This window comes from Streptomyces echinatus (genome assembly GCF_014203595.1).
GTDB lineage: Bacteria > Actinomycetota > Actinomycetes > Streptomycetales > Streptomycetaceae > Streptomyces > Streptomyces echinatus.
On sequence record NZ_JACHJK010000004.1, the window covers coordinates 453,716 to 509,704 of the forward strand.

General features: G+C 72.1%; 55 protein-coding genes (1 of these 55 running past the window's edge). 29 read left to right on the forward strand and 26 right to left on the reverse strand.

Annotated features, from left to right (window positions below; translation table 11 throughout):
- Window positions 1-35 precede the first annotated feature (35 nt).
- A complete protein-coding gene (locus FHS34_RS14570) occupies window positions 36-1,424 on the reverse strand; it encodes a polysialyltransferase family glycosyltransferase (RefSeq protein WP_184965083.1) in 1,389 nt (462 codons plus the stop codon).
- The gene (locus FHS34_RS14575; protein ID WP_184965323.1) at window positions 1,424-2,404 is read right to left on the reverse strand and encodes a glycosyltransferase family 2 protein; all 981 of its coding nucleotides are present in this window, start codon (window positions 2,402-2,404) and stop codon (window positions 1,424-1,426) included. Before FHS34_RS14575 ends, FHS34_RS14570 begins: the two co-directional genes overlap by 1 nt.
- Before the next feature lie 198 nt (window positions 2,405-2,602).
- On the opposite strand from FHS34_RS14575, the gene FHS34_RS14580 reads away from it, so the two are divergent.
- From FHS34_RS14580 to FHS34_RS14640, 13 genes are all read left to right on the forward strand, one after another.
- Window positions 2,603-3,931, forward strand: coding sequence for a DUF6716 putative glycosyltransferase (locus tag FHS34_RS14580; protein WP_184965084.1), 1,329 nt, complete (start codon window positions 2,603-2,605; stop codon window positions 3,929-3,931).
- A 23-nt stretch (window positions 3,932-3,954) separates the two neighbouring features.
- Window positions 3,955-5,184, forward strand: coding sequence for an N-acylneuraminate cytidylyltransferase (locus FHS34_RS14585; RefSeq protein WP_184965087.1), 1,230 nt, complete (start codon window positions 3,955-3,957; stop codon window positions 5,182-5,184).
- A 10-nt stretch (window positions 5,185-5,194) separates the two neighbouring features.
- Window positions 5,195-6,133, forward strand: a complete 939-nt coding sequence (locus tag FHS34_RS14590) for an N-acetylneuraminate synthase family protein (protein WP_184965089.1) — start codon at window positions 5,195-5,197, stop codon at window positions 6,131-6,133.
- A 47-nt stretch (window positions 6,134-6,180) separates the two neighbouring features.
- The gene (locus FHS34_RS14595) at window positions 6,181-7,326 is read left to right on the forward strand and encodes a hypothetical protein (RefSeq protein ID WP_184965091.1); all 1,146 of its coding nucleotides are present in this window, start codon (window positions 6,181-6,183) and stop codon (window positions 7,324-7,326) included.
- 181 nt (window positions 7,327-7,507) lie between these two features.
- A complete protein-coding gene (locus tag FHS34_RS14600; RefSeq protein ID WP_184965093.1) occupies window positions 7,508-8,035 on the forward strand; it encodes a hypothetical protein in 528 nt (175 codons plus the stop codon).
- Window positions 8,036-8,338: 303 nt separating this feature from the next.
- Window positions 8,339-9,574: an amidohydrolase gene (locus FHS34_RS14605; RefSeq protein WP_184965095.1), complete on the forward strand. Its 1,236-nt coding sequence runs from the start codon at window positions 8,339-8,341 to the stop codon at window positions 9,572-9,574.
- 278 nt (window positions 9,575-9,852) lie between these two features.
- Window positions 9,853-10,905 carry a BMP family lipoprotein gene (locus FHS34_RS14610; protein ID WP_184965097.1) on the forward strand — a complete coding sequence of 351 codons (1,053 nt, stop codon included), beginning with the start codon at window positions 9,853-9,855 and terminating at the stop codon, window positions 10,903-10,905.
- 203 nt (window positions 10,906-11,108) lie between these two features.
- A complete protein-coding gene (locus FHS34_RS14615; protein WP_184965324.1) occupies window positions 11,109-12,635 on the forward strand; it encodes an ABC transporter ATP-binding protein in 1,527 nt (508 codons plus the stop codon).
- Window positions 12,632-13,759 (forward strand): ABC transporter permease, encoded by a 1,128-nt coding sequence (locus FHS34_RS14620; RefSeq protein ID WP_184965099.1) that lies wholly within the window; start codon window positions 12,632-12,634, stop codon window positions 13,757-13,759. The genes FHS34_RS14615 and FHS34_RS14620 overlap by 4 nt, the downstream gene beginning before the upstream one ends.
- The gene (locus FHS34_RS42560) at window positions 13,759-15,045 is read left to right on the forward strand and encodes an ABC transporter permease (protein ID WP_184965101.1); all 1,287 of its coding nucleotides are present in this window, start codon (window positions 13,759-13,761) and stop codon (window positions 15,043-15,045) included. The genes FHS34_RS14620 and FHS34_RS42560 overlap by 1 nt, the downstream gene beginning before the upstream one ends.
- Window positions 15,042-15,443 carry a cytidine deaminase gene (locus FHS34_RS42565; RefSeq protein ID WP_184965104.1) on the forward strand — a complete coding sequence of 134 codons (402 nt, stop codon included), beginning with the start codon at window positions 15,042-15,044 and terminating at the stop codon, window positions 15,441-15,443. Before FHS34_RS42560 ends, FHS34_RS42565 begins: the two co-directional genes overlap by 4 nt.
- Before the next feature lie 73 nt (window positions 15,444-15,516).
- Window positions 15,517-16,800 (forward strand): thymidine phosphorylase, encoded by a 1,284-nt coding sequence (locus tag FHS34_RS14635; RefSeq protein WP_184965106.1) that lies wholly within the window; start codon window positions 15,517-15,519, stop codon window positions 16,798-16,800.
- 135 nt (window positions 16,801-16,935) lie between these two features.
- Window positions 16,936-17,313 (forward strand): Uma2 family endonuclease, encoded by a 378-nt coding sequence (locus FHS34_RS14640; RefSeq protein WP_313149123.1) that lies wholly within the window; start codon window positions 16,936-16,938, stop codon window positions 17,311-17,313.
- A gap of 5 nt (window positions 17,314-17,318) precedes the next feature.
- Here FHS34_RS14640 and FHS34_RS14645 read toward each other — a convergent pair whose 3' ends face one another.
- Entirely contained in the window at window positions 17,319-18,239 is a 921-nt protein-coding gene (locus tag FHS34_RS14645; protein WP_184965108.1) for an AEC family transporter, read from the reverse strand.
- Between the two features lie 85 nt (window positions 18,240-18,324).
- On the opposite strand from FHS34_RS14645, the gene FHS34_RS14650 reads away from it, so the two are divergent.
- Entirely contained in the window at window positions 18,325-18,678 is a 354-nt protein-coding gene (locus FHS34_RS14650; protein WP_184965110.1) for an STAS domain-containing protein, read from the forward strand.
- Here the strand turns inward: FHS34_RS14650 and FHS34_RS14655 are convergent.
- Complete coding sequence (locus tag FHS34_RS14655; protein ID WP_184965112.1) at window positions 18,562-19,575, reverse strand: sigma-70 family RNA polymerase sigma factor; 1,014 nt, start codon at window positions 19,573-19,575, stop codon at window positions 18,562-18,564. The two genes, FHS34_RS14650 and FHS34_RS14655, sit on opposite strands and share 117 nt — an antisense overlap.
- 149 nt (window positions 19,576-19,724) lie before the next feature.
- A complete protein-coding gene (locus FHS34_RS14660) occupies window positions 19,725-21,008 on the reverse strand; it encodes an MFS transporter (protein ID WP_184965114.1) in 1,284 nt (427 codons plus the stop codon).
- Window positions 21,009-21,070: 62 nt separating this feature from the next.
- Between FHS34_RS14660 and FHS34_RS14665 the strand changes: the two genes are divergently transcribed.
- The gene (locus FHS34_RS14665; RefSeq protein WP_184965116.1) at window positions 21,071-22,030 is read left to right on the forward strand and encodes a LysR family transcriptional regulator; all 960 of its coding nucleotides are present in this window, start codon (window positions 21,071-21,073) and stop codon (window positions 22,028-22,030) included.
- Window positions 22,031-22,101: 71 nt separating this feature from the next.
- On the opposite strand, the gene FHS34_RS14670 is transcribed toward FHS34_RS14665, so the two are convergent.
- Entirely contained in the window at window positions 22,102-22,863 is a 762-nt protein-coding gene (locus FHS34_RS14670) for an alpha/beta hydrolase (RefSeq protein WP_184965118.1), read from the reverse strand.
- 134 nt (window positions 22,864-22,997) lie between these two features.
- Between FHS34_RS14670 and FHS34_RS14675 the strand changes: the two genes are divergently transcribed.
- Window positions 22,998-24,185, forward strand: coding sequence for an adenosine deaminase (locus tag FHS34_RS14675; protein ID WP_184965120.1), 1,188 nt, complete (start codon window positions 22,998-23,000; stop codon window positions 24,183-24,185).
- Between the two features lie 151 nt (window positions 24,186-24,336).
- Window positions 24,337-24,696, forward strand: a complete 360-nt coding sequence (locus FHS34_RS14680) for an ATP-binding protein (RefSeq protein ID WP_184965122.1) — start codon at window positions 24,337-24,339, stop codon at window positions 24,694-24,696.
- A gap of 94 nt (window positions 24,697-24,790) precedes the next feature.
- On the opposite strand, the gene FHS34_RS14685 is transcribed toward FHS34_RS14680, so the two are convergent.
- The 5 genes from FHS34_RS14685 to afsQ1 all read right to left on the reverse strand — a co-directional run bounded on the left by FHS34_RS14685 (window position 24,791) and on the right by afsQ1 (window position 28,816).
- The gene (locus FHS34_RS14685; protein ID WP_184965124.1) at window positions 24,791-24,994 is read right to left on the reverse strand and encodes a PspC domain-containing protein; all 204 of its coding nucleotides are present in this window, start codon (window positions 24,992-24,994) and stop codon (window positions 24,791-24,793) included.
- Window positions 24,995-25,104: 110 nt separating this feature from the next.
- A complete protein-coding gene (locus tag FHS34_RS14690; RefSeq protein WP_184965126.1) occupies window positions 25,105-25,659 on the reverse strand; it encodes a VanZ family protein in 555 nt (184 codons plus the stop codon).
- A 297-nt stretch (window positions 25,660-25,956) separates the two neighbouring features.
- A complete protein-coding gene (locus FHS34_RS14695) occupies window positions 25,957-26,556 on the reverse strand; it encodes a hypothetical protein (protein WP_184965128.1) in 600 nt (199 codons plus the stop codon).
- Complete coding sequence (locus FHS34_RS14700; protein WP_184965130.1) at window positions 26,553-28,142, reverse strand: ATP-binding protein; 1,590 nt, start codon at window positions 28,140-28,142, stop codon at window positions 26,553-26,555. The genes FHS34_RS14695 and FHS34_RS14700 overlap by 4 nt, the downstream gene beginning before the upstream one ends.
- Window positions 28,139-28,816 (reverse strand): two-component system response regulator AfsQ1, encoded by a 678-nt coding sequence (gene afsQ1 / locus FHS34_RS14705; protein ID WP_184965132.1) that lies wholly within the window; start codon window positions 28,814-28,816, stop codon window positions 28,139-28,141. Before afsQ1 ends, FHS34_RS14700 begins: the two co-directional genes overlap by 4 nt.
- 240 nt (window positions 28,817-29,056) lie before the next feature.
- Here afsQ1 and FHS34_RS14710 point away from each other — a divergent pair, with 240 nt between their 5' ends.
- Window positions 29,057-29,818, forward strand: a complete 762-nt coding sequence (locus FHS34_RS14710; RefSeq protein WP_184965134.1) for a SigE family RNA polymerase sigma factor — start codon at window positions 29,057-29,059, stop codon at window positions 29,816-29,818.
- Between the two features lie 210 nt (window positions 29,819-30,028).
- Here the strand turns inward: FHS34_RS14710 and FHS34_RS14715 are convergent, their stop codons facing one another.
- A complete protein-coding gene (locus FHS34_RS14715; protein ID WP_313149126.1) occupies window positions 30,029-30,664 on the reverse strand; it encodes a uridine kinase family protein in 636 nt (211 codons plus the stop codon).
- A gap of 127 nt (window positions 30,665-30,791) precedes the next feature.
- Between FHS34_RS14715 and FHS34_RS14720 the strand changes: the two genes are divergently transcribed.
- Entirely contained in the window at window positions 30,792-31,196 is a 405-nt protein-coding gene (locus FHS34_RS14720) for a hypothetical protein (RefSeq protein ID WP_184965136.1), read from the forward strand.
- 111 nt (window positions 31,197-31,307) lie between these two features.
- Here FHS34_RS14720 and FHS34_RS14725 read toward each other — a convergent pair whose 3' ends face one another.
- From FHS34_RS14725 to deoC, 3 genes are read right to left on the reverse strand one after another with little or no spacing between them, the layout of a single operon-like run.
- Window positions 31,308-32,234, reverse strand: a complete 927-nt coding sequence (locus FHS34_RS14725) for an aldehyde dehydrogenase family protein (RefSeq protein ID WP_184965138.1) — start codon at window positions 32,232-32,234, stop codon at window positions 31,308-31,310.
- Window positions 32,235-33,686: an aldehyde dehydrogenase family protein gene (locus tag FHS34_RS14730; protein WP_184965140.1), complete on the reverse strand. Its 1,452-nt coding sequence runs from the start codon at window positions 33,684-33,686 to the stop codon at window positions 32,235-32,237.
- Between the two features lie 6 nt (window positions 33,687-33,692).
- Entirely contained in the window at window positions 33,693-34,652 is a 960-nt protein-coding gene (gene deoC / locus FHS34_RS14735; RefSeq protein WP_184965328.1) for a deoxyribose-phosphate aldolase, read from the reverse strand.
- Window positions 34,653-34,788: 136 nt separating this feature from the next.
- On the opposite strand from deoC, the gene FHS34_RS14740 reads away from it, so the two are divergent.
- Entirely contained in the window at window positions 34,789-35,490 is a 702-nt protein-coding gene (locus FHS34_RS14740) for a PH domain-containing protein (RefSeq protein WP_184965142.1), read from the forward strand.
- Window positions 35,491-35,787: 297 nt separating this feature from the next.
- Here FHS34_RS14740 and FHS34_RS14745 read toward each other — a convergent pair whose 3' ends face one another.
- The 3 genes from FHS34_RS14745 to FHS34_RS14755 all read right to left on the reverse strand — a co-directional run bounded on the left by FHS34_RS14745 (window position 35,788) and on the right by FHS34_RS14755 (window position 38,986).
- Window positions 35,788-37,419, reverse strand: coding sequence for a phospho-sugar mutase (locus tag FHS34_RS14745; RefSeq protein ID WP_184965144.1), 1,632 nt, complete (start codon window positions 37,417-37,419; stop codon window positions 35,788-35,790).
- Between the two features lie 168 nt (window positions 37,420-37,587).
- Complete coding sequence (locus tag FHS34_RS14750; RefSeq protein WP_184965146.1) at window positions 37,588-38,412, reverse strand: purine-nucleoside phosphorylase; 825 nt, start codon at window positions 38,410-38,412, stop codon at window positions 37,588-37,590.
- A gap of 136 nt (window positions 38,413-38,548) precedes the next feature.
- Window positions 38,549-38,986, reverse strand: coding sequence for a gamma-glutamylcyclotransferase family protein (locus FHS34_RS14755; RefSeq protein WP_184965148.1), 438 nt, complete (start codon window positions 38,984-38,986; stop codon window positions 38,549-38,551).
- Between the two features lie 96 nt (window positions 38,987-39,082).
- On the opposite strand from FHS34_RS14755, the gene FHS34_RS14760 reads away from it, so the two are divergent.
- Both FHS34_RS14760 and FHS34_RS14765 read left to right on the forward strand, forming a co-directional pair.
- Window positions 39,083-40,531 carry an NAD(P)H-quinone dehydrogenase gene (locus tag FHS34_RS14760; RefSeq protein ID WP_184965150.1) on the forward strand — a complete coding sequence of 483 codons (1,449 nt, stop codon included), beginning with the start codon at window positions 39,083-39,085 and terminating at the stop codon, window positions 40,529-40,531.
- Between the two features lie 166 nt (window positions 40,532-40,697).
- The gene (locus tag FHS34_RS14765; protein WP_184965152.1) at window positions 40,698-41,642 is read left to right on the forward strand and encodes a DeoR/GlpR family DNA-binding transcription regulator; all 945 of its coding nucleotides are present in this window, start codon (window positions 40,698-40,700) and stop codon (window positions 41,640-41,642) included.
- Between the two features lie 350 nt (window positions 41,643-41,992).
- On the opposite strand, the gene FHS34_RS14770 is transcribed toward FHS34_RS14765, so the two are convergent.
- The gene (locus tag FHS34_RS14770; RefSeq protein ID WP_184965154.1) at window positions 41,993-43,765 is read right to left on the reverse strand and encodes an acetyl/propionyl/methylcrotonyl-CoA carboxylase subunit alpha; all 1,773 of its coding nucleotides are present in this window, start codon (window positions 43,763-43,765) and stop codon (window positions 41,993-41,995) included.
- Between the two features lie 367 nt (window positions 43,766-44,132).
- Here FHS34_RS14770 and FHS34_RS14775 point away from each other — a divergent pair, with 367 nt between their 5' ends.
- Window positions 44,133-44,711, forward strand: a complete 579-nt coding sequence (locus FHS34_RS14775) for a hypothetical protein (RefSeq protein WP_376773085.1) — start codon at window positions 44,133-44,135, stop codon at window positions 44,709-44,711.
- Here FHS34_RS14775 and FHS34_RS14780 read toward each other — a convergent pair.
- The 4 genes from FHS34_RS14780 to FHS34_RS14790 form a co-directional block, all read right to left on the reverse strand.
- Window positions 44,683-45,300: a Maf family protein gene (locus tag FHS34_RS14780; RefSeq protein WP_184965156.1), complete on the reverse strand. Its 618-nt coding sequence runs from the start codon at window positions 45,298-45,300 to the stop codon at window positions 44,683-44,685. The two genes, FHS34_RS14775 and FHS34_RS14780, sit on opposite strands and share 29 nt — an antisense overlap.
- Window positions 45,301-45,332: 32 nt before the next feature.
- Window positions 45,333-45,461: a morphogenic membrane protein MmpB gene (gene mmpB, locus FHS34_RS43445; protein WP_280528488.1), complete on the reverse strand. Its 129-nt coding sequence runs from the start codon at window positions 45,459-45,461 to the stop codon at window positions 45,333-45,335.
- A 104-nt stretch (window positions 45,462-45,565) separates the two neighbouring features.
- Window positions 45,566-45,775, reverse strand: coding sequence for an acyl-CoA carboxylase epsilon subunit (locus tag FHS34_RS14785; RefSeq protein WP_184965157.1), 210 nt, complete (start codon window positions 45,773-45,775; stop codon window positions 45,566-45,568).
- 24 nt (window positions 45,776-45,799) lie between these two features.
- A complete protein-coding gene (locus tag FHS34_RS14790; RefSeq protein WP_184965159.1) occupies window positions 45,800-47,413 on the reverse strand; it encodes an acyl-CoA carboxylase subunit beta in 1,614 nt (537 codons plus the stop codon).
- Between the two features lie 110 nt (window positions 47,414-47,523).
- Between FHS34_RS14790 and FHS34_RS14795 the strand changes: the two genes are divergently transcribed.
- Entirely contained in the window at window positions 47,524-48,384 is an 861-nt protein-coding gene (locus FHS34_RS14795) for a biotin--[acetyl-CoA-carboxylase] ligase (RefSeq protein WP_184965161.1), read from the forward strand.
- 339 nt (window positions 48,385-48,723) lie between these two features.
- The gene (locus FHS34_RS14800; RefSeq protein WP_184965163.1) at window positions 48,724-49,848 is read left to right on the forward strand and encodes an adenylate/guanylate cyclase domain-containing protein; all 1,125 of its coding nucleotides are present in this window, start codon (window positions 48,724-48,726) and stop codon (window positions 49,846-49,848) included.
- Window positions 49,849-49,938: 90 nt separating this feature from the next.
- Here FHS34_RS14800 and FHS34_RS14805 read toward each other — a convergent pair whose 3' ends face one another.
- Complete coding sequence (locus tag FHS34_RS14805) at window positions 49,939-50,559, reverse strand: hypothetical protein (RefSeq protein ID WP_245002291.1); 621 nt, start codon at window positions 50,557-50,559, stop codon at window positions 49,939-49,941.
- Between the two features lie 225 nt (window positions 50,560-50,784).
- Here FHS34_RS14805 and FHS34_RS14810 point away from each other — a divergent pair, with 225 nt between their 5' ends.
- From FHS34_RS14810 to hutH, 3 genes are all read left to right on the forward strand, one after another.
- The gene (locus FHS34_RS14810) at window positions 50,785-51,579 is read left to right on the forward strand and encodes an enoyl-CoA hydratase/isomerase family protein (RefSeq protein WP_184965165.1); all 795 of its coding nucleotides are present in this window, start codon (window positions 50,785-50,787) and stop codon (window positions 51,577-51,579) included.
- 152 nt (window positions 51,580-51,731) lie between these two features.
- On the forward strand, window positions 51,732-52,874 hold the full coding sequence (locus FHS34_RS14815) for a GGDEF domain-containing protein (protein WP_184965167.1): 1,143 nt from the start codon (window positions 51,732-51,734) through the stop codon (window positions 52,872-52,874).
- Window positions 52,875-52,962: 88 nt separating this feature from the next.
- On the forward strand, window positions 52,963-54,501 hold the full coding sequence (hutH, locus tag FHS34_RS14820) for a histidine ammonia-lyase (RefSeq protein WP_184965334.1): 1,539 nt from the start codon (window positions 52,963-52,965) through the stop codon (window positions 54,499-54,501).
- 51 nt (window positions 54,502-54,552) lie between these two features.
- Here the strand turns inward: hutH and FHS34_RS14825 are convergent, their stop codons facing one another.
- Window positions 54,553-55,350 (reverse strand): hypothetical protein, encoded by a 798-nt coding sequence (locus FHS34_RS14825; protein ID WP_184965169.1) that lies wholly within the window; start codon window positions 55,348-55,350, stop codon window positions 54,553-54,555.
- A gap of 42 nt (window positions 55,351-55,392) precedes the next feature.
- Window positions 55,393-55,731 (reverse strand): LAETG motif-containing sortase-dependent surface protein, encoded by a 339-nt coding sequence (locus FHS34_RS14830; protein ID WP_184965171.1) that lies wholly within the window; start codon window positions 55,729-55,731, stop codon window positions 55,393-55,395.
- A 110-nt stretch (window positions 55,732-55,841) separates the two neighbouring features.
- On the opposite strand from FHS34_RS14830, the gene FHS34_RS14835 reads away from it, so the two are divergent.
- Window positions 55,842-55,989 carry the 5' portion of a hypothetical protein gene (locus tag FHS34_RS14835; protein ID WP_184965173.1) on the forward strand. The gene runs 197 nt beyond the window's last position, so only the first 148 of its 345 coding nucleotides appear in the window; it begins with the start codon at window positions 55,842-55,844; the stop codon falls past the right edge of the window.

Consider the following 55,989-nt stretch of genomic DNA (forward strand, 5'->3'; position numbering starts at 1 on the left):
TCCGGCGGGGAGCGACGCGTGGGAAGGCGGCGGACTCAGCGCCGCGTCAGCGCCCGGGCCCGGCGGGCGAGCCGGCGCACGGTCGCGTTGCGCGGGATGAACGACAACTGTGCGGGCACCGCGCCCGGCAGCGCCAGCGCGGTCAGCCGGCGGCGCTTGAAGTAACGCCAGGTGTGCTGGTCCAGGTGGCGGGCGAGGTAGCTCTCGGCGGCCCCCCGCAGCTCCGGATAGATCTTCGGCTGCATCGCGAAGCCCACCGCCCGCAGCAGCGCGGCCAGTTCGTCCACGCGGTCCGGCGAGGGCATCGACCAGCCGGAGACGCTCCCGGCGTCGCCGAGGTCGGGCAGCAGCGCGTCGGCGATGGTGACCGGGACCCGGTTGCTGTTCTGGTACGGCGCGAGCCGGGCCAGGACGGTGTCCGTGCCGACCCGGGCGACGGGCAGGCCGTACAGCGCGGCCGCCGTGAACAGCGCGGTGGAGAAGCAGCCGACGACCAGTTCCGGGCGCAGCCGCCGGAAGACCACCTCGGCGAGCACGGGCACGTCCAGCAGGGTGAGTTCGGCGCCGAGCCGCTCCGCCTCCTCCTGCAGCAGCCGGGACCAGCGGGCGGGGGCCACCGGATGCGGCTTGAAGACCAGCCGGCGATGGCCGAGCGCCACCGCGCCGCGCACCATCCGCAGGTGCAGTTCCTCCTCCTCGGCGGGACTGAGGATGTCCAGCGCGGAGAGGTACTGGCCGAGGAGCAGGGCGGGCCGCGCCTCGCCGGTGCCCGGCGAGGCGGTCCCGTGCGGTGCGGTCTCGTGGAGTGCGGTCCCGTGCAGTCCGGTCTCGTCCTCGGAGAGCTCCTCCAGCACCTTCAGGAACACCTCGGCGGGGACGAGTTCCGGTCGCACGCCGAACTCGGTGAGCAGCAGCGGGGTCAGCCCGGGGACCAGGTCGAGGTGGAGGAGACGTTCGATGCGCGTGCCGACCAGCGGATCGATCTTGTCGCGCGTGGGGCCATAGCTTATGAGGCCGTCGGCGTAGACGTCGACGGGAGCGCCGGTGAACAGCTGGCACAGCGCGAGGGCCGGATTGACCTGCACGGACTCCACGGTGAGCCGGATCCGGTCGTCACCGAGTCCCCACAGCAGCCGTACGTACCGCTCCCACATGGGGATGTCGTTGGCGCGCGGGCCCCAGCCGCTGGGGTGCAGGGGAGCGATCGTCTCGTTCCAGGACAGGATCCCGTCGAAGCGGCCGCCGATGCCCCCGAAACCCGGCATCCGGTCCACGGACGGCGTGGTCTCGGGATTGGCCGCGTTGTTGGTGACGACGAGCAGCCGGCGGTCGGCCGGTTCGAACAGCCCGGCGTCGAGGGCGGCGGCCAGCGTGGCCGCTCCGTACAGCGTCGACGCGCAGAAGATGTGGGTGGTACGGGGCATCAGGCGGCCACCGTCCGAGCGGCCGCCGGACGGCGCCTGACCCGCCGCAGCCGGCTCGCGCGCTGCGGATCCATCGAGTCCAGAACCTGGGCCAGCACGTCCTGCGGCAGTCTTCTCAGCGCACCCGCGCTCAGGGAACGCAATTGTCGGGCCACGGCGGGTTCGAACCTCTCGATCGATCCGAGATGATGAGCCATGATGGCGCAATATGTGCGCACGGCTTTCGGCAGCAGCTTATCCGCCTCAGGATCGCGCGCCGTTTCTTCGATCACCTGGTCGAATGCGCGAATGAAATCGAGTTGACGGACATCACCGATCTGGGTGAGTGACGAAGCGACGCCGCGCCGGTAATACACACCGAGCAGACCGACGGCCGCGAAGGATTCCGCCTCCCGGTGCAGTTTCCAGATCCACGGCCGGTCCTCGGCCGTGCGCAGCCCGTGGGTGAAGTGCAGCAGGCCCCGGTCGACGAGCCGGCGGTGGTAGATGCCCGCCCACGCGTACGCGTAGTCGACGGAGGTGGACCGGTCCGCCGGCAGGATCGCCTCCCGCGGGTTCAGCACGACACCGCGGCGGCCCTGCGGGACCCGGTGGACGGAACGGGCCCGGCCGGTGCACTGCACATGGTCGGTGCGGACGAAATCGCAGCCCAGCTCGTCCATGGCCGCGACCAGTTGCGGGTAGTAGCCCGGGGCGAGCCAGTCGTCGCCGTCCAGGAACGTCAGGTACTCGCCGCGGGCCCGTTCGATGCCGGTGTTGCGCGCGGTCGCCAGCCCCCCGTTCTGCTCGTGTCTGACCAGGACCGCGCCGGGCAGTTCGCGTTCCGCACGCGCGAGGATCTCCGGTGTCTCGTCGCGCGAGCAGTCGTCGACGAGAATGAATTCGAAGTCCTCGCGTGTGTTCGCACGCAGGCTCTTCAGCGTGTCTGGCGCGTATTGCTGGACGTTGTAGAAGGGCACGATGACCGAGAGCTTCACCACGCGGATGACGTTAGAGGGAAGCCCGGCCCGCGTCCTGACCGCGTGCTGGATTTCAGGTGAACTGCGCGTGGCAAAGCTGTGAACCAGGTTGTTTTCCGGTGTGATCAGCGCCTGATTCGCCATTCGGCGACGTGCTGTTAACCGTTTGTTGCATTCAGGTTGGGCGGAACCTCGGAATCGCTTCCTAGCGTCTTCGACGTGCCAGCAAGTGCTACGAAGTCCCTGCGGGTCGCCGTCCTCGCGGACTCCGACACCCGCTGGAAGTGGGGCGCGCTCACCGCGCAGCGCCTCACTCCCGCGGCTGCCGAGGTCCGGCTCGACGGATACCTCCTGCGGGGACGCGCCACCCCAACCGCCCGCCAGCTCGGCGAGGTCGGCGTCCAGGCGGACTCCCTCCGCGAGGTCACCGGCGTCGAATTCCTGCGCGCGATGACCGAGGAACCGTACGACCTCCTCGTCCTCGCCCTGGTCGGCGGCGGCGTCCAGGCGATGCTGCACGGGCTGCGCGCCGCCTGGGGCTCCGGAAAGCGTCCCGTGGTCGTCACCGGCTACGTCGGAGTCGTCTACGAGAAGCTCGCCGACGGACTGCTGCTGCGGCACGGCGCCGACCTCGTCCTCGCCAACTCGGCGCACGACGCGGACCGGTTCAGGGCCGTGTACGAGGGCGTGGGAGCCGACGCCTCCTCGGTCACCGAGGTCGCGCTGCCGTTCCTCGGCGGTGAGCCCTACACCGGCGAACACCGTCCCTACACCGTGGTGTTCGCGGCCCAGCCGTCCGTGCCGGACAACCGCCGGGACCGCGTCCACCTGATCGACCGCCTCATCCGGCACGCCCGGAAGCACCCCGAGCGCGAGGTGCTGCTGAAGCTGCGCTCCAAGCCTGGCGAACACACCACCCACATCGAGGAACTGCCCTACCAGAAGCTGGTCCAGGGCAAGGACCTGCCGGCCAACCTCCGGCTGGTGTACGGGCACATGGGCGAGGTGCTCGACCGCACCGACCTGCTGGTCACGGTCAGCTCCACCGCCGCCCTGGAGGCGCTGCACCGCCGTGTCCCCACGGCCGTCCTCACCGACTTCGGGGTGCGCGAGGTGCTCGGCAACCACCACTTCATCGGCTCCGGCTGCCTCGCCTCCTGGGAGCAGCTCGACGCCGGGCACCAGCCGGTGCCGGACGAGGAGTGGGTGGCCCGGCAGGGCGTGGCGGCCGGGGGCGGCTCCGCGGGGGCGGGGTCGTACGCCACGGCGTTCGACACCGCCCGCGAGCGCATCGCCGAGCTGCTGGACCGGCCAGGGGGGCTGCCGCCCCTGAATCCCTACTACACCCCCGAGACGGCGCCCGGCTACCTGCCCGGCATCCTCGCCCGCCACCACCTCGGCCCCGACGGCGTCCCGCTGCCCGGTGCGCCGGCCGCCGACAAGGCGCCCGGCCCCGTCCGGCAGATCGTGCGCCGGGCCGCGCGCGGCGCCTACCGGCACGGCGTCCAGCGAGTCGCCCCCGTGATCCGGCGGATGGGCGAGCTGTGACCTCACTGCAAGGAGTAGACCCCATGTCCCACTCGGAAGCGGGCCCGGGAGCCCCGGTCCGCCGGGTGCTCGCGGTGATCCCGGCGCGCGGCGGCTCCAAGGGCGTGCCCGCCAAGAACCTCGCCCCCGTGGGCGGTGTCCCGCTGGTGGCGCGTGCGGTGCGGGAGTGCCGGGCGTCCCGGCTGGTGACCGATGTGGTCGTCTCCACCGACGACCAGGCCATCGCCGCCGCCGCCCGGGAGGCCGGCGCGGAGGTCGTGCTCCGGCCCGCCGCCATCGCGGGGGACACCGCGACCTCGGAGGCCGCCGTCCTGCACGCCATGGACACCCACGAGGCGCTGCACGGCGCCGCGGTCGACGTGGTCCTGCTCGTGCAGTGCACCAGCCCGTTCCTGATCCGCGAGGACATCGACGGGGTGGCCGCCGCGGTCGCCGAGAACGGCGCCGACACCGCCGTCACCGTGGCCCCCTTCCACGGCTTCATCTGGCGGGAGGCCGACGACGAGGCCGAGGGCGGGGTGGGCGTCAACCACGACAAGTCCTACCGCCCGCGCCGGCAGGACCGCCCCCAGGACTTCCTGGAGACCGGCGCCGCCTACGCGATGGCGGCGGCCGGCTTCCGCGAGCACCGGCACCGCTTCTTCGGCCACACCGAGCTGGTCCGCACCGACCCGGCCCGGGTGCTGGAGATCGACGACCCGCACGACCTCGCGCGGGCCCGGGCCCTCGCGCCCCTCTTCGACGCGGACCGCCCCGGTTCGCTGCCGACCGCCGACGACATCGACGCGGTGGTACTGGACTTCGACGGCACCCAGACCGACGACAGGGTGCTGATCGACGCCGATGGAAAGGAATTCGTCTCCGTGCACCGCGGAGACGGCCTCGGTATCGCGGCCCTGCGCAAGAGCGGGCTCAAGATGCTGATCCTGTCCACGGAACAGAACCCGGTCGTCGCCGCCCGCGCACGGAAACTGCGGATCCCCGTGCTGCACGGCATCGACCGGAAAGACCTCGCGCTGAAGCAGTGGTGCGAGGAGCAGGGCATCGCGCCGGAGCGCGTGCTCTACGTCGGCAACGACGTCAACGACCTCCCGTGCTTCGCCCTCGTGGGCTGGCCCGTGGCGGTCGCGAGCGCTCACGACGTCGTACGCGGCGCCGCACGCGCGGTCACCACCGTCCCCGGCGGCGACGGCGCCGTCCGAGAGATCGCCAGCTGGATCCTCGGCCCCTCTCTCGATTCCCTCCCCAAGTAAGGACCCCCTGATGAGCACCAACTCCCGTCTGCGCACCTTCGGTACGCGCGAGGTCGGCCCCGGCAAGCCCGTCTACATCTGCGGCGAGATCGGCATCAACCACAACGGTGAGCTGGAGAACGCCTTCAAGCTGATCGACGTCGCCGCCGAGGCCGGCTGCGACGCCGTGAAGTTCCAGAAGCGCACCCCCGAGATCTGCACCCCCCGCGACCAGTGGGACATCGAGCGCGACACCCCCTGGGGCCGGATGACCTACATCGACTACCGCCACCGTGTGGAGTTCGGTGAGGACGAGTACCGCCAGATCGACGAGTACTGCAAGGAGAAGGGGATCGACTGGTTCGCCTCCCCGTGGGACACCGAGGCCGTCGCCTTCCTGGAGAAGTTCGACGTCCCCGCCCACAAGGTGGCCTCCGCCTCCCTCACCGACGACGAGCTGCTGCGCGCCCTGCGCGCCACCGGCCGCTCGGTCATCCTCTCCACCGGCATGTCCACCCCGAAGCAGATCCGCCACGCGGTCGAGGTCCTGGGCAGCGACAACATCCTCATGTGCCACGCCACCTCCACCTACCCGGCCAAGGCCGAGGAGCTGAACCTCCGCGTGATCAACACGCTGGAGAAGGAGTACCCGAACGTCCCGATCGGCTACTCCGGCCACGAGACCGGCCTGCAGACCACCCTCGCCGCGGTCGCGCTCGGGGCGACCTTCGTCGAGCGTCACATCACCCTCGACCGCGCCATGTGGGGCTCCGACCAGGCCGCCTCCGTGGAGCCGCAGGGCCTCGTCCGCCTCGTCCGCGACATCCGCACCATCGAGGCCTCCCTCGGTGACGGCGTCAAGAAGGTCTACGAGTCCGAGCAGGGCCCGATGAAGAAGCTGCGCCGCGTCGCCGGCGTCGTCGCCGAGGCGGAGATCGCCGCGGCGGCGGGCGAGCCGGTCTCGGTCTGAGCACCCCGATCGCCTTAGCTGCCCTACGACGGGACGGTCGTACGCCCATGAGCCCCCGCGCCGGTCAGGCCGGCCACGCTGCCCGCACGCTCGCCTTCGTGGAGAGCCCGGTACAGCTGCTGAACGTACTGGAGTGGGCGCACCTGCACGGCCGGCGCGGCGGCGCCGGCCCGGAGCGGCCGGCCGTGCCCGCGCAGGCCCGGCGGGCGCCGGCCGGATCACCGCCGGCCGACGCGGAGCTCACCGTCGTGGTCCTGTCCCCGAGGGACCCCATGACCCGGGGCCAGCTGCGCCGCATGGCGGACCTGGCCCGGGACGAGGGGTACCGGGTGCGCTGGGAGGAGGCGCGGGGCGGCACGACCGCGCCCTTCCACACGATCGGCGGCCTGGCGGGTTCCCTCCGCCGGGCCGACCGCATCGTCATGGGGGACCCGTTCTCCCGCTACGTACAGCTCCTGCTGACCATCACCCGGGCCACGGACCTGGTCGTGGTCGACGACGGCACCGCGACGATGGAGTTCGTCGCCCAGCTGGCCCGCGGTGAGCGCCTGGTCCGCTGGCACCGCAAGGGCGGCCGGCCCGGCCCCCGCGACCTGCTCTTCGCGCCGGTCTCCTCCTCCGCCCGGCGCCGCCTCACCCCGAGCGACGGCCGGCGCGTCGAGGTCTTCTCCTCCATGCCGGTGACCGAGACCCCCGAGGGCGTCACCGTCACCGCCAACGACTTCGCCTGGACCCGCGCCCGCTTCGGGCCGCCGCGCATCACCAAGGGCGCGGACATGGTCGGCACCTCCCTGGTGGAGACCGGGGTCGTGGACGGCGACCGCTATCTGGAGGCCGTCCGCGGCCTGGCCAAGGCGCACGGCGCCACCCGGTACTTCGCCCACCGCCGCGAAAACACCGACAAGCTGCACCGCCTGGCCGTCGAGACGGGCCTGGAGATAGTGCGTCCGGACCTCCCGCTGGAGCTGATCGCCCGCCGTGGTCCCATCGGCCGGACGATCCTCAGCTTCCCCTCCACGGTCGTCCACACCCTCCCGCTGGCCCTGGCCGGGACGGGGGTCCGGGTGGCGGTCTGCGACATCGACCCCGCCTGGCTCACGGACACCGCCTCCCCCCGGGCCCAGGGCTTCCTGTCCGGCGTGACCGGCACGGCCCGGGACGTCCACCGTCTGGCGGCGGTGAGCCCGGCGTAGCCGGCCCGGCCGAGCGGCCCCACCGGGGCGCTCGGCCGCGGACATGAGTTCCGGCCACGGACATGAGTACGGACACTCAGGCGACGAGTGACCGCGTCGCCGTAGCGTTCTTCACCTGATGCACAGGACCGTGCAGCCGCCCGGACGCCGGGCGCGGGTGAAGCAGGAGCGACTCTCTGACGTGAAGATCAAGCCGGGCGTCCTCGCGGTCGCCGTTCTCCTGGTGGTCACCGTCCTCGCCGGATGCGGCACGACGGACGAAGGCTCCGGCGTCCCGTTCGCCGGCACGCGCACGTCGAAGGACGCCGCGGACGACCTGGAGGGTGTCTCCAGCGGTGTACGCGACCTGATCGGGGTCAGGGGGAAGGTGCCCGACAGCGGCGCGACGGTGACGGAGTGTTCCGGCCGGGACCCGGACAAGTATTTCCGGATCCTCCACCCATGGAGCTTCTACCCGGCGTCGGCGAGCGGTCTCGACGACGCGATGCAGCACCTCAAGGAGAGGCTGCCGAAGCAGGGCTGGAAGATCGTCGAGTACGGGCCGGACACCAGCAGGAACAAGAACGTCGTCCTGACCGCCGACAACGACGGGCTCAAGGCCGGCGTGCACATCATCCGGATGGCGAAGGACGACCCGCCGATGCTGAGCGTGGACGTCGTCTCCGGCTGCTACCAGGCCCCGGACGGCCAGGAGGTCGACCACTTCTAGGCGAACGGAAGGCCGGCGTGGCGGTCACCCGGAGGAAGCGGGGAATCCGCCCGGGCCGGGCCTTCCGGGCGTCTCCGTCCCCGGGCCGGCGCCCCGGCGGGTGTGGTCCGTTTCGTGGACATGACGCGCGTGAGACCCCCGAGGCGTGGTATGCGTGGAAGGAGGAAAACTGAGGTTTTACCCATCACAGTCCGCGGCCATGCGCCCGCCGGTCAGATTTTCTTCCCCTAACGGGCTGAACTTTTGTTGATCGAGGGGTAGTTGATCAGTGGGCGTCCTACCCTTCAGAGGGTGAAGCAATTGATGTCCCTAGAGTCCGAGGCCGGCCTTACGGGGGATGTGCTCCCCGGCGTGCTGAGCGAGTCCCTGCACGCCGAACTCGTCGCCTTCCGTCGCGACTTGCACATGCACCCGGAACTGGGCAACCAGGAGTTCCGCACCACCGCCGCGATCAAGGCGCGGCTGGAGCAGGCCGGGCTCAAGCCCCGCGTCCTCAGCGCCGGAACCGGACTCGTGTGCGACATCGGGCTCGCCGAGGGCGAGCGGCCGGCCGAACCGCTGCTCGCGCTGCGCGCCGACATCGACGCCCTGCCCATCCCGGACACCAAGACCGAATGCCCCTACCGGTCGACCGTGCCGGACCGGGCCCACGCCTGCGGCCACGACATGCACACCACCGTCGTCCTCGGCACCGGACTGGTCCTCGCCGACCTGCACGCCAAGGGCCTGCTGCCCCGCCCGGTGCGGCTGCTCTTCCAGCCCGCCGAGGAGGTGCTGCCCGGCGGTGCCCTGGACGCCATCGCGGACGGCGTGCTCAAGGGCGTCGACCGGATCCTCGCCGTGCACTGCGACCCCAGGGTGGAGGCCGGGAAGATCGGGCTGCGGCACGGACCGATCACCAGCGCCTGCGACCGCCTGGAGATCGCGCTCGACGGGCCCGGCGGCCACACCGCCCGCCCCCACCTCACCACCGACCTGGTCACCGCCGCCGCCCGGGTCGCTGTCGACGTCCCCGCGCTGATCGCCCGCCGGGTCGACACCCGCGCGGGTCTCGCCGTGACCTGGGGCCGGATCGAGTCGGGCCACGCCCCGAACGTGATCCCGCAGCACGCGGAGCTGTCCGGGACCATCCGCTGCCTGGACCTGGAGGCCTGGCGGCAGGCCCCCGACATCGTGCACGCGGCCATCGACGAGGTCGCCACCCTGCACCGGGCCAAGTCCGAGATCAACTACATGCGCGGGGTGCCGCCCGTCGTCAATGACCGGGAGTCCACCGAGCTGCTCCGCCGGGCCATGATCGCGCGGCGCGGCATGAAGTCCGTCGAGAGCACCGAGCAGAGCCTCGGCGGCGAGGACTTCTCCTGGTACCTGGAGCACGTGCCGGGCGCGCTGGCCCGCCTCGGGGTGCGCCGGCCCGGCGAGCGCACGGTGCGCGATCTCCACCAGGGTGACTTCGACGCCGACGAGCACGCGATCACGGTCGGTGTGGAGATGTTCACCGCGGCCGCGTTCCTGGACGCCGACGCGGCGCGAAGCTGAGTGTGCGGCCCCTTCGGGGGCCGTTCCCCTGTCCGGCGCAACACAGAAGCAAGCCATTCGCACACTGTCCGCGACGACGCCGTGAGACGGCCTTGAGATCGAGTTCAGACGCTGTTTGCCTCGAATCGATAACGGCTTCGCGAGAGGGTTTTTTGCGACATCTACGCGCGTTACGATGCCGCGAAGCCGACGCCGAAGGGGCGTCTCGGCTGGGGCACTGACAAGGTGCTCCCATCAAGCGCCGACACGGCGCTCAGGTCAGGTGAAGGAGCCTTCCCGTGCGCCGGGTTGCCAAGCTTTCCGCTGCGTGTATCGCGACCGCAGCTCTCGCCGTGACTGCCACTGCCTGTGGCAGCACCTCCTCCGACAACGAGTCCTCGCCCTCCTCGGGCGGCGGCAAGGGTGTCAAGATCGGTCTCGCCTTCGACGTCGGCGGCCGTGGTGACCGCTCCTTCAACGACTCCGCCGCGCGCGGTGCCGACAAGGCCAAGAAGGAGTTCGGCGGCGACATCAAGGAGCTGACCGCGAAGACCTCGGACACCGAGGCCGACCGTGAGCAGCGCCTGTCGGACCTGGCCGACGCGGGCTACAACCCGGTCATCGGTGTCGGCTACGCGTACGCCGCCTCCATGACCAAGGTCGCCGCGAAGTACCCGAAGACCAGCTTCGGCATCGTCGACTCGGTCGTGAACGCCAAGAACGTCGACAGCATTAACTTCACCGAGGAGCAGGGCTCCTACCTGGCCGGCGTCGCCGCCGCGCTGAAGAGCAAGAGCAAGCACGTCGGCTTCATCGGCGGTGTCGACGTCCCGCTGATCAAGAAGTTCGAGGCGGGTTACGTCCAGGGCGTCAAGGACACCAACCCGAAGATCAAGGTCGACACGCAGTACCTGTCGCACGGCTCGGACACCTCCGGCTTCGCCAGCCCCGACAAGGGCAAGGAGGCGGCGCAGGGCATGCTCGACAACGGCGCCGACGTCATCTACACCGCGGCCGGCTCCTCCGGCAACGGCGCGATCGAGGCCGTGGCCGGCAAGAAGGGCGCCTGGGCCATCGGCGTGGACTCGGACCAGTACAACATCCCGGGTCTGTCCAAGTACAAGAGCGCGATCCTGACCTCGATGGTCAAGAACGTCGACGTCGGTGTCTACGACTTCATCAAGTCGGTCCACGACGGCAAGCCGCTCACCGGCACCAACAGCTACTCCCTCGCCAAGGACGGCGTCTCGCTGGCCACCAGCGGCGGCTTCATCGACGACATCCAGGCCAAGCTGGACGCCGCGAAGAAGAAGATCGTCGACGGCTCGATCAAGGTCAAGACCACCCCGTGACCTGACGGGTCCCGTCGGACCTGAGGCTCGGCGCGGGGGCGCCTGACGGAGCCCCCCGCCGAGCCATAACAATGTGTCAACTCTACGCGTGTAGCGCCGAGTTGCCGCGCTAGCGTCGCCGACGCCTGCCACCTCCCCTAAGCAGCCCCTTTCCCCGAGGAGAGTGCGCCATCAACGCGTCCAGCCCTCCCGCTGCCGTCGAACTGCGCGGCATCACCAAGCGTTTCCCCGGCGTCGTCGCCAACCGCGACATCGACATCACGGTCCGCACGGGCACCGTCCATGCCCTGTGCGGCGAGAACGGCGCCGGCAAGTCCACCCTGATGAAGATCCTCTACGGCATGCAGCAGCCGGACGAGGGGACCATCACGGTGGGCGGCGAGCAGGTCGTCCTGCACAACCCCGGCGACGCCATCGCCCGCGGCATCGGCATGGTGCACCAGCACTTCATGCTCGCCGACAACCTCACCGTGCTGGAGAACGTGGTCCTCGGCGCGGAGAAGCTGTACGGCATCGGCGGCAAGGCCCGCGCCAAGATCAAGGAGATCTCGGACGCGTACAGCCTGAACGTCCGGCCCGACGTTCTCGTCGAGGAGCTGGGCGTCGCCGACCGCCAGCGCGTGGAGATCCTCAAGGTCCTCTACCGCGGCGCCAAGACCCTCATCCTCGACGAGCCGACCGCCGTGCTCGTGCCGCAGGAGGTCGACGCGCTCTTCGACAACCTGCGCGAGCTGAAGGCCGAGGGCCTCACCGTCATCTTCATCTCCCACAAGCTGGGCGAGGTGCTGTCGGTCGCCGACGAGATCACCGTGATCCGGCGCGGCACCACCGTCGGCACGGTCGAGCCGAAGGGCACCACGCCCAAGCAGCTCGCCGAGCTGATGGTCGGCAGCGAGCTGCCCACCCCGGAGACCGAGGAGTCCACCGTCACGGACGTCCCGATGCTGAAGCTGGACGGCCTGCACCTGACGCAGACCGACCTCGACGGCGTCGAGCGGATCATCCTGGACGAGATCTCCTTCACCATCCACAAGGGCGAGGTCCTCGGCATCGCCGGCGTGGAGGGCAACGGCCAGTCCGAGCTGGTCGAGGCGATCATGGGCATGCGCCAGCCCGACGCCGGCGTCGTCACGCTCGACGACACCGACATCTCCCGCACCGCCACCCGTGACCGCCGCGAGGCCGGCATCGGCTACATCCCCGAGGACCGCCACCGCCACGGCCTGCTCCTGGAAGCACCGCTGTGGGAGAACCGCATCCTCGGCCACGTCACCGAGCGCCCCAACTCGCGCGGCGGACTGCTCGACATCAAGGCGGCCCGCACCGACACGCAGCGCATCGTCGAGGCCTACGACGTCCGCACCCCCGGCATCGACGTCACCGCCGCCTCGCTGTCCGGCGGCAACCAGCAGAAGCTGATCGTCGGCCGCGAGATGAGCCACAACCCCAAGCTGCTGATCGCCGCCCACCCCACCCGCGGTGTGGACGTCGGCGCCCAGGCGGCCATCTGGGACTACATCCGTGAGGCCCGCCGCGAGGGCCTGGCCGTACTGCTGATCTCCGCCGACCTGGACGAGCTGATCGGCCTCTCCGACACCCTGCGGGTGATGTACCGCGGCCGTCTGGTCGCCGACGCCGACCCCGCCACCATCACCCCCGAAGAGCTGGGCTCCGCCATGACGGGTGCGGCCACCGGCCACCTGGAGCACACAGAGGACGACGAGCGATGAAGAAGCTGACCTCACGGATCGACAAGGAGCGGCTGTTCCTCGGCATCGCCGCTCCGGTGCTGGCGGTCGTCGCCGCGCTCGTCGTCACCGCCCTGGTGATCGCCGCGACCGGCAAGAACCCCGGCGCCGCCTTCAGCGACATGACGACCTACGGCTTCGCCAGCGACAGCCAGGTCTACATCCTGAACAAGGCGACGACGTACTACCTCGCGGGTGTCGCGGTGGCCATCGGCTTCCGCATGAACCTGTTCAACATCGGTGTCGACGGCCAGTACCGGCTCGCCGCGTTCATCGCCGCCGTCCTCGGCGGCGCGCTGACCGTGCCCGGCTGGATCGCCATCCCGCTGATCATCGTCTCCGCCATGGCTACCGGTGCCCTCTGGGCGGCCATCGCCGGTGTCCTGAAGGTGACCCGAGGCGTCAGCGAGGTCATCTCGACGATCATGCTGAACTCGATCGCCACCGCGGTCATCGCCTATCTGCTCCAGCCGGGGCGCCTGGGCGAGCTCCAGCAGGGCGGCACCCTGGTCTCCACCAAGCCGCTGCCGTCGGCCTCGCACTTCTTCAACATCGACACCGGCCCGGCCGGCGTCCTGGACGGCTTCGTCGTCGTCGCCGTCCTCGTCGGTCTCGCGTACTGGTTCGTGCTCGGCCGCACCCGCTTCGGCTTCGACCTGCGCACGGTCGGCCAGTCCGAGAGCGCCGCCTCCGCGAGCGGTGTGTCGGTGAAGAAGATGATCGCCACCAGCATGGTCATCTCCGGTGCCGTGGCCGGTCTGATCGGCATGCCCACGCTCCTCAACGAGAGCCACCAGTACGACAACAGCTTCCCCACCGGGATCGGCTTCACCGGCATCGCGATCGCGCTGCTCGGCCGCAACAACCCGGTCGGTATCGCGCTCGGCGCCCTGCTGTGGGGCTTCCTGGAGCGCACCACCAACCACCTGGAATTCCAGGGCTACGACAAGGAAATCCTCGGCGTCATCCAGGGCGTCATCGTCCTGTGCGTCGTCATTGCCTACGAGGTCGTGGGCCGCTACGGGCTGAAGCGCCAGCAGCAGAAGGTCGGCGCCGAACTCGCCGCACAGGCCGCCGCCGCGACGAAGAAGCAGGAGGTGGCGTGATGACTGCCACGATGACCGACGCGCCGCCGCCCGCGGCGCCCAAGGCCGGCAACGCGCCCCGGCGCACGGGCCGCTCCCTCGGCCAGACCCTCATGATCGTCGCCGGCGCCCTGCTGCTCGTGGCCGCGGTCCGCATGATCACCGGCTCCAACTCGCTCGACTCGGCCGGACAGGTCGCCGCCGCGCTCGGCCTCGCCGTGCCGATCGGCCTCGCGGGCCTCGCCGGCCTGTGGTCCGAGCGGGCCGGCGTGGTCAACATCGGCCTCGAAGGCATGATGATCCTCGGCACCTTCGGCGCCGGCTGGATCGGCTGGCAGACCAGCCCCTGGCTCGGCCTGCTGTGCGGCATCGGCTTCGGTGTCCTCGGCGGCCTGGTGCACGCCGTCGCCACGATCACCTTCGGCGTCGACCACATCGTCTCCGGTGTCGCCGTCAACCTGCTCGCGCTCGGCGCCACCCAGTACCTCGCCAAGCTGTTCTTCGCCGACGGCAGCGCCTCGGAGGCGGGTGGCAACCCCAAGCAGTCCCCGCCCGCGGACTCGCTGCCGGACATCACCGTCCCCGGCCTCTCGGACGGCCTCGCGTCGATCGAGAAGCACCACTGGTTCCTGGTCTCCGACCTCGCCGGCATCGTCGGCGGTCTGATCACCAACCTGTCCGTGGTCACGATCCTGGCCGTGCTGCTGTTCGTCGCCAGCTGGTGGCTGCTGTGGCGCACCCCGTTCGGTCTGCGGCTGCGCTCCTGCGGCGAGAACCCGGTCGCGGCGGAGTCGCTCGGCGTCAACGTCTACCGGTACAAGTACGCGGCCGTGGCCATCTCCGGCGGTCTCGCCGGACTCGGCGGCGCGTTCCTCGCGCTGGTCACCTCGCACACCTACCTGGAGGGCCAGACCGGCGGCCGCGGCTACATCGGTCTCGCCGCCATGATCTTCGGCAACTGGCGTCCCGGCGGCCTCGCGATGGGCGCGGGCCTGTTCGGTTACTCCGACGCGCTCCAGCTGCGCAACGGCGGCGTGACCGTCCACGCCCTGTTGCTCCTGCTGGTCGTCCTGCTCGCGCTGCTGGCAGGCTGGAAGCTGTACAAGAAGGCCCACTGGCAGGGCGGCATCGCCCTGATGACGGCCGCGCTGGTCCTGGTCTGGTACCTGTTCACCGACGAGGTCCCGAGCGACTTCGTGGGCGCCACCCCGTACGTGGTCACGCTGCTCGTGCTGTCGCTGTCCGCGCAGCGCCTGCGGATGCCGAAGGCGGACGGCATGCGGTACCGGAAGGGCCAGGGCAAGTGACCACGCGAGCCGCTTTCGACTGGGAGGCGCTGCGCGCCGAGGCGCGGGAGGCCATGTCCCACGCCTACGCCCCCTACTCGGGCTACCCGGTCGGCGCGGCCGCCCTGGTCGACGACGGCCGCACCGTCACCGGCTGCAACGTCGAGAACGCCTCCTACGGGCTCGGCCTGTGCGCCGAGTGCGGGCTGGTCTCGCAGCTCCAGCGCACGGGCGGCGGCCGCCTGACGCACTTCACCTGCGTGGACGGTCAGGGCGCCCTCCTGGTGCCCTGCGGCCGCTGCCGCCAGCTGCTGTACGAGTTCGGCGGCCCGGACCTGCTCCTGGACACCCCCGCGGGCGTCCTCCCGCTCTCCGAGATGCTGCCCCAGGCCTTCGGACCGGAACACCTCACCAAGTAACTCCTGTACGGCCCCCCTGATCCGCTCAGGGGGGCCGTACACCTTCGCACCTCCCGGAAGGAAGCCACCAGCCATGGCCATGGACGCCATCTCCGTCATCCGTACCAAGCGGGACCGCGGCGAGCTCACCGACGAGCAGATCGACTGGGTCATCGACGCGTACACCCGGGGCGAGGTCGCCGACTACCAGATGGCCGCGCTCAACATGGCGATCCTGCTGAACGGCATGAACCGCCGCGAGATCGCCACCTGGACCGCGGCCATGATCGCCTCCGGCGAGCGCATGGACTTCTCCTCGCTGAGCCGCCCGACGGCCGACAAGCACTCCACCGGCGGAGTCGGCGACAAGATCACCCTCCCGCTGGCCCCGCTGGTCGCGGCCTGCGGTGCCGCCGTCCCGCAGCTGTCCGGCCGGGGCCTCGGCCACACCGGCGGCACCCTGGACAAGCTGGAGTCGATCCCCGGCTGGCGCGCCCTGCTCTCCAACGAGGAGATGCTGCACGTCCTCGACACCACGGGCGCGGTGATCTGCGCGGCGGGCGACGGTCTGGCCCCCGCCGACAAGAAGCTGTACGCCCTGCGCGACGTCACCGGCACGGTGGAGGCCATCCCGCTGATCGCCTCCTCGATCATGTCGAAGAAGATCGCCGAGGGCACCGGCTCCCTGGTCCTGGACGTGAAGGTGGGCACGGGCGCCTTCATGAAGACGATCGAGGACGCCCGCGAGCTGGCGTCCACGATGGTGGGCCTCGGCACGGACCACGGCGTGAAGACGGTCGCCCTGCTCACCGACATGTCCACCCCGCTGGGCCTCACCGCGGGCAACGCCCTGGAGGTCCGCGAGTCGGTGGAGGTCCTGGCGGGCGGCGGCCCGGCGGACGTCGTCGAGCTGACGGTCGCCCTGGCCCGCGAGATGCTCGACGCGGCGGGCATCAAGGACGCGGACCCCGCCAAGGCGCTGGCCGACGGTTCGGCGATGGACGTCTGGCGCCGCATGATCGCGGCCCAGGGCGGTGACCCGGACGCCGTGCTGCCCACCTCCAAGGAGCAGCACGTCATCAAGGCGCCGTCGTCCGGTGTCCTGACCCGTCTGGACGCCTACGACATCGGCATCGCCGCCTGGCGCCTGGGCGCCGGCCGCGCCCGCAAGGAGGACCCGGTGCAGGCGGCGGCGGGCGTGGAGATGCACGCCAAGCCGGGCGACACGGTGACGGAGGGCCAGCCGCTGCTGACCCTGCACACCGACACCCCGGAGCGCTTCGACTACGCGCTCCAGGCGGTGGCGGGCTCCTACGACATCGCGGCCCCCGGCACGGACTTCCAGGCCACGCCGGTGGTGCTGGAACGTATCGCCTGACCTGCGAAGACCCCTTCCGGGTGAACGGGACCGGTGGACCCTCACCGGTCCCGTTCGGCATGTTGGATGGGACGTGGACGAGTACGAGGGCGACTACCTCCTGACCGACGATGCGTGGGAGGAGCTGGTCTGGGTATGGCAGCGAACCGACGTTCCCAGGGGCTGCGAGACGGAGATCATCGATGGGACGGTCACCGTGGCGCCCTACTCCGCCGTCGCCCACCATGCGCTCTCCGAGCCCTTGCAGCGCCGCCTGTACGAGGTGCTCCCGCAGTCCTGGCACGTCCTTCATCGACCGTCACCGCCCGTCGGGACCGCAGCACAAAAGCCGCGGGCTATGCAGAGGCGGGTGTTCCGCTGTACCTCCTCGTCGACGGCTCGGCACCCGAAGGACCGACCGTCACGCTGTACGGTCATCCAAATGACGGTGCGTATCGTGTTCTGGAGGCGGGACCCTTCGGCGCGCCCGTAGGACTGCCCGCCCCCTTCGACCTCGTGCTCACCGTCGGCTGACGAGGTCACCCCAGCACCGCCGCCACCCCCACCAGTACCGGGACCGACAGCACCGTCGAGAGGAGGACCGACTCGCGGGCCAGGGACTCGGCGACGCGGTAGCGGCTTGCGTAGGTGAAGAGGTTCTGGGCGCCCGGGAGGGCCGCGGTCACCACCACGTCCAGCAGCGTGGCCCCGTGCAGGCCGAAGACCTGCCTCGCCAGCAGCCAGGCCACCAGCGGCTGGCCCAGGGACTTCAGCGCGACGGACAGCAGGACCGGCAGCCGGTCCGCGCCCCGGCCGGGAACCGGTTTGCCGTGCAGGGACATGCCGAAGGCCAGCAGCGCCGCCGGGACGGACATCGCACCCATCAGGGCGAGCGGGTTCATGACCGGGCCGGGAAGCTGCCAGCCTGCCGCCGACACCACGGCACCGGACAGGGAACCGACCGCTATCGGGTTCCGCAGCGGTGTCAGCAGCATCCGTCCCGCCGAGCCCCTCCCGCCCCCTCGGGACAGGTCCAGGACCGTGAGGGCGACCGGCGTGACCAGCACGACCTGGAACAGCAGCACCGGTGCCACCAGGGACGCGTCACCCAGGACGTACGCGGCGATCGGGATGCCGAGGTTGCCCGAGTTGACGTACCCGGAGCACAGGGCGCCGATCGTCGTACGGCCCACCCCCCAGCGCCGCAGCACACCGACCGTCACGAAGACCCCGGCGACGGCGGCCGTACTGAGCGCCGTCACGAGCAGCCGGGCGGAGAACAGCACCGACAGGTCGGCGCGCGCGAGGGTCGTGAAGAGGAGCGCCGGGCCGGCCACCGTGAACGCCAGCCGGGTGAGCACCTCACCGCCCTGCGTGCCGAGCGTCCCACGGCGCCCCAGGACATACCCCACCCCGATGACCACCGCGATCACCGCGAACCCGCTCAGCACCCCCGCCACAGGGCCAACCCTCCGCGGGCGAGGGGGAACCGGTCAATGTGATCTTTGGCGATGAGTTCCGCCCGGCACGCCGGTCTACCCGCTCGTGGATGCCAAGACCCCCGCCGTGCTCGTGCTGCCCGGCCCCGTCCGCCGGGACGAGGTGCCCGGGTTCTGCGCCGAACTGCGGGCACTGCTGAAGGGCGGCGGAACCGGAGTGGTCGTGTGTGACGTGGGCGGACTCGGTCCGCCGGGGCTGGCCGTCGTGGACCTGCTGGCCCGGCTGGAGCTGACCGCCCGCCGGGCCGGCGGGCGGATACGGCTGCGGGACGCCGATCCCGCCCTACACGCCCTTCTCGATCTCGTCGGCCTCCGCTTCCAGATGGAGGGGCAGGTCGAAGAGCGGGAACCAGCGCTGGGTGTCGAGGAAGCAGTGGAAACCGGTGATGCGGCCGTCTGAGATCTCCAGGATCTGCACCGCCCACGGGCTGAACCCGCCGTTCTCCGGGTCCGGCTTGTAGTGCGCGAAGCCCGGCAGGCCGTTGGCCCGGACCGGCAGCAGCCGGGAGCCGGCGCAGGAGGCGCCGATGGTGGTCATGAAGCCGGTGATGTCGGCGGTGCCGCGCAGCCACAGGTCGAACGGCGGCATCGTCATGATGGCGTCCTCGTGCAGCAGCGCCGTCAGCGCCGTCATGTCATAGCCCTCGAACGCCTGCACATAGCGCTCCAGGAGTTTCTGCTGCTCCTCGTCGAGCGGGTCGGACACCGCCCCCTCGGGGCCCGCGTCCGCGCGCTCGGCGAGCGTGGCGCGGGCCCGCTGCAGCGCGCTGTTCACCGAGGCGACCGAGGTGCCCAGCAGCTCGGCCACCTCGCTCGCCTTCCAGGCCAGCACCTCGCGCAGGATCAGCACCGCCCGCTGCTTGGGCGGCAGCTGCTGGAGGGCCGCCATGAAGGCGAGCCGGACGGACTCCTTCGCGACGGCGGCCTCCGCCGGGTCCTCGACCGTCGGCAGCACGCGCGCGTCCGGCATCGGCTCCAGCCAGGTGTTGTCCGGGCGGGGGGAGAGCGCGGCCCGGGCGAGCGGGGTCGACGCGGTCAGGTCCATCGGCCGGGCCCGCTTGTTGCCCGCCGTCAGCATGTCCAGGCACACGTTCGTCGCGATCCGGTACAGCCACGAGCGCAGCGAGCTGCGGCCCTCGAACTTCTCGTAGCTCCGCCAGGCCCGCACCAGGGTGTCCTGCACCGCGTCCTCGGCCTCGAAGGAGGAGCCGAGCATGCGATAGCAGTACCCGGTCAGCTCGGTCCGGTGCTTCTCCAGTGCGACGTCCAGGTCCGCCGTCGCCGTGCCGTTGCCCATCGTCCACCCACCCCTGTGGCCGTTCCTGTGGCGCGCCTTCGCGCCCCAGCACTTGGGAAGCTACCGCAGCCCACTGACAATGGCCCGCGGACTGCGAGAACGCCCAGCTCAGAATGGTTGCTTCAGGGAGATCAGCGGCGTGCGCCGGCTCAGTGCGCGCCCACCGGCCCCCGGCGGGCCGCCACCCGGGCGGCCCGGGAGCCGAGGACGGTGATGGTGACGACGCCCAGGACCGCGAGGAGGCCGACGGCGACCGTGCCGGTCCAGCCGTCCGCGTGGAAGGCCATCGCGCCGACCGTGCTGCCGACGCTGGAGCCGATGTAGTACGCGGACTGGTACAGCGCCGAGGCCTGGGCGCGGCCGTGGACGGCCGTCTTGCTCACCGCCGAGGAGGCGACCGCGTGCCCGGCGAAGAAACCCGCCGTGATCAGCACCAGGCCCAGCAGGACCAGCGGGAGGGAGGCGGTCAGGGAGAGGAGCAGACCCGCCGCCGTCGTACCGCCCGCCAGGTAGAGGGCGCCCCGGCGGCCGAGCCGCCCCACCAGCCGGCCCGCGGTGGACGCCGAGACCGTGCCCACCAGGTAGACCAGGAAGATCGAACCCACGATGCCCTGCGGCAGCCCGAACGGCTGCGCCGTCAGCCGGTAGCCGATCACCGTGTAGACACCGCCGAACACCGTCATGAACAGCGCGCCGATCGCGTACAGGCGGCGCAGCAACGGGTCGGCGAGGTGGTCGCGGACCGTGCCGAGCAGCACGCGCGGGCGCAGCGAGCCCGCCGTGAAGTGCTGCGGCGCCGGCAGCAGCAGCCGGAAGGCCACCGCGCAGGCGACCGCGACCGCGCCGATCACGCCGACCGAGACCCGCCAGCCCCACTCCTGGGCGACCCAGCCGGTGATCACCCGGCCGCTCATCCCGCCGACGCTGTTGCCCGCCACGAACAGCCCGATCGCCGTGACCAGTGCCTTCGGCCGGACCTCTTCGGCCAGGTACGCCGTCGCCGAGGCCGGCAGACCGGCCAGCGCCGCGCCCTGCACCCCGCGCAGCACCACCAGCGCGCCGATCGACGGCGCGAAGGGCACCAGCATGCCGACGGTGACGGCGACGGCCAGCGAGGCCGTCATCACGGTGCGGCGGCCGTAGCGCTCCGACAGGGCGCTCATGGGCAGGACGAACAGGGCCAGTCCGCCGGTCGCGGCCGCCACGGTCCAGCTCGCCTCGCCCGCCGCGACCCCGAACTCCCCGGAGATCAGCGGGAGCAGGGCCTGGGTGGAGTACAGGAGGGCGAAGGTCGCGACCCCGGCGAGGAAGAGGGCGAGGCTCATCCGGCGGTAGCCGGGGCCGCCCGGGGTCAGCCGGGAGTCGGAGTCGGAGACGGGGAGGGACGAAGCGGCGTCCACGCGGGTGGACGCCCCGGTACTGGCGGGAGACATGCTTCGACCGTAGGCACGGCCAACTCATCCGTCCAATGCATGGAATCGCCATAATCGATCCCATGGTGCATCAGCAGAGGTCACAGGATCGACTGTCACCGTCCGGTGACACAGAAGACATGAGTGAGATGTCGAGGCTGCTCGCGCCCCGCCTCGCCTACTTCGCCGGCGTGGCCCGTACCGAGCACGTCACCAGGGCCGCCCACGAGATGAACGTCCCGCAGTCCACCCTGTCCCGGGCGATGGCCCGCCTGGAGCAGGACCTGGGCGTCGACCTGTTCGCCCGGCACGGCCGTACGGTCTCCCTGACCACCGCCGGCCGCACCTTCCTCGCCTCCGTGGAGCGGGCCCTCGCCGAGGTCGAGCGCGCCGCCGAGGAGGTCCGCGCGGACGCCGACCCGGCCACCGGCAAGGTCGCCTTCGGCTTCCTGCACACGATGGGCGCCGAGACCGTACCGGGCCTGCTGCACGCCTTCCGTGCCGACCATCCGCGGGTCCGCTTCAGCCTGGTCCAGAACTACGGCGAGGCGATGCTGGAGCGGCTCCGGGCGGGCGAGCTGGACCTCTGTCTCACCTCGCCCGTCCCCGACGCGCCCGACCTGGTGGCCCGCCGGCTGGACGAGCAGAAACTGCGGCTCGTCGTCCCCGCCGACCACCGGCTGGCCACCCGCCGCCGCGTCCGGCTGGCCGAGGCGGCCGAGGAAACCTTCGTCACCCTGGAGCCCGGCTACGGCCTGCGCCGCATCTTCGACGCCCTGTGCCGCGAGGCCGGCTTCCGTCCGCGGGTCGCCTTCGAGGGCGAGGAGGCGGAGACGCTGCGGGGGCTGGTGGCGGCGGGCCTGGGCGTCGCCCTGCTGCCTCCGCCCACGGTCCCGAGGCCGGGCGTGGCCGAACTGACGGTCACGGCCCCGAGGGCGGTACGGGAGATCGGCGTCGCCTGGCTGGCCGACCGCCCGGACACGCCCCCGGTGGCCGCGTTCAAGAAGTTCCTGCTGTCGAGAAGGGGAAGTCTCCTTCCCTGAGCGGCGCGAGGAGCCGCCTGACGGGCCACGGCGTCCCCGCGGTCCGCGGACGACCCCGGCGTTCCGGGGCCCTACCGCTTCAGGGACTTGCCGAACCCCGCGGCCAGCGGCATCCGCAGACCGATCGGCGGCGGCGCGGCCAGCGCGTCCTCCACCGGCCGCGACACCGGGCAGCCGAAGAGCGCCCCCATCACGAAGTCGGAGGCCAGGCAGAGCACTTCGTCCCGGTGGCCGTGCAGACCGTGACCGTCGGAGTGCACCTCGAACCGGCACACCTCCCGGTTCACCTTCTTCGCCCGTGCCGCGAACCGGAACGACAGTTCGGGATCGGTGCGTTCGTCGTTCGTGCCGTGCGCGATCAGCACCCGGCGCCCGACCAGCTGCTTCACCGGCTCGGCGGGGGCGGCGACGTCCTCCTCCGGCAGCCAGGGCGCCAGCGCCACGACGGAGTTGACGGCCTCGTGGCCGCCCGTCCGCAGCGCCGCGCGTCCGCCCATGTCCACCCCGGCCAGGCACACGGGAACGTCCCCGTACCGCCGTACGACCTCGTCGGCGGCCCACTCGGCGTCCGCCGCCAGATGCGCCTCGCTGCCGTTCCAGCCGCGGTAGCGGTAGTGGACGGAGTGGACGGCCAGCCCCTCGGCGCGCCCGGCGCGGGCGAGCGCGCGGCCCAGGGAGCGGACGATGGCCGTCGTCCAGACGGGGGACGGCCGGCGGGCGGAGGCCTCCTCCCCGCCGGGGAGCAGCAGCACCGCTCCGCTCACCGAGGTCGGCTCCGGGCCGACTGCCTTTCCCAGCCTGGCCGTTCGCCCCGGCGTCGCTTGCTGTCCCATGACAGAACAGTGTCAGAAGGCCGGGTGCACCAAACCCGTACGGGGGGTCACCTTTGCGTATCGGCGGAAAAGTGCCGGAAAACAGCTGCCGCGCGCACCGGCTCCTCTACGCGCGTAGGAGTTAGAGTGCGGAAATGACGAGCCAGACTGCACCGACGGGGGCCGTCCCGGCGCCCGTGCCGGCACACGCTCCGACGCCGGACCAGATCCGCCGGGCGCCCAAGGTACTGCTGCACGATCATCTCGACGGTGGGCTCCGTCCGGGGACCGTCGTCGACCTCGCCCGGGAGACCGGGTACACCGAGCTTCCCGAGACCGACCCGGACAAGCTGGGGATCTGGTTCCAGGAGGCCGCCGACTCCGGCTCGCTGGAACGGTATCTGGAGACCTTCCGGCACACCGTCGGCGTGATGCAGACCCGGGAGGCCCTGATCCGGGTCGCCCGGGAGTGCGCCGAGGACCTCGCCGAGGACGGCGTCGTCTACGCCGAGGTGCGGTACGCGCCCGAGCAGCACCTGGAGGCGGGGCTGACCCTGGAGGCCGTGGTCGAGGCCGTCAACGAAGGCTTCCGGCAGGGGGAGCGGCTGGCCCGGGAGAACGGCAGGCGGATCCGGGTCGGGGCCCTGCTGACCGCCATGCGGCACGCGGCCCGCTCCCTGGAGATCGCCGAACTCGCCAACCGATACCGGGACTCCGGCGTGGTCGGATTCGACATCGCCGGCGCCGAGGCGGGCTACCCGCCCACCCGCCACCTCGACGCCTTCGAGTACCTCAAGCGGGAGAACAACCACTTCACCATCCACGCCGGCGAGGCCTTCGGGCTGCCCTCCATCTGGCAGGCGCTGCAGTGGTGCGGCGCCGACCGGCTCGGGCACGGGGTGCGGATCATCGACGACATCGAGGTCCGCGAGGACGGCTCGGTCAGGCTCGGCCGGCTCGCCTCCTACGTGCGGGACAAGCGGATCCCGCTGGAGCTGTGCCCCAGCTCCAACCTCCAGACCGGCGCCGCGCCCTCCTACGCCGAGCACCCGATCGGTCTGCTGCGCCGGCTGCACTTCCGGGCCACGGTGAACACCGACAACCGGCTGATGTCGCACACCAGCATGAGCCGGGAATTCGAGCACCTGGTCGAGGCATTCGGTTATACGCTCGACGACCTGCAGTGGTTCTCCGTCAATGCGATGAAATCAGCGTTCATTCCTTTCGATGAACGGCTCGCGATGATCAATGACGTGATCAAGCCCGGATATGCCGAGCTGAAGTCCGAATGGCTGTTCCGGCAGACCGCGTCCACCAGCGGTTCCGGCGGTTCCGAGGCGTAGTCGCCGGACTTCGGCCGGCACGGAATGCGGACGCGCTTACACAAGGCGTCCGCATTTCCGTGTTTGCGGCGGGTGGTCCGGCCTGTTTACGGTCGTGGACCGCTCAGATCGTTTGTGATCACCCGTCTCCGCATACAAGGACGCATTCGCCATGAAGCAGTCTGCTGCCAAGTCCCTGGGCGTCGCCGCCCTCGGTGCCGCCATCGCCGCCGTCGGTGCGGGCGCGGCCAACGCCGCCCCGGCCGTCCCGGACGCGACGCAGGCGCTGGACACCGTCACCAGGACGCTGCCGGCCGAGAACGTCGGCAAGGCGGTGCCGGGTGCCGCCGAGGCGCTCGCGCAGGGGCAGGGCGCGCTGGGCACCGGACTGGCCGCCGCCCAGCCCGCCGTGCAGAAGGTCCTCGCCGAGGGGCCGACCGCGCCGGCCGCCGGGCTGCTCGGCGGACTGCCGCTGCAGAAGACGGGTCTGCCCACGCACGGAGTGCCGGTGAACGGGATCGCGCTCGGCTGACACCGCTCGCCGCGCGACGCCGCTGGGGCGCCCCGGGACCGTCCGGGAGCGCCCCAGCGGCGTACGCGCGCCTCCGGGTCCCCGGGCTCCCCGCTCACCAGGCCGCCGTACGGGCCTTGTCCTCGGACGGCAGCAGCAGCCACAGCGCTATGTAGACCAGGAACTGCGGGCCCGGCAGCAGGCAGGAGACCAGGAAGATCACCCGCATCGTCGTGGCCGAGGTGCCGAAGCGCCGGGCCAGGGCGGCGCAGACTCCGCCGATCATGCGGCCGTGGGTGGGGCGGGCAAGGGCGGTCATCTCGGTCCTCCGCGGTCGTCGGCTCGCTCCCGAGCCGGTGGCGGGGGCCCCTGGGCGGGACCCCTCGACTGACATCCACGGTACGGAGACGAAGGGGACGAAACATCGCTCTACGGGGCGATGCCGACCCTGGGAATCGTCGGGGTGCGTCCCTGAGACAGCTCCTCCTGGACGGTGACCGCCTGCCCGGCCGCACCGGGGTCCCGCCGCCGCAGCCGGGCCCGGGCCGCGGGCACGACGGTGAGGTGGGCCAGGACGACACCCACCGTGTTCAGCAGCAGCGAGTCGACGTCCACGACCCGGCCCGGCACGCCGGTCTGCAACAGGGCGATGCCGAGCGAGATCAGAGCCCCGGCCGCGGCCGTGCGGATCAGCGAGGCGAGCGGGGAGACGGCGAGTCTGCCGTGCGCCATCGGCAGCAGTACGCCCAGCGGCGCGAGCAGCGCGAGACCCTCGCCGAGGGGTCTGACGGCCCCGGGCCAGCCCAGGGCCAGATCGGCCCGGATACCGGCCAGCGGGCGCAGATTCGGGGGCATCACCCAGGGGACGTCCAGGGGACGCAGCATCAGCCAGGCGACGAGGGCGAGATGCGCGACGAGGAGGACACCCCCTGTCACACGGATGCGGATCGCGGCGTTGCCGCCGATGGAGCCTTGACGCTGCACGACCCCCAAGACGCCAGGGCGGCCGCGATTGGTTCCGCAGCGGAAACGTTTTGGCGCGAGTGCGTCGTCCCGGCGGGCGCGCCGCACCGGACCAGGGACCGCTCACCCGCGCGTGCGGGGCCGTCACCGCGCCCACCCGTGCGGCCCCGGCGACACGACTGCCCGCGTGCCGGCCACGCCCCACAGCCGAACGCCCGCCAAGCACCGGTGCTGTGAGGCAGAGGGCACCGCGGCTCCCTCAGGGGCGCGGGGAACGGCGCGAAGGGTCCCCGCCGGCGCGCGGGTGAACGCGAGGAACTAGCCCGTCACCTCGGTGGACGGCGGGCGCGTGGTGCCGGGGCGGTCGCGGACGTCGTCCGTGCACTCGTAGCGCCGCAGCGGCCCCGACCGCGGCCCGCCCAGGATGACCGAACCGTCGTCCTCGGTCGCCGCCGAGTCGGACAGGGTGCACACCAGCTGGGCCAGGGCGTACGGAGTGAGACGCGAGGGCGCCGCGCTCAGGCGCAGCGTGTCCTCGGGATCCTTCGGTCCGGGCCCGCTCACGTCGAGGCCGCCCGGCACGTACGTCGTGTACCCCGCGGAGCGCTCCGCGGCCGACGGCGACGCGGCCAGCTGGTCCAGCAGCCCCTGCGCCACGATCACCCGGCGCCGGGCGTCCGGGGTGCCCTCCGGGACCCGCACGGTGCGGTCCAGGGCCACCAGGGACGCCCCGCACAACAGGAAGACCTGCACCGGCACCCCGCGCGAGGACTGCGTCGCCACGTCGGGCCCGGCCAGCGAGCACGGCACCCGGGACGGCGCCGCCCCGAAGTCGGTCGGCACCTCGGTCGGCCGGATGCCGCACCCGGTGAGCAGCACGCCCAGGAGGGGCAGCGCCAGCAGGCGTCGTACGGTCATGACCCCTCCTTTCCCGAACCGTCCTGATCGTTCCCGCCGTCCTCGCCGCCTCCGTCGTCCTCCTCGGTCAGCCGTGAGGCGTCCCGTGGCAGCCGGAGCGTGAACACCGCCCCGCCCTCCGGCGAGTTGGCGGCGGTGATCTCGCCGCCGTGGATGTGCGCGTTCTCCAGGGCGATGGAGAGGCCCAGTCCGCTGCCCTCGGACCGCGGCCGGGAGGCGCTGGCTTTGTAGAAGCGGTCGAAGACGTGCGGCAGGACGTCCTCGGGAATGCCGGGCCCGTGGTCGCGGACCCGGATCTCGATCGCCTCGTCCGCCTCCCGAACCGACACCCGCACCGGCGAGCCGCCGTGCTTGAGCGCGTTGCCGATCAGATTGGCCAGGATGACGTCCAGGCGGCGCGGGTCGAGGAGGGCGTGGATGCCGCGCTCGGCGTCCAGGTCGACCGCGTCCAGCCAGGCCCGGGCGTCGATGCAGGCGGTGATCTGGTCGGCGAGGTCGACGTCGTCCAGGACCAGCCGGGCGGTGCCCGCGTCGAAGCGGGTGACCTCCATCAGGTTCTCGACGAGGTCGTTCAGCCGCCGGGTCTCGCTGACCACCAGCCGGACCGCCGGTTCGATCATCGGGTCGATGCTCCCCGACTCGAACTCCAGCTCCTCCTCCAGCACCTCCGTCACGGCGGTGATGGCGGTGAGCGGCGTGCGCAGCTCATGGCTCATGTCGGCGACGAACCGGCGGGACGCGTCGTCCCGTGCGGCCATCTCCGCGACCCGCTGCTCCAGCGCCTCGGCCGCGTTGTTGAACGTCCGGGACAGATCGGCAAGTTCGTCGGTGCCGGACACCTGCAGCCGGGTGTCCAGCCTGCCCTCGCCGAGCCGGCGCGCGGCCACCCCGAGCCGGTGCACCGGCTTCAGCACGGTCGTGGCGGCGGCCTGCGCGAGCAGCGCGGAGCCGATCAGCGCCAGTGCGGTGGCGATGCCCAGCGACCAGGCCAGCGAGTTGAGGTCCTTCGCCTCCGGCTCCAGCGACTTCGCCATGTAGCCGGTCGGACCGCCGCCGATGACGCGCGTCCCGGCGACCAGATACGGCGCTCCGTTGTCCGTGACCCGCTGCCAGTACAGGTGGTATGGCTCCTTGTTGGCACCGCTCACCGGCTGCCGTTTGTTCACGGCCGCGCGCAGCGACTCGGGCACGTCCTCCAGCGCGAAGCCGTTGATGCCGCCCGAGTTGCCGTACACCGTGCCGCCGTCGGCGTCCTGGCCGACCAGCAGCACGCTGAACCGCTGGCTGCTGGCGGCCATCTGGCCCGCCGCCCGCTGCAGTTGGTCCTGGCTCGGGTGCGCGGGCAGCGCGCCCGCGCGGTTCTGCATCTCCTGCCGGAAGTCGCGCAGCACCGCGTCCTGGGTGCGGGTGAGCACCGCCTCCCGGTTGAGCCAGTAGGCGATGCCCGACGCCGACACCGCGGCGGTGAGCGCGACCAGTGCGAAGACCAGCACCAGACGCAGCCGCAGGCTGGTGAACCTGAGCCGCGACAGACTTCCCTTGCGCCCCGCGGTCCAGCCGCGCAGCCCCCCTTGCGTATCGGTCACTGAGGCGAGTCCAGGCGGTAGCCGACACCACGGACGGTACGGATCAGCGTCGGGGAGGACGGCACGTCCTCGACCTTGGCGCGCAGCCGCTGCACACACGCGTCGACCAGGCGTGAGTCACCCAGGTAGTCGTGCTCCCAGACCAGGCGCAGCAACTGCTGCCGGGAGAGCGCCTGACCGGGCCGCCGGCTCAGCTCCAGCAGCAGCCTGAGCTCGGTCGGGGTCAGCTGGAGGTCCTCGCCGTTCTTCGTGACGGTCATCGCCGAGCGGTCGATGACGAGGTTGCCGAAGGTCGCCGAGTCGCTGGACTCGCGCTCCCCGCGCCGCAGCACGGCCCGGATCCGGGCGTCGAGCACCCGCCCCTGCACCGGCTTGACGACGTAGTCGTCGGCCCCCGACTCGAGCCCGACCACGACGTCGATGTCGTCGTTGCGCGCGGTCAGCAGAATGATCGGCAGCTGGTCGGTGCGCCGGATGCGGCGGCACACCTCGAACCCGTCGATGCCGGGCAGCATCACGTCCAGCACGATCAGGTCCGGCCGCTGCTCACGCAGCAGCTTCAGACCGTCCTCGCCGCTGGCAGCGGTGGCCACCCGGTGGCCCTGGCGCGTCAGGGAGAGCTCCAGGGCCGTACGGATGGCGTCGTCGTCCTCGATCAGCAACAGGGAAGGCACGGGCTCATTCTGGCCCATGGACGGGGTGTCGTACGACCTGCTGACACATTGCCTTCCCTGGTGCCACCACCTGTGCGCGGTGTGTGACGGGCCTGGGAGTGACCCCTGTGACAGGTCTGTGACAGTCGACGGACACGGCGATGAAGTGGCCCCGGCAGTCTTTTCGTCACGGGCCGGACGGCGAGCCGGAACCGGCCCGGCAAGACCGAATCACCGGAAGTCCACGACGGGGAGCGCGAGATGAAAACGCTGCACGGCATCAGCACCAGCGCAGTGATCACGCGCCTGCACGACGTGCACCGGGGATCCGAGAAGTCCGGTGTCGTGAGCGGGCGGGGGTGCGCTCGCGGCGCCGGGCGTCAGCACCCGGCATACATGTCGGTGGTCGACGCGAACACGGGGGAGCCCGCGGCGGCCGCCGCCATGGGCACGGCCGGGGGAGCCGCGTACGGGGAGGACTCGGGGGAGCGCCGCTCGCTGAGCGAGGCGGAGTTCACCGCCTACGTCCAGGAGCGCCGCGCCTCCCTGTACGCCACCGCCTACCACCTGACCGGTGACCGCTTCGAGGCCGAGGACCTGCTGCAGAGCGCGCTGTTCTCGACGTACAAGGCGTGGGACCGGATCAGCGACAAGGCGGCGGTCGGCGGATACCTGCGCCGCACCATGACGAACCTGCACATCAGCGCCTGGCGGCGGCGCAAGCTCAACGAGTACCCGACCGAGGAACTGCCGGAGACGCCGGGCGAGACGGACGCGATGCGCGGCACCGAGCTGCGCGCGGTCCTGTGGCAGGCGCTGGCCCGGCTGCCCGAACTCCAGCGCACCATGCTGGTCCTGCGCTACTACGAGGGCCGCACGGACCCGGAGATCGCGGAGATCCTCGGCATCAGTGTCGGCACGGTGAAGTCCAGCATCTGGCGGTCGCTCCGCCGGCTGCGCGAGGACGAGGTCCTCAGCTTCGGCCGTGACGAGGAGGACGCCTTCGGCGAACTGGTCGCCTGAGGCTCAGGGGTCACGGGGGTGACCTGAGGGGGCAACGGGGAAACGGGGACCACTGGGGGGTGGACCCACGGGGGGAAGACGGGGGACAACGGGGAAAAAACGGGGACCACTGGGGGGTGGGCCCACGGGGGAACTACGGGGGAGCAAGAGAAGCGGGACTGGTGGGCCGGGGGGTCCGACCAGTCCCGTTTCGCGTTTCCGGTACGGCCGTCACGCCGCCGTCTGCTGGCGCGCCTGCCGGCCGGCCGCCGCGGCCGCGAGCCGGCCGAGCGCCTCGTGCAGGTCGCACGGGCGCGCGCCGAGGGACACCTGGCGGGTGATGATCGACCGCTCCGCGCGCATCAGCCGCCAGCCGCGGCGCAGCAGGAACGGCACCGACTTGCGGCCCTCCTTCAGGTCCCGCAGGAAGCGCCGCCGGAAGGTGGTGACCGGCCCGCGGGTCAGGCACAGCGCGTCCGCGAGCAGACCGCGCTCCCGGCAGCGCTCGACGATCTCCGCGGCGAAGATGCCCTCCGCGATGAACAGCGGGGTACGGCCGATGCTCAGCGTCTCCTCGCCGGTACGGGCGCTCAGCGAGATGTCGTACACCGGCACCGGCGTCGAGCCGGTCGCGCAGAGCCGGGCGATGGCCTCGACCGCGACATCCGCGTCCCATGACTCCGGATGGTCCCAGTCGATGTCCGAACTCCCCTGCACCAGGGGCAGAGTCGGGTCGTCGGCCTCCTTGTAGAAGTCGTCCAGACGCAGGACGGGAAGCCCGGAACGGGCGGCGACGAGTGACTTGCCCGAGCCCGAGGGGCCGCACAGCAGCACGACACGGGCGGGGGACGGGGGATGAAGGCTCACGGAACACCAGTTTGACGCATGGGGGGCGCCCTGCCGACCCCGCGGGTCGGCTTTTGAGCGTGAGTCTCACCTCAACTACCCTTCGTGCCGGAACAATCACCCAGCGCACTCGAAGGCGGCAACAGCGATGGCCCGACACACTTCCCCGCAGCACCCCACCGCGCGGCGCGCCCTGATCCTCCTCGCCACCGCCGGAGCGGCCCTGGGGGCCGGCTCGGCCGCCGCGCAGGCGGACGTCGGCCCGCACCTCGTGAACGCGCCGTCGCGGCCCACCTCGCTGGGCAAGATCGACCCGCAGGCGGGCCTGACGGCCCTCACCGGCACGCCCGGCTACGTCACCGGCCCGGTCGCCGGCCTCAAGCCCAATCCGCTGGCGGGCACGGGCGTCGACCCCCTCGACAACGGAGTGGGCACCCAACTGGCCGATTTCAAGCCGGTGGGTTCCCGGACGCTGACGAGGCCCGTGGCTGAGGCGCCGACCATGGAGAGCGTGCCGGTGGTCGGCTACGTCCTCGGGATGGCTGACAACTGACGGTGCTCCGTCAGAGGCGCGCGGCTGTGATCGAGAAGCGGCCTCGGCGCGCGGACGCGGCCGGTCGCGGGCTCACCCGTGGCCGGCCGCGTCCGTGGACCCCTGGTCCGGTCAGTACGACGAGCCCGACGCGCCCAGCGAGCCCGTCGGGTGCCACACCGTCTTCGTCTCCAGGAACGCCGTCATCCGGTCGATGCCCGGCGTCTCGAAGTAATCCACACCCTGTGGACGGAGCACCCGCTTCAGGTTGTCGGCCGCCGCGATCTCCAGCTCCCTCGCCAGCGCCTCGTCGGCGCCCGCGAGGTCGATCGCGTTGACGTCCTGGTGCGCGGCCAGCGGCGCCGCGATCTCCGCCGTACGGCCGGACAGGACGTTGACCACGCCGCCGGGGACGTCGGAGGTGGCCAGCACCTCACCCAGGGACAGCGCCGGCAGCGGGGCCTTCTCGGAGGCGATCACGACCGCCGTGTTGCCGGTGGCGATCACCGGGGCCACGACCGACACCAGACCGAGGAAGGACGACTGCTGCGGGGCCAGGACGGCGACCACACCGGTCGGCTCGGGGGAGGAGAGGTTGAAGTACGGGCCCGCGACCGGGTTGGCACCGCCGATCACCTGGGCGATCTTGTCGGTCCAGCCCGCGTACCAGACCCAGCGGTCGACGGCCGCGTCGACGACCGCCGCCGCCTTCGGCCTCGACAGGCCCTCGGCGTCCGCGACCTCCCGGACGAACTGCTCCCTGCGGCCCTCCAGCATCTCCGCGACGCGGTAGAGGACCTGGCCGCGGTTGTACGCGGTCGCGCCGGCCCAGCCGCCGAACGCCTTGCGCGCGGCCACGACCGCGTCACGGGCGTCCTTGCGGGACGACTGCGGAGCGTTGGCCAGCCAGTTGCCCTTCGAGTCCGACACCTCGTACACCCGGCCGCTCTCGGAACGCGGGAACTTCCCGCCGACGTACAGCTTGTAGGTCTTGAAGACGGAGAGCCGCTCGGTCTTTTCGGTCTTCTCAGCCTTTTCGGTCTTCTCAGCAGTGCTCATTCAGCGCTCGCCCTCCGGGCTCGACGGGGCGAGGTACGCCTCCAGGCCGTGGCGGCCGCCCTCGCGGCCGAAGCCCGACTCCTTGTAGCCGCCGAACGGCGACGCCGGGTCGAACTTGTTGAACGTGTTGGACCAGACGACACCGGCGCGCAGCTTGCCGGCGACGGCCAGGATGCGGGAGCCCTTCTCGGTCCAGATGCCCGCGGACAGGCCGTACTGCGTGTTGTTCGCCTTGGCGACCGCCTCGTCCGGCGTGCGGAAGGTGAGGACCGACAGCACCGGGCCGAAAATCTCGTCGCGGGCGATGGTGTGCGCCTGGGTGACGTTCGTGAACAGCGTCGGCGCGAACCAGTAGCCGGAGGAGGGGAGCTCGCAGGCCGGGGACCAGCGCTCGGCGCCCTCCGCCTCGCCCCGCTCGGCCAGCGCGGTGATCCGGGCCAGCTGCTCGGCGGAGTTGATCGCGCCGATGTCGGTGTTCTTGTCCAGCGGGTCGCCGAGGCGCAGCGTGGACAGGCGGCGCTTGAGGGAGTCCAGCAGCTCGTCCTGGATCGACTCCTGGACGAGGAGGCGGGAGCCCGCGCAGCAGACCTGGCCCTGGTTGAAGAAGATGCCGGTGACGATGCCCTCGACGGCCTGGTCGATCGGGGCGTCGTCGAAGACGATGTTGGCGCCCTTGCCGCCCAGTTCGAGGGTGAGCTTCTTGCTCGTGCCGGCGACCGTGCGGGCGATCTCCTTGCCCACAGCGGTGGAGCCGGTGAAGGCCACCTTGTTCACGTCCGGGTGCGCGACGAGCGCGGCGCCCGCGTCGCCGTAGCCCGGCAGGATGTTGACGACACCCTTGGGCAGGCCCGCCTGGCGGCAGATGTCCGCGAAGAAGAGCGCGGACAGGGGGGTCGTCTCGGCCGGCTTCAGGACGACCGTGTTGCCGGTCGCCAGCGCCGGGGCGATCTTCCACGCCAGCATCAGCAGCGGGAAGTTCCACGGGATGACCTGGCCGGCCACGCCCAGCGGCTTCGGGTTCGCGCCGAAGCCGGCGTGGTCGAGCTTGTCGGCCCAGCCCGCGTAGTAGAAGAAGTGCGCGGCGACCAGCGGGAGGTCCGCGTCCCGGGTCTCCTTGATCGGCTTGCCGTTGTCCAGCGTCTCCAGGACGGCCAGCTCACGGCTGCGCTCCTGGACGATCCGGGCGATGCGGAACAGGTACTTGGCGCGCTCGGAGCCGGGCAGCGCCGACCATTTCACGAACGCCTTGCGGGCGGCCCTCACCGCGCGGTCGACGTCCTCGGCGCCGGCCCGGGCGACCTCGGAGAGGACCTCCTCGGACGACGGCGAGACCGTCTTGAAGACCTTGCCGTCGGCGGCCTCGGTGAACTCGCCGTCGATGAACAGGCCGTACGAGGGCGCGATGTCGAGGATCGCGCGGGACTCGGGGGCGGGTGCGTACTCGAATGCCATGGGGGATCAGTCCACCGTCACGTAGTCGGGACCGGAGTAGCGGCCGGTGGCCAGCTTCTGCCGCTGCATCAGCAGGTCGTTCAGCAGCGAGGAGGCGCCGAAGCGGAACCAGTGGTTGTCCAGCCAGTCCTCACCCGCCGTCTCGTTGACCAGGACCAGGAACTTGATCGCGTCCTTGGTGGTGCGGATGCCGCCGGCGGGCTTCACACCGACCTGGGTACCGGTCTGGGCGCGGAAGTCGCGCACCGCCTCCAGCATCAGCAGGGTGTTCGCCGGGGTCGCGTTGACGGCGACCTTGCCGGTGGAGGTCTTGATGAAGTCGGCGCCCGCCAGCATGCCGACCCAGGAGGCGCGGCGGATGTTGTCGTACGTCGACAGCTCGCCGGTCTCGAAGATGACCTTCAGCCGGGCGCTCGTCCCGCAGGCCTCCTTCACGGCGACGATCTCGTCGTACACCTTGAGGTACTTGCCGGCCAGGAACGCGCCCCGGTCGATGACCATGTCGATCTCGTCGGCGCCGGCGGCGACGGCGTCACGGACGTCGGCCAGCTTCACGTCGAGGGCGGCGCGGCCGGCCGGGAAGGCGGTGGCGACCGAGGCGACCTTCACACCGGAGCCGGCGACGGCCTCCTTGGCGACGGCCACCATGTCGGGGTAGACGCAGACGGCGGCCGTCGTGGGGGTCGTCCGGTCCGTGGGATCGGGGTGGACCGCCTTGGCGCCGAGCGCCCGGACCTTGCCCGGGGTGTCCGCGCCTTCCAGCGTCGTCAGGTCGACCATCGAGATGGCGAGGTCGATGGCGTACGCCTTCGCGGTGGTCTTGATGGAACGGGTGCCGAGAGACGCGGCGCGCGCCTCCAGGCCGACCGCGTCGACGCCGGGCAGCCCGTGGAGGAAGCGGCTCAGCGTGCTGTCGGACGCGGTGACGTCCGAGAGAGCGTGTGCTGTGGGTGCAGTGGTGGGCATGGTCACCAGACGAGCATATCTACGCGCGTAGTTTCTGTACACCCCCGCTGCTCATCCCGGGTCCGGAGATCACGGATGAGCGCCGGTTTCCCGGGCGGGCGGTCATGTGCCGGGCGCCGTCGTGCACAATCGGCCCATGACCACCCCGGACCACCCGTCACCCGCGTCACAGCCTCCGGCGCCCACCGCCAGGGACCGGATCTACCGCTCGCCGCTCGGGCTGGCGGGTGGCGTGCTGCTGCTCCTGGTCGTGCTCTGGCTGGGCTTCGACGCGCTGTTCAAGGGCCACGGCCGGACCCCCTGGCTGGCACTGGCCGGCCTGATCCTGATCGTGCCGCTGATCATCGCCTTCACGCTCCGTCCCGCGGTCTTCGCGAACGAGGACCGGCTGCGCGTCCGCAACCCCTTCCGGGTGATCACCCTGCCGTGGGGCGAGGTCGCCGGCCTGCGCTCCGGCTACTCGAACGAGGTCCTCGCCAAGGGCGGCGCCAAGTACCAGCTGTGGGCCATCCCCGTCTCGCTGCGGGCCCGCAAGAAGGCGGCCCGCCGGCAGCGGCGGGCGGCGACGGACGCGGCCCGGGGCGTGACGCCGGGCGGCCGGTCCGGCGGGCTCGGACCGGGCGGCATGGGCCTCGGCGGGTTCAGCCTGCGTGGTCCGGAGACCGGGCCGGCCCGCGCCGAGACCGACCAGGCCATGGACGATCTGCGGGAGCTCCTGGAGAACCGCGGCGCGGCCGAGTCGGCGCAGGGGGAGGTCACCGTGCGCTGGGCCTACGAGGTGGCCGCGCCCGCGGTCGCCGGAGCGGTTCTGCTGGCGATCCTGCTGGCCCTGGGCTGAGGTCCCCGGGCCGTTCCCCGGCGATCGGCGGTTCCGCTCCGGGACGCCGCCGCGAATCCGCCACCCCGGCACGCCTCGGCCTGCCGGAGCCCGGCCCGGAGCCGCCGCTCGGGTACGCCTCGGTCTGCGGGCGCCCGCCCGGGTGTGCCTCGGTCTGCCGGAGCCCCGCCCGGAGTCGCCGACTGTCCCCGTTCGCGTGCCCGGGGCGACGGTGGTGCGGGCGGGGCGGGCCATCGGAACCCGGGTACGACGAGACGGGGTGCCCCCGGATGGGGGCACCCCGTCTCGTCGTAGGCGCTAGATGCCGAGCGCGGCGGACAGGTCCCGCTTGACGGCGTCCAGCAGCTCGGCCGCGCGGGCGCGGGCGGCCGGGAGGCCGGCGCGGTCGGGCACCGGGACGACGACCTCCAGGTAGCACTTCAGCTTCGGCTCGGTGCCGCTCGGGCGGACGATGACCCGGGCGCCGTCGAGGGTGTAGCGCAGGCCGTCGGTGGGCGGCAGCGTGTCCGTCCCCCGGTTCAGGTCCTCGGCCCGGGTGACGGCCAGGCCCGCCAGCACGGTCGGCGGCTGCTCGCGCAGCCGGCGCATCGCGTCCGCGATCAGCGAGAGGTCCTTCACCCGCACCGACAGCTGGTCGGTGGCGTGCAGTCCGTGCTCCACGGCGAGGTCGTCGAGCAGGTCGAGGAGGGTGCGGCCCTCCTCCTTCAGCTCGGACGCCAGCTCGGTGATCAGCAGGGCCGCGGTGATGCCGTCCTTGTCGCGCACGCCCCCGGGGTCCACGCAGTAGCCGAGGGCCTCCTCGTAGCCGTAGCGCAGGCCGTCGACGCGGGCGATCCACTTGAAGCCGGTCAGCGTCTCCTCGTAGGGCAGGCCCGCCTTCCCGGCGATCCGGCCGAGCAGGGAGGAGGAGACGATCGACTCGGCGAACGTGCCCCGCGCGCCGCGCCGGACCAGATGGGCGCCGAGCAGGGCGCCGACCTCGTCACCGCGCAGCATCCGCCAGTCGCCGCCGTCCCGTACGGCGACGGCGCAGCGGTCCGCGTCCGGGTCGTTGGCGATGATCAGATCCGGGTCACAGGTGCGGGCCCGCGCGAACGCCAGGTCCATCGCGCCCGGCTCCTCCGGGTTGGGGAAGGCGACCGTCGGGAAGTCCGGGTCCGGGTCGGCCTGCTCGGCGACCAGCACCGGCTCGGGGAAGCCGGCCCGGGCGAACGCGGCGACCAGGACGTCCTTGCCGACGCCGTGCATGGCCGTGTACACCGTGCGGGCGGTGCGCGGCGAGCCGGCGGCCAGGACGGCGTCCGTACGGGCCAGATAGGCGTCCAGGACCGAGTCGTCCAGGATCTCCCAGCCGGCGTCCGGGCGGGGTGCGTCGTTCAGCGAGACGATCGCGTCGATCTCGGCGGCGATCCCCGCGTCGGCGGGCGGCACGATCTGCGAGCCGTCGCCGAGGTAGACCTTGTAGCCGTTGTCCCGGGGCGGGTTGTGGCTGGCGGTGACCTCCACGCCCGCGACCGCGCCGAGGTGCCGTATGGCGAAGGCCAGCACGGGGGTGGGCAGCGGGCGCGGCAGCACGGCGGCACGCAGACCGGCGCCGGTCATCACGGCGGCGGTGTCCCGGGCGAAGTCGGCGGACTTGTGGCGGGCGTCGTAGCCGATGACGACGAGTCCGCCGCTCCGGCCGTCCTTCTTCAGGTAGGCGGCGAGGCCGGCGGCGGCGCGGATGACCACGCTGCGGTTCATGCGCATGGGGCCGGCGCCGAGCTCGCCCCGCAGGCCGGCCGTGCCGAACTGGAGGGTGCCGCTGAAGCGGGCGGACAGTTCGGTGACGTCCCCGGCCTCGATCAGCCGGGCCAGTTCGTCGCGGGTCTCCGGGTCCGGGTCCTCGGCGAGCCATGCGCTGGCCTCGGCGATGAGATCGTCGTGCACCTTGGGATCAACCTCTCCTGTGTCTGCCTGCTGTCCGGCGGCTTGGCCGCCGGACCCCCGTCTCCCACCCGTCCCACGACTCGGTCCGCCGAGAAGTGGACGGGCGGGGTCACGCCCGCCGCCGCACGCCCGCGGTCGGCCGGCGTCACCGCGGCCCCCCGGGGCCGCTTACAGCCGGCCCAGCACCTGCGCCAGCAGCTGGCCCATGCGTGCCGCCGAGTCACGGCCCGCCTGGAGGACCTCCTCGTGGTTGAGGGGCTCGCCGGTCATGCCCGCGGCCAGGTTGGTGACCAGGGAGATGCCCAGCACCTCGGCGCCCGCCTCGCGCGCGGCGATGGCCTCGAGGACCGTGGACATGCCGACCAGGTCCGCGCCGATGACACGGGCCATGCGGATCTCGGCCGGGGTCTCGTAGTGCGGGCCGGGGAACTGCGCGTAGACGCCCTCCTCCAGGGAGGGGTCGATCTCCTTGCACAGGGCGCGCAGGCGCGGGGAGTACAGGTCGGTCAGGTCGACGAAGTTCGCGCCGACGATCGGGGAGGTCGCCGTCAGGTTGATGTGGTCGCTGATGAGGACCGGCTGGCCGGGGCGCATGCCCTCGCGCAGACCGCCGCAGCCGTTGGTCAGCACGATGGTCTTGCAGCCGGCGGCGACGGCGGTGCGGACGCCGTGGGAGACGGCGGCGACGCCACGGCCCTCGTAGTAGTGCGTGCGGCCCAGGAAGACCAGCGCGCGCTTGTCACCGAAGGAGTAGGAGCGGACCTTGCCGCCGTGCCCCTCGACCGCCGGCGGCGGGAAGCCGGGCAGCTCGGTGACCTGGAACTCGGCGTCGGGTGCGCCCAGGGCGTCGACGGCCGGAGCCCAGCCGGAGCCCATCACGAGGGCGACGTCGTGGGTCTCGGCGCCGGTCAGTTCGCGCAGGCGCGCGGCGGCGGCGTCGGCGGCGGCGTAGGGGTCGCCCTGGATGTCGTCCGGAAGAAGAGATGCGTTCACGCCGATGAGGGTAGCCGGTCTTCGCCTACGCGCGTAGATGACAGAGCCCACGGGATTGCATTCGTTGTCTTGTCGTTTTCCACAAACGCGGCCCGAAAGGGGAGGAAAACCGCGGGAAGGGCGGGAGGGGGCCGGTTCAGCAGGGGCGCTTGCGGAGTTCCATCACATAGTCGTGCGGCGCCCCCGCCGACTCCGCCGCGTCCGCGATCTCGCCCAGGTAGCGCGCCGACGGCAGACCGCCCTCGTAGCCGTTGAGGACGTAGGTCCAGGCCGGCTCCTCGCCGTCCAGGGTGTGCGCGCGCACCCGCGTCCGCCGGTACAGGTCGAGCCCCCCGCCCTCCCAGCCGTCGAGCGACTCCTCGTCCATGGGGGCGATGTCGTACAGGCCGACGAAGACCTGGGAGAGCGGGTCCTCGACGATCGTCGCCAGCGCGCCCTCCCAGCCCAGCTGCTCGCCGCCGAAGGTCAGCCGCCAGCCGTTCAGCCAGCCGGTGGCGCGCAGCGGGGAGTGCGGGGCGCGGTGGGACATCAGACGCGCGTCGAGATTGCCGGCGTACGCGGCATAGAGCGACATGGGGAGAGGGTACGGCAGCCGCACCGTGCGCCCCAGGTGCCCCGGGAACGGTGTGGTGGCGCCCCCGGGCAGTGGCACGTTGAAGCGTGCGGGACAATGGAGTACGTGACTCGGATCGTGATCATCGGTGGCGGACCCGGCGGATACGAAGCGGCGCTGGTCGCCGCTCAGCTCGGCGCGGAGGTGACCGTCGTCGACTGCGACGGTCTGGGCGGAGCGTCGGTGCTGACCGACTGCGTGCCGTCGAAGACCCTTATCGCTACGGCCGAGGTGATGACCACCTTCGACTCCTCGTACGAGGAGCTGGGCATCATCGTCGCCGACGACACCCCGCCGCTGGAGCAGGCGGCCCGGGTGGTCGGCGTGGACCTCGGAAAGGTCAACCGCCGGGTGAAGCGGCTCGCGCTCGCCCAGTCCCACGACATCACCGCCTCCGTCACCCGCGCCGGCGCCCGGGTCATGCGCGGCCGCGGCCGGCTGGACGGCATGCAGGCGCTCGACGGCTCCCGCAAGGTCGTCGTCACCGCCGCCGACGGCACCGAGGAGACCCTCACCGCCGACGCCGTGCTCATCGCCACCGGCGGACACCCGCGCGAGCTGCCCGACGCCCAGCCCGACGGTGAGCGGATCCTGAACTGGACCCAGGTCTACGACCTCACCGAGCTGCCGGAAGAGCTGATCGTGGTCGGCTCGGGTGTGACCGGTGCCGAGTTCGCCGGCGCGTACCAGGCCCTGGGCTCCAAGGTCACCCTGGTCTCCTCCCGCGACCGGGTGCTGCCCGGCGAGGACCCGGACGCCGCCGCCGTCCTGGAGGACGTCTTCCGGCGCCGCGGCATGAACGTCATGGCCCGCTCCCGCGCGCAGGCCGCGAAGCGCGTCGGCGACCGGGTCGAGGTGACGCTGGCCGACGGCCGGGTCATCACCGGCAGCCACTGCCTGATGGCCGTCGGCGCCATCCCGAACAGCGCGGGCCTCGGCCTGGAGGACGCCGGCGTCAAGCTGCGCGATTCGGGCCACATCTGGACCGACAAGGTCTCGCGGACGACCGCGCCGGGTGTGTACGCGGCCGGTGACGTGACCGGTGTCTTCGCCCTCGCGTCCGTCGCCGCCATGCAGGGGCGTATCGCCATGTACCACTTCCTCGGCGACGCGGTGGCCCCGCTGAACCTGAAGACGGTCTCCTCGAACGTCTTCACCGACCCCGAGATCGCCACGGTCGGCTACAGCCAGGCCGACGTGGACGCGGGCAAGATCGACGCCCGGGTCGTCAAGCTGCCCCTGCTGCGCAACCCGCGCGCCAAGATGCAGGGCATCCGGGACGGCTTCGTGAAGATCTTCTGCCGCCCGGGCACCGGGATCGTGGTCGGCGGTGTGGTCGTGGCGCCCCGCGCCTCGGAACTGATCCATCCGATCTCGATCGCCGTCGACAACAATCTGACGGTCGAACAGATCGCGAACGCGTTCACGGTGTACCCCTCCCTTTCGGGGTCGATCGCGGAGGTCGCCCGGCAGCTGCACACGCGCAAGGCGGGCGTGGAGGCCTGACGGTCCGGGGCGGCTTCCCGCTGGTCACGGGGAGTCGCGGCGAGTGCGGGCGGCATAGTCGGGGCGGGCGGGCTCTATATCACCTCCCGCCCTGCCATGCGAACAACTTCTGTTATTCGGCGCAAACTGCTGAAAGCAGACGGTCGCTGGGGTTACTGTCAGTTTCGTGTTCGCTGCTGAACGTCGCCAATTGATCCTCGAAATGGTGCGAGCGAACGGTGCCGTGTCGCTCCGTGAGCTCGCCCGCGTCGTCCAGACCTCCGAAGTGACCGTACGGCGGGACGTGCGGGCACTGGAGGCAGAAGGACTCCTCGACCGCCGGCACGGCGGTGCGGTACTGCCGGGTGGGTTCACCCGAGAATCCGGCTTCCCGCAGAAGTCGCATCTCGCGACCGCCGAGAAGACGGCCATCGCCGACCTCGCCGCGGGCCTCGTCGAAGAAGGCGAGGCCATCGTGGTCGGGGCGGGTACGACCACACAGGAACTGGCCCGCCGCCTGGCGCGCGTGCCGGGCCTGACGGTCGTCACCAACTCCCTCCTGGTGGCCCAGGCGTTGGCCCACGCCAACCGGGTGGAGGTCGTGATGACCGGGGGCACCCTGCGCGGCTCCAACTACGCCCTCGTCGGCTCCGGCGCGGAACAGTCCCTCCAGGGCCTGCGCGTGTCGAGGGCCTTCCTCTCCGGAAGCGGCCTCACCGCCGAACGCGGGCTCTCCACCTCCAACATGCTCTCGGCATCCGTCGACCGGGCCCTCGTCCAGGCCGCCGCGGAGGTCGTGGTCCTCGCCGACCACACCAAGCTGGGCACGGACACGATGTTCCAGACCGTGCCGACGGACCTCATCACCCGGCTGGTCACCGACGAGCCGCCCGCCCACGACGACCGCGCCGCCACGGAGTTGCAGGCGCTCGCCGACCAGGGTGTGCAGATCGCCGTTGCGGGGGCGAGCGGAAGCCCGGGGGGTGAACAGGTCCCGGCGGGCCGCCGCGCCCCACTGCCGGGACCGCGAAGGGGGCACGTACCGGGCACCTCCGCGCTACGGTCCGCGGCGGGCCTGGGAGACCCGACGACAGCCGAACGGGGGCGCGTCGCGGATCTGCGGCGCCGGTGAGCGCCGGCACCGAAGGGGCCGGCCCTCAGGGAGTGGGGGCGGGCTCGGCCGACCGCGTGACAGGGCCAGGCTCTCCGCACGCCGCTCGGCCCGTGCCGTATCGACGCCCACACCGGTGAGACGACCCGAAGGCCATGAGACCGCCCCCGCGGCGGTGGCAGGCAGTTCCCCGCCGTCGGCACCGTCCGCGTCGCCGGCCGTGAGGCCGCCGGCTCAGCGGTCGTGGTGCGCAGTTCCCCACCATCCGCGCCGTCCGCGTCGCCGGCCGTGTCGAGGCCGGCTCGGAGCCCCGGAACGCGGTCGGCCCCCGGAACGCACCGGGGGCCGAATCACTGCTGTACGACGACGGCTCAGTCCTTGATCTCGCAGATCGCCGCGCCCGAGGTGATGGAGGCGCCGACCTCGGCGCTCAGGCCCTTGATGGTGCCCGCCTTGTGGGCGTTGAGGGGCTGCTCCATCTTCATGGCCTCCAGGACGACGACCAGGTCGCCCTCCTTGACCTCCTGGCCCTCCTCGACCGCGATCTTCACGATCGTGCCCTGCATCGGCGAGGCGAGGGTGTCACCCGAGGCGACCGGGCCGGACTTCTTGGCCGCGCGCCGCTTGGGCTTGGCGCCGGCCGCGAGGCCCGTGCGGGCCAGCGACATGCCCAGCGACGAGGGGAGGGAGACCTCCAGGCGCTTGCCGCCGACCTCGACGACGACCGTCTCGCGGCCGAGCTCCTCCTCCGCCTCGGCGTCGGCCGGGGCGGCGAACGGCTTGATCTCGTTGACGAACTCGGTCTCGATCCAGCGGGTGTGGACCTTGAAGGGCTCCTGCGAGCCGGTCAGCTCCGGGGCGAACGCCGGGTCCCTGACGACCACGCGGTGGAACGGGATCGCGGTGGCCATGCCCTCGACCTGGAACTCGTCCAGGGCGCGCGCGGCCCGCTGCAGGGCCTCCTCGCGGGTGCGGCCGGTCACGATCAGCTTGGCGAGCAGCGAGTCCCAGGCCGGGCCGATGACCGAGCCGGACTCCACGCCCGCGTCCAGGCGGACGCCGGGGCCGGACGGCGCGTCGAACCGGGTGACCGTGCCGGGGGCCGGCAGGAAGTTGCGGCCCGGGTCCTCGCCGTTGATGCGGAACTCGAACGAGTGTCCGCGCAGCTCCGGGTCGCCGTAACCCAGCTCCTCGCCGTCGGCGATCCGGAACATCTCGCGGACCAGGTCGATGCCGGCGACCTCCTCGGTCACCGGGTGCTCGACCTGGAGGCGGGTGTTGACCTCCAGGAAGGAGATCGTGCCGTCCTGGCCGACCAGGAACTCACAGGTGCCGGCGCCCTCGTAGCCGGCCTCCTTCAGGATGGCCTTCGAGGCGCGGTACAGCTCGGCGACCTGCTCCTCGGAGAGGAACGGCGCCGGAGCCTCCTCCACCAGCTTCTGGTGGCGGCGCTGCAGCGAGCAGTCACGGGTGGACACGACGACCACGTTGCCGTGCTTGTCGGCCAGGCACTGCGTCTCCACGTGACGCGGGCGGTCCAGGTACCGCTCCACGAAGCACTCGCCGCGGCCGAAGGCGGCGACGGCCTCACGGACGGCCGACTCGTACAGCTCCGGGACCTCTTCGAGGGTGCGGGCGACCTTCAGGCCACGGCCGCCACCGCCGAAGGCGGCCTTGATGGCGATCGGCAGACCGTGTTCCTCGGCGAACGCCACGACCTCGTCGGCGCCGCTCACCGGGTCGGGCGTGCCGGCCACCAGGGGGGCGCCGGCGCGCTGGGCGATGTGCCGGGCGGCGACCTTGTCGCCGAGGTCGCGGATGGCCTGCGGGGGCGGGCCGATCCAGATCAGGCCGGCGTCGAGGACCGCCTGGGCGAACTCGGCGTTCTCCGAGAGAAATCCGTAACCCGGATGGACGGCGTCCGCGCCGGACTCGCGGGCTGCGTTGAGGATCTTGTCGATCATCAGGTAGCTGGTGGCCGGGGTGTCACCGCCCAGGGCGAACGCCTCATCCGCGGCGCGGACATGCAGAGCGTCCCGGTCCGGGTCCGCGTAGACGGCCACGCTCGCGATCCCGGCGTCCCGGCAGGCCCGGGCCACGCGGACAGCGATTTCGCCACGGTTGGCGATGAGCACCTTGCGCACGATTGAGGCTCCCTCCTTGAAACAAGCCGAGTTTAGGGACTGCCGACACGGCACTTCGACCCGTCCCCTGTGGTGAGCTTGCCCACACGGAGCGTGATGCGAGGCGCGCTCGACCCGCGAAAGCCCATGTCGCACCTCGGTACGCAGGACTCCTGCGGAAAACCCTAGCCCTCCCATGTGGCCAAGGTCTCTGTGAGGGCGTGCTGCGGCCCACTCTGATTCTTTGTCGAGTCCCTACGAATGGCCCAATGATTCTTTGCTGCCGCCCGAACCCTTGTCCCTGGGTTTACCCGTTAGTAGCGTTCGCGCTGTCTCGAACGTACCTGAGGTAACAGGCTGCTGGCGTGAGAGTGGGTGGGAACCGGTGGTGCGCAGACCGGTGGCATGGGTCCTGGCGGTCGTCCTCCTGGCGGAGGCCGTCTTCATCGCCGCGCTGAACTGGCTCCTCGGAGTGGTCGTCGACCGCCAGGACATGTCCCTGGCCGGCCTCGACCCGGACGTCATGGCGACGTCGTCGAAGGCCGGCGGTGTGATCTTCGGTCTCTACTTCGCGTTCTGCGCGCTGGTGGCCGTGCTCGTCGCGATACGCGACCGCGCCCCGGCCGGCTTCGGGCGTGTCCTGCTGATCAGCGCGGCCGTGGTGCACGGCCTGCTGGGCGCGGTCGCCTGGGGCCTGGTGGGCTGGACGGCGTTCGGGTTCATGGTCGTCGTCCTGGGGCTCATAGTCCTGCTCCTGATGACGTACGACCGTGCGGGCGGCCCGGAGGGCGCCGTCGGCGGCGCGCCGGGGCGGGGGGAGGACCCGGCCGCACGGGCGGAGCCGGAGGCGGCCCCCGCCGGCGCGGGTGCGCCGGCGAGCCGTACGGGCGAGCCGCGGGACGGGGACGACGGCCCGCAGGACTCCGTCCCGGCGCAGGTCAGCGCTCCGGTGTCCACAACTCCGTGATGGCGACGCCGAGTTCGGCGAGGAGCTTGCGGATCAGGGGCAGGCTGATGCCGATCACATTGCCGTGGTCGCCCTCGATGCCCTCGATGAACGGCGCCGAACGGCCGTCCAGGGTGAAGGCGCCGGCGACTTGGAGGGGCTCGCCGGAGGCCACGTAGGCGGCGATCTCGGCGTCGCTCGGATCGCCGAACCGGACGACGGTGGAGGCGGTCGCCGACACGTACCGCTTGGCCTCCGTGTCCCACACGCAGTGCCCCGTCTGGAGCACTCCGGCCCGCCCGCGCATGCTCTTCCAGCGGCCGGTGGCCTCCTCGGCGTCGGCCGGCTTGCCGAGCGCGTGCCCGTCCAGCTCCAGCACCGAGTCGCAGCCGATCACCAGGGCACCCTGCACCTCCGGCTTCGCCGCCACGACCGACGCCTTGGCCTCGGCCAGGGCGAGTGCCAGCTCGGCCGGGGTGGGTGCGGTGACGGCGTCCTCGTCGACGCCGCTCACGATCACCTCGGGGGCGAGACCGGCCTGCCGGAGCAGGCCCAGCCGGGCGGGGGACTGGGAGGCGAGCACGAGTCGCCTGCGGCGCTTAGCGGTCATGCGGTCAGGTTAGTCACGTGAGGCCGTCCGGCTCACCTCAGACCGATCACGATCATCACCAGGACCATGGCCAGGGCCATGAGGATGCCGAGCCGCCGAAGCATGTCGTGCGCGTCGCGCAGTTCCTTCGGCGGCTCGTTCTCCGGGTCTGACCACAGCATGCCCCCAGCCTGCGGCCTCGGCGGGGCGGGGCGCCTGAGTAGAGCTACTCAGATCGGCGCCCCGTCCGTCCTTCCGCGCCCCCAGGAGGCCGGGCGGGCTGAGGTCAGGCCGGCCAGTAGGTGCGGGTCCACGACGCGGGGCCCGGCTTGGGTACCCGCGCGGACGCGATCCGGGACGGGTCGGACCACGCGTCCCTCGGGCCGTCCGCGCCGGACGGCTCGGCTGCTGCCGCCGCGGCGCGGGCGCGGACCACCGCCAGTGCGGCGGCCAGCTCCTCCGGGGTCGGGTTGCCTCGTACGACCTTGATGTTCATGACCGCTCCCAGGGTCCGCGGGGCCTAGAGGGGGATGTTGCCGTGCTTCTTCGGGGGCAGGGACTCCCGCTTGGTGCGCAGCTGGCGCAGCCCGCGGACGACGTGCGCGCGGGTGTCGGACGGCATGATCACCGCGTCGACGTAGCCGCGCTCGGCCGCGACGTAGGGGTTGAGGAGGGTGTCCTCGTACTCCCGGATGAGCCGTGCCCGCACCGCCTCCATGTCCTCACCGTTCGCCTCCGCCTCGGCGATGGTGCGGCGGTGCAGGATGTTGACCGCGCCCTGGGCGCCCATGACGGCGATCTGGGCGGTGGGCCACGCCAGGTTGAGGTCGGCGCCCAAATGCTTGGAACCCATGACGTCGTAGGCGCCGCCGAAGGCCTTGCGGGTGATCACGGTGATCAGCGGGACGGTGGCCTCGGCGTAGGCGAAGATCAGCTTGGCGCCGCGCCGGATGATGCCCTCGTGCTCCTGCCCGACGCCGGGCAGGAAGCCGGGCACGTCCACGAAGGTCAGCACCGGGATGTTGAAGGCGTCGCAGGTGCGCACGAAGCGGGCGGCCTTCTCGGAGGCGTCGATGTCGAGGCAGCCGGCGAACTGCATCGGCTGGTTGGCGACGACACCGACCGGGTGGCCCTCGACCCGTCCGAAGCCGGTGAGGATGTTCGGCGCGAACAGGGCCTGCGTCTCGAAGAACTCGGCGTCGTCCAGGACGTGTTCGATCACCGTGTGCATGTCGTACGGCTGGTTCGCGCTGTCCGGGACGAGCGTGTCCAGCTCGCGGTCCTCGTCGTTGACGGCGAGGTCCGCCTCCTCCGCGAAGACCGGGGGCTCGGAGAGGTTGTTGGACGGCAGGTACGACAGCAGCTGCTTGACGTACTCGATGGCGTCCTTCTCGTCACCGGACATGTGGTGGGCCACGCCGGAGGTGGCGTTGTGGGTGCGGGCGCCGCCCAGCTCCTCGAAGCCGACGTCCTCGCCGGTGACCGTCTTGATGACGTCGGGGCCGGTGATGAACATGTGCGAGGTCTGGTCGACCATGACCGTGAAGTCGGTGATGGCCGGGGAGTAGACCGCGCCGCCGGCGCAGGGGCCGACGACCAGGCTGATCTGCGGGATCACGCCGGAGGCGTGGGTGTTGCGGCGGAAGATCTCGCCGTAGGCGCCGAGGGAGGCCACGCCCTCCTGGATGCGGGCGCCGCCGGAGTCGTTGATGCCGATGACGGGGCAGCCGGTTTTCAGCGCGAAGTCCATGACCTTGACGATCTTCTGGCCGTAGACCTCGCCGAGGGCTCCGCCGAAGACCGTGAAGTCCTGCGAGAAGACGGCGACCGGGCGGCCGTCCACCGTGCCGTAGCCGGTGACGACGCCGTCCCCGTACGGGCGGTTCTTCTCCAGCCCGAAGTTGGTCGACCGGTGCCGGGCGAACTCGTCCAGCTCGACGAACGAGTCCTCGTCGAGCAGCAGCTCGATCCGCTCACGGGCCGTCAGCTTGCCCTTGGCGTGCTGCTTTTCGACGGCGCGCTCGGAGCCGGCGTGCGTCGCCTCGTCGATGCGCCGCTGGAGATCCGCGATTTTTCCCGCGGTCGTGTGGATGTCGATCTCGTGGATCGCGTGACGCTCTTCCGGCTCGGACATCGGGATGCGGCTCCCTGCCTGCTCAAAAGGGGGGACGGTTACTCATCCGTAGAGTAGTGGCGGGCCTGCGGATCAGCAGTGCGTCGTTTACCACACCTAGGGTGGCTTGCATGACGCCGCAGAATCCATCAGACGACAACCGCTGGTCCGACCTGGACCGTCCGCCCCTGAACGCCGCGGCACTGCGGCGCGGGCTGGTCAGGGAGGGGGGCCTGTACCGCGACATCGAGGTGGTGCAGCGGACCGGTTCCACCAACTCCGACCTCGCCGCGCGGGCTGCCGCCGGGGACGCGGGCGAGGGCGCCGTGCTGGTGGCGGAGGAGCAGACGGCCGGCCGGGGACGGCTGGACCGGCGCTGGTCGGCACCGCCGCGGTCCGGTCTCTTCTTCTCGGTCCTGCTGCGGCCCACCGAGGTGCCGGTGGACCGCTGGGGCTGGCTGCCGCTGCTGACGGGCGTGGCGGTGGCGACCGGCCTGGCGCGGGCGGCGGGTGTCGACACGGCGCTGAAGTGGCCCAACGACCTGCTGGTGACCGTGGGCGGGGAGGAGCGCAAGACCGGCGGCATCCTCGCCGAGCGGGCCGGTGAGGACGGCGTCGTCATCGGCGTCGGCATCAACGTCAGCCTCGGGGCGGACGAGCTTCCGGTACCGCAGGCGGGGTCGCTGGCGCTGGCCGGCGCGGCCGGCACGGACCGGGATCCGCTGCTGCGGGCGGTGCTGCGGTCGCTGGAGGACTGGTACGGGCGGTGGCGGGCGGCGCTGGGGGACCCCGCGGCCAGCGGTCTGCAGGAGATGTACACCGCGGGCTGCGCGACCCTCGGCCGGACGGTCCGCGCGGAGCTGCCGGGGGACCGGTCGGTGGTCGGGGAGGCCGTCGCCCTGGACGGGGACGGCCGGCTGATCATCGCCACGGAGGACGGCGTGCAGGAGCCGGTGGGAGCCGGGGACATCGTGCACCTGCGGCCCGCGTGAGGGAGGCCCGCGGCGCCCGGGCGGCCGAGTGGGGGCCCGCCGTGGGCGGCCGCGGCGCCGTCCCGGGTGGGCCGCGGCGCCGTCCCGGAGGCGTCCCCGGGGGCGCGGGGAAGTGCGCGAGGAGGCGCGGGGAAGTGCGCGAAGGGCCACGATGAAGACGCGGGCGCGTACGGTGACGAGCCGCTGGAGGGCCCTGGGCCCGCGGCTCGCCCGGGGCACCAGTGACCGGTGGTGACCAGCGCGCCGTCGGCCCAACCCGGCGGAGTGAGCTGGCGCACACCTGCCGTAGAGTTGAGGCCGGTCGATACCTGACCGCGGCAGATCGGAAGGGCAGCAGGCGTGACCGTCGACGACACGGGCTCCGGCGCGGGCGGGGACGGCCGGGTGGACCCCCACGCCCCCGACAACGGCGAGGATCCGCTTGCCCTGCGGCTCGAACAGCTCATCCTCGGCGCCGAGCGCCGCTACACCCCTTTCCAGGCCGCCCGCAGCGCCGGCGTCTCCATGGAGCTGGCCTCCCGGTTCTGGCGGGCCATGGGCTTCGCGGACATCGGCCAGGCCAAGGCCCTCACCGAGGCCGATGTGCTCGCCCTGCGGCGCCTCGCCGGTCTGGTGGAGGCGGGGCTGCTGAGCGAGGCCATGGCGGTGCAGGTGGCCCGGTCCACCGGGCAGACCACCGCCCGATTGGCGGAATGGCAGATGGATTCCTTCCTGGAGGGCCTGACCGAGCCGCCCGAGCCGGGCATGACCCGCACCGAGGTGACGTACCCGATCGTCGAACTGCTCCTGCCCGAGCTGGAGGAGTTCCTGGTCTACGTCTGGCGCCGCCAGCTGGCCGCCTCGGCCGGCCGTGTCGTGCAGTCCGCCGACGACGAGGAGATGGTCGACCGGCGGCTCGCCGTCGGCTTCGCCGACCTCGTCGGGTTCACGCGGCTGACCCGCCGGATGGAGGAGGAGGAACTCGGCGAACTGGTCGAGGCCTTCGAGACCACCGCCGCCGACCTGGTGGCCGCGCGCGGCGGCCGGCTCATCAAGACCCTCGGCGACGAGGTGCTGTTCGCCGCGGACGACGCCGGTGTCGCCGCCGACATCGCGCTGCGGCTGGTGGAGACGCTGGCGAACGACGAGACGATGCCCGAGCTCCGGGTCGGCATGGCGTTCGGCACGGTGACCACCCGGATGGGCGACGTCTTCGGTACGACCGTCAACCTGGCCTCCCGGCTGACGTCCATAGCGCCCCGGGACGCCGTTCTGGTGGACAGTGCCTTCGCCGAGGAGCTGACCCGCACCGGCGAGGCGCCCGTCTCGGAGGCGGAGGCGGCGGAGGCCGCGGCGGCTGCCGAGAAGGAGGGCGAGGAGCCGCCGGCGTACCGCTTCGCGCTCCAGCCCATGTGGCAGCGCCCGGTGCGCGGGCTCGGCGTGGTCGAGCCGTGGCTGCTCGCCCGCCGCGACGGCCGGCCGTAGGTCTTTCGCCGGGATCGTCCCGTCCGGATCGGACCGTGTCGGGGCGCGGCAGGCAGGGCCCGCGAGCCGGCCTGATCCCGACGAAAGACCCTAGCCGTCCGTGCCGCCGAGCACGTCCACACACAGCCCGATCACCGGCACGCACACCCCGCCGTGATCGGGCTTCGGCGTGCCGGGGTCCGGCGTCGGGGTCCGGCTCGGTGCCGGGGCGGGGTCCGGTGTCGCGGGGGCCTGGGGCGGGGCGGACGCCGTCGGCGTGGGCCGCGGCGGGCCGGCGGGGGTGTCCGGGGCGCCGGTCGGGACGGCCGGCGGGTCGGAGGCCGGTACGGCGGTGTCGCCGGGCGGTGCCGCGTCCGTGTCCGCCGCCGCGGTGGGGACCGGTGACCCGGTGGACGTCGGCGCGAGACTCCTGCCGCCCATGGCGGAGGTCGCCGAGGGCAGCGCGGTGGGGGCGGCGACGGTCGCCGCGGTGTTCGCCGGGCCGGCCGCGGCCGCGCCGCCCGGGTCGTGCCGGGACTCGGCCTCCGCCGTGCCGGGCGCGCCGACCCCCGAGTCCGGTGCGACCCGCACCAGGCTGAGCACGCCCGCGGCCAGGGCCAGACCTCCGGTGGCGAGCAGCACCTTGCGGGGACGGGGCTTGCGGTGCCGCCCGCGTCGTACGCCGGGCTCGCGTCCCGGCGCCGTACCGGACCGTGCAGGTATCGGTGTCATGGGTTCCTCCCCGCCACGCGCCCGGGGCGCGCCATGGCGGAGCGCACGCTATGCGTTCGTGTGGGCGGTGTGCGGGGAGACGGCCGGGATGTCACTCGAACGGGCGTAGCCCCCCGGGCTTTGCGGGGATCTCGAACGGGCGTGGCTCCCGGGCTTTCCCGGGGTCGGGTACGGCTGCGATGATCGGGCCGACAGTGAGTTAACCCGCGTTAACCGGAGGGTGTCATGGGCGAGGAGCGGTTCGGGGAGTTCGTGCTGGTGCGGCGGCACGGGCATGTCGCGGAGCTGGTGCTGGACCGGCCCAAGGCGATGAACGCCGTCTCCACGGAGATGGCCCGCTCCCTCGCGGGCGCCTGCGCCGCGCTCGCCGGCGACCGGGAGGCCCGGGTGGTCGTCCTGACCTCCTCGCACGAACGGGCGTTCTGCGTGGGGGCGGACCTGAAGGAGCGGAACTCCTTCACCGACGCCGACCTCGTGCGTCAGCGGCCGGTGGCGCGGGCGGCCTACACCGGGGTGCTGGAGCTGCCGATGCCGACGATCGCGGCGGTGCACGGCTTCGCGCTGGGCGGCGGTTTCGAGCTGGCCCTCTCCTGCGACCTGATCGTGGCCGACCCCACGGCCGTGGTGGGGCTGCCGGAGGTCTCCGTGGGCGTGATCCCGGGCGGCGGCGGTACGCAACTGCTGCCGCGGCGGGTCGGCGCGGCGCGGGCCGCCGAGCTGATCTTCTCGGCGCGGCGGGTCGAGGCGGCGGAGGCGGCCGGACTGGGGCTCGTGGACCAGCTGGTGGACGAGGGGCGGGACCGGGAGGAGGCGCTGGCGCTGGGCGCCCGGATCGCCGCGAACTCCCCGGTCGGCCTGCGCGCCGCCAAGCGGGCGCTGCGGCTGGGGCACGGGCTGGATCTGCGGGCCGGGCTGGACGTCGAGGACGCGGCGTGGCGGTCGGTGGCGTTCTCGGGGGACCGGGCGGAGGGAGTGGCGGCGTTCAACGAGAAGCGCAAGCCGCAGTGGCCGGGGGAGTGACGGGCGCGTTTCCGGTGACCTAGGGCTGTGGCTGTGGCTGTGGCTGTGGCTGCGGCGCGGTCGAGGGGCGTGGGCCGCGGCTCGGTGCGGGTATTCCACCTGATCGCCGCACCAATGGGCCGAACCGCCTGATTCCTCCCTAACCTGGATGAATGGGCGAGGACAAGCGGCTGGCCGCGGTCGTGGCGCTGGCGCAGGGCATGGCGGCGGCGCACACCCCGCGGGAGTCCTGGCAGGCCGCCGCCCTCGGCGCCTGCCACGCGCTGGACGGCAGCTTCGCCGCGCTGTCGGTCTGGGAGCGGGAGCTGGGCCGGCTGCGGGTCCTGGTGAACGTGGGGGACCGCGCCCCGGACGAGGAGGAGTTCCCGGAGGCTGAGGCCTACCCGGTGCACCAGTTCCCGGAGATCACCGAGTTCCTGCACGAGCGATGGGCCGGCGGCGGAGGCCCCAACGCCTGGGTGGAGACCGCCGCGGGGACGGCCGCCGGCACCCCCGGCTACTTCCACCAGCGCGTCGCCGCCCTGCGCCGCCGCGGCCGCGGCTGCTGTGTCGTGGCCCCCGTCGTACTGCACGGCCGCGCCTGGGGTGAGCTGTATGTGGCCCGCCCGGCCGGGCAGCCCCCGTTCGCGCGGGCCGACGCCGACTTCGCCACCGTGCTCGGCGCCGTCGTCGCCGCGGGCCTCGCGCAGACCGAGCGGCTGGAGGAGGCCCGCCGGCTCGCGTACACCGACGCCCTCACGGGTCTCGCCAACCGGCGCGCCGTGGACGTGCGCCTGGAGGAGGCCGTCGAGCGGCACCGTGCGGAGGGCGTCGCCGTCAGCCTCGTCGTCTGTGACCTCAACGGACTCAAGCGGGTCAACGACACCCTCGGGCACGCCGTCGGCGACCGGCTCCTCGAACGCTTCGGCTCGGTGCTGTCGCTGTGCGGCGCGATGGTGCCGGGCGCGCTGGCCGCGCGCCTCGGCGGGGACGAGTTCTGTCTGCTCGCGGTCGGGCAGCCCGCCGACGACGTGGTGAAGGCGGCGGACGAACTGTGCCGGAGAGCCGGGGAGTTGGAGCTCGGGGAGGGGGTGGCCTGCGGGGTCGCCTCGACCGAGGAGCCGATCGGGGAGGTGCGCGACGCCCGCCGGCTGTTCCGGCTCGCGGACGCCGCCCAGTACCGGGCCAAGGCCATGCGGCTGGACCGGCCGGTGGTGGCCGGCCGGGAGGGGCCGGACGACCCGGTCGTACGGCTGGCCGACGAGCCGCCGCCCTCCCGTGCCGAGCGGCGCCGGTTCCGCGGGCGCAGGGCGTGAGGCGAAGCCCACACCGCCCGGTAAGGGGCACCCCCGGTGCCCACTAGTGACAGCGTCGCATTCAATGCGTACGCTCCTGAATATGGATATGCACACTGTGGTGGTGGGGACGTCCGGTGTCACGGCGTCCGACGTTCTCGCCGTGGCGCGCGGCGGTGCCCGCATCGAGCTGTCGGCTGAGGCGGTGGCCGCCCTCGCGGCGGCCCGGGAGATCGTGGACGCGCTGGCGGCCAAGCCGGACCCGGTCTACGGCGTCTCCACCGGTTTCGGCGCCCTGGCGACCCGGCACATCAGCCAGGAACTGCGCGCCCAGCTGCAGCGCAACATCGTCCGCTCGCACGCCGCCGGCATGGGCCCGCGGGTGGAGCGCGAGGTCGTACGGGCCCTGATGTTCCTGCGGCTCAAGACCGTCTGCTCGGGGCACACCGGTGTGCGGCCCGAGGTCGCGCAGACCATGGCCGACGTGCTGAACGCCGGGATCACCCCGGTCGTGCACGAGTACGGCTCCCTCGGCTGCTCCGGCGACCTGGCCCCGCTGTCCCACTGCGCCCTCACCCTCATGGGAGAAGGGGACGCGGAGGGCCCCGACGGACGCGTCCGGCCCGCCGGTGAGCTGCTCGCCGAGCACGGGATCGCCCCCGTCGAGCTGCGCGAGAAGGAGGGCCTGGCCCTCCTCAACGGCACCGACGGCATGCTCGGCATGCTGATCATGGCCCTCGCCGACCTGGACATGCTCTACAAGTCCGCGGACATCACCGCCGCCCTCAGCATGGAGGCGCTGCTCGGCACCGACAAGGTGCTCGCCCCCGAGCTGCACGCCATCCGCCCGCATCCCGGCCAGGGCGCCTCCGCCGCCAACATGCTGGCCGTGCTCAAGGGTTCCGGCCTGACCGGGCACCACCAGGACGACGCGCCGCGCGTCCAGGACGCCTACTCGGTGCGCTGCGCCCCGCAGGTCGCCGGCGCGGGACGGGACACCCTGGCGCACGCCCGGCTGGTCGCCGAGCGCGAGCTGGCCTCCGCCGTCGACAACCCGGTCGTGCTGTCCGACGGGCGTGTGGAGTCCAACGGCAACTTCCACGGCGCCCCCGTGGCCTACGTCCTGGACTTCGTCGCCATCGCCGCCGCCGACCTCGGCTCCATCGCCGAGCGCCGCACCGACCGGCTGCTCGACAAGAACCGCAGCCACGGCCTGCCGCCGTTCCTCGCGGACGACGCGGGCGTCGACTCCGGCCTGATGATCGCCCAGTACACGCAGGCCGCGCTGGTCAGCGAGCTGAAGCGGCTCGCCGTACCGGCCTCGGCGGACTCCATCCCGTCCTCCGCCATGCAGGAGGACCACGTCTCCATGGGCTGGTCGGCCGCGCGCAAGCTGCGCACCGCCGTGGACAACCTCACCCGGGTCATCGCCATCGAGCTGTACGCGGCCACCCGCGCCGTCGAGCTGCGCGAGGGCCTCACCCCGGCGCCCGCCTCCCGGGCCGCGATCGAGGCCGTGCGCGCCGCCGGGGTGCAGGGCCCGGGCCCGGACCGGTTCCTCGCGCCCGACCTGGCCGCCGCCGACGCCTTCGTGCGCGGCGGAGAGCTGGTGGCGGCCGTGGAGAAGGTCACCGGCCCGCTGCGCTGAACGTGAGGGGCCCCGGCCTCGGCCGGGGCCCCTGAGCGTCCTGTCGGCGGATCACTTCAGCTTGGCGGCCTGCGCCTTCACGACCGCGGCGGGCACCGCGTAGGGCTTCTTGGCCATCCCCGCGCCGATGTTGACCGTGGTGTAGATGGCGAGGACGCTGCCGTGCCGCACGACCTCGGCGTGCAGCGGCATGACTCCGTCGTCGCCCGCGTCGTTGGTCGCGGTGAAGGCCACCGACTCCTCACCCGTGCCCGCGGACTTCTCCTCGGCGACCTTGGTGAACTTCCCCTTATCGCCGTCCTGCTCCCCCGAGAAGCCGCTCGCGCACGCCTTGACCGCGTCGGACACCGACTTCAGGGCCCGCTCGGCGCCGTCACCCTCGTACGAGGCCAGGGTGACCACGGTGACGTCCAGGTCCATGGACTGCTTGATCGCGTCCTCGAACTTGCCGTCGGTCATGTCGTCCAGGGACGTGGGGGCGTCCGTGGGGTCCTTCTTCTTCTGCTCGGTGGCCATGCGGCTGGTGTTCGCGGCCGGGTCGCCGGGCGCGATGCCGGTCAGCGTGTGCAGCAGCGGGTCGCACTTGGCGTCGTCCGCCTTGACCTCGCGCTCGGCGGGGATGCCGCCCTTGACGGATCCCACCTCGTACCCGGGCACCTCGCCCCGGGCGATGATCCGTTTCTGCAGCTCGGCGGCGCTCAGGGCCTTCGCGGCCGGCTTCGCCGCGCCCTTCCCCGAGGTGTCCCCGGAGTCCTTCGACCCGTCGCCGCCACAACCCGTGACGAGGGCGAGCGACAGCGCACTCACAGCCGCGGTGGCGCACAGCCGCCCACCCGATGATCTCTTCATGCGCGAACTATGTGCGGGTTGTCAAAGGTCCGTCAAGAGAGATTAAAAGCCCAGGCGTTCGCGACGCACCGAGTACGCGACGAAGCCGGCGCCCACGGCGAGGAAGAGGCTGCCGCCGACCACGTACGGGGTGGTGTCGGGGCTTCCCGTGTCGGCCAGTTCGGTGTCCTGCGCCGCCTCGTCCGAGGTCCCGGGGGCGGCCGCCGCCGTCACCGCCCTGGCCTGCGTGACCTGCGTGATCCGCCCGCCCGGCGTCGACAGGGACGCCGTTTCTCTCACGTGGGTGTCCTGCGAGGCGTTCGCGGACGGGACGAACCACAGCGCGCAGAGCAGGGTGCCCGCGGCGGTGGCGGTCAGCAGCGGACGGCGAACGGATGACACGGAATATCGATCCCCCTTGTGACGCTGGCGAATTGGCCGTGTGGGGCGATGTTAGTGAAAGGCGCGGGTCACAGGAAAGTCACGAGAGGTTTCAGTCGTACGCTCGCGCCATGACCACAGAAGAGACATCACGGTTTGTACGGCTTCGGGTGGAGCTCGTGCTGGAGGTGCAGGACGACGACGAGGTGACCAAGGCCGCGCTGCGCCGGCTCGCCCAGGATCCCGAACTGCAGGAGACGGAGCGGGCCCAGGCCGAGA

Excerpts from the sequence above, each read along its gene's own strand:
- FHS34_RS14780 (WP_184965156.1), bottom strand. The coding sequence starts at position 45,300 with ATGACCGCTAAGCGCCGCAGGCGACTCGTGCTCGCCTCCCAGTCCCCC.
- FHS34_RS14605 (WP_184965095.1), top strand. The coding sequence starts at position 8,339 with ATGTCCCTAGAGTCCGAGGCCGGCCTTACGGGGGATGTGCTCCCCGGC.
- FHS34_RS42560 (WP_184965101.1), top strand. The coding sequence starts at position 13,759 with ATGACTGCCACGATGACCGACGCGCCGCCGCCCGCGGCGCCCAAGGCC.
- FHS34_RS14760 (WP_184965150.1), top strand. The coding sequence starts at position 39,083 with ATGGAGTACGTGACTCGGATCGTGATCATCGGTGGCGGACCCGGCGGA.
- deoC (WP_184965328.1), bottom strand. The coding sequence starts at position 34,652 with ATGCCCACCACTGCACCCACAGCACACGCTCTCTCGGACGTCACCGCG.
- FHS34_RS14725 (WP_184965138.1), bottom strand. The coding sequence starts at position 32,234 with ATGAGCACTGCTGAGAAGACCGAAAAGGCTGAGAAGACCGAAAAGACC.
- hutH (WP_184965334.1), top strand. The coding sequence starts at position 52,963 with ATGCACACTGTGGTGGTGGGGACGTCCGGTGTCACGGCGTCCGACGTT.
- FHS34_RS14590 (WP_184965089.1), top strand. The coding sequence starts at position 5,195 with ATGAGCACCAACTCCCGTCTGCGCACCTTCGGTACGCGCGAGGTCGGC.
- FHS34_RS14710 (WP_184965134.1), top strand. The coding sequence starts at position 29,057 with ATGAAAACGCTGCACGGCATCAGCACCAGCGCAGTGATCACGCGCCTG.
- FHS34_RS14740 (WP_184965142.1), top strand. The coding sequence starts at position 34,789 with ATGACCACCCCGGACCACCCGTCACCCGCGTCACAGCCTCCGGCGCCC.
- FHS34_RS14785 (WP_184965157.1), bottom strand. The coding sequence starts at position 45,775 with ATGAACATCAAGGTCGTACGAGGCAACCCGACCCCGGAGGAGCTGGCC.
- FHS34_RS14720 (WP_184965136.1), top strand. The coding sequence starts at position 30,792 with ATGGCCCGACACACTTCCCCGCAGCACCCCACCGCGCGGCGCGCCCTG.
- FHS34_RS14640 (WP_313149123.1), top strand. The coding sequence starts at position 16,936 with ATGGCAGCGAACCGACGTTCCCAGGGGCTGCGAGACGGAGATCATCGA.
- FHS34_RS14810 (WP_184965165.1), top strand. The coding sequence starts at position 50,785 with ATGGGCGAGGAGCGGTTCGGGGAGTTCGTGCTGGTGCGGCGGCACGGG.
- FHS34_RS14695 (WP_184965128.1), bottom strand. The coding sequence starts at position 26,556 with ATGACCGTACGACGCCTGCTGGCGCTGCCCCTCCTGGGCGTGCTGCTC.
- mmpB (WP_280528488.1), bottom strand. The coding sequence starts at position 45,461 with ATGCTGTGGTCAGACCCGGAGAACGAGCCGCCGAAGGAACTGCGCGAC.
- FHS34_RS14635 (WP_184965106.1), top strand. The coding sequence starts at position 15,517 with ATGGCCATGGACGCCATCTCCGTCATCCGTACCAAGCGGGACCGCGGC.
- FHS34_RS14680 (WP_184965122.1), top strand. The coding sequence starts at position 24,337 with ATGAAGCAGTCTGCTGCCAAGTCCCTGGGCGTCGCCGCCCTCGGTGCC.
- FHS34_RS14815 (WP_184965167.1), top strand. The coding sequence starts at position 51,732 with ATGGGCGAGGACAAGCGGCTGGCCGCGGTCGTGGCGCTGGCGCAGGGC.
- FHS34_RS14805 (WP_245002291.1), bottom strand. The coding sequence starts at position 50,559 with ATGACACCGATACCTGCACGGTCCGGTACGGCGCCGGGACGCGAGCCC.
- FHS34_RS14665 (WP_184965116.1), top strand. The coding sequence starts at position 21,071 with ATGGTGCATCAGCAGAGGTCACAGGATCGACTGTCACCGTCCGGTGAC.
- FHS34_RS14655 (WP_184965112.1), bottom strand. The coding sequence starts at position 19,575 with ATGGGCAACGGCACGGCGACGGCGGACCTGGACGTCGCACTGGAGAAG.
- FHS34_RS14730 (WP_184965140.1), bottom strand. The coding sequence starts at position 33,686 with ATGGCATTCGAGTACGCACCCGCCCCCGAGTCCCGCGCGATCCTCGAC.
- FHS34_RS14755 (WP_184965148.1), bottom strand. The coding sequence starts at position 38,986 with ATGTCGCTCTATGCCGCGTACGCCGGCAATCTCGACGCGCGTCTGATG.
- FHS34_RS14825 (WP_184965169.1), bottom strand. The coding sequence starts at position 55,350 with ATGAAGAGATCATCGGGTGGGCGGCTGTGCGCCACCGCGGCTGTGAGT.
- FHS34_RS14795 (WP_184965161.1), top strand. The coding sequence starts at position 47,524 with ATGACGCCGCAGAATCCATCAGACGACAACCGCTGGTCCGACCTGGAC.
- FHS34_RS14670 (WP_184965118.1), bottom strand. The coding sequence starts at position 22,863 with ATGGGACAGCAAGCGACGCCGGGGCGAACGGCCAGGCTGGGAAAGGCA.
- FHS34_RS14685 (WP_184965124.1), bottom strand. The coding sequence starts at position 24,994 with ATGACCGCCCTTGCCCGCCCCACCCACGGCCGCATGATCGGCGGAGTC.
- FHS34_RS14675 (WP_184965120.1), top strand. The coding sequence starts at position 22,998 with ATGACGAGCCAGACTGCACCGACGGGGGCCGTCCCGGCGCCCGTGCCG.
- FHS34_RS14570 (WP_184965083.1), bottom strand. The coding sequence starts at position 1,424 with ATGCCCCGTACCACCCACATCTTCTGCGCGTCGACGCTGTACGGAGCG.
- FHS34_RS14790 (WP_184965159.1), bottom strand. The coding sequence starts at position 47,413 with ATGTCCGAGCCGGAAGAGCGTCACGCGATCCACGAGATCGACATCCAC.
- FHS34_RS14660 (WP_184965114.1), bottom strand. The coding sequence starts at position 21,008 with ATGTCTCCCGCCAGTACCGGGGCGTCCACCCGCGTGGACGCCGCTTCG.
- FHS34_RS14620 (WP_184965099.1), top strand. The coding sequence starts at position 12,632 with ATGAAGAAGCTGACCTCACGGATCGACAAGGAGCGGCTGTTCCTCGGC.
- FHS34_RS14585 (WP_184965087.1), top strand. The coding sequence starts at position 3,955 with ATGTCCCACTCGGAAGCGGGCCCGGGAGCCCCGGTCCGCCGGGTGCTC.
- FHS34_RS14595 (WP_184965091.1), top strand. The coding sequence starts at position 6,181 with ATGAGCCCCCGCGCCGGTCAGGCCGGCCACGCTGCCCGCACGCTCGCC.